57 protein-coding genes (1 of these 57 running past the window's edge) are annotated in these 57671 nt (G+C 43.2%); 37 read left to right on the top strand and 20 right to left on the bottom strand.

Annotation, left to right across the window (positions count from 1 at the left end):
- Positions 1–139: 139 nt before the first annotated feature.
- Complete coding sequence (locus tag FTU44_RS01755) at positions 140–805, bottom strand: hypothetical protein (RefSeq protein WP_100329029.1); 666 nt, start codon at positions 803–805, stop codon at positions 140–142.
- Between the two features lie 100 nt (positions 806–905).
- Complete coding sequence (locus tag FTU44_RS01750) at positions 906–1604, bottom strand: DNA polymerase III subunit epsilon (protein ID WP_005097503.1); 699 nt, start codon at positions 1602–1604, stop codon at positions 906–908.
- Between the two features lie 538 nt (positions 1605–2142).
- Between FTU44_RS01750 and glyA the strand changes: the two genes are divergently transcribed.
- The 6 genes from glyA (at position 2143) to ahpF (ending at position 9251) form a co-directional block, all read left to right on the top strand.
- On the top strand, positions 2143–3393 hold the full coding sequence (gene glyA / locus FTU44_RS01745) for a serine hydroxymethyltransferase (protein ID WP_100355693.1): 1251 nt from the start codon (positions 2143–2145) through the stop codon (positions 3391–3393).
- A 503-nt stretch (positions 3394–3896) separates the two neighbouring features.
- Positions 3897–4301, top strand: coding sequence for a nucleoside diphosphate kinase regulator (rnk, locus tag FTU44_RS01740; RefSeq protein WP_005097501.1), 405 nt, complete (start codon positions 3897–3899; stop codon positions 4299–4301).
- Positions 4302–4585: 284 nt separating this feature from the next.
- Positions 4586–5377, top strand: a complete 792-nt coding sequence (locus FTU44_RS01735; RefSeq protein WP_180049266.1) for a tellurium resistance protein — start codon at positions 4586–4588, stop codon at positions 5375–5377.
- Positions 5378–5393: 16 nt separating this feature from the next.
- Complete coding sequence (locus FTU44_RS01730; RefSeq protein ID WP_180049264.1) at positions 5394–6527, top strand: toxic anion resistance protein; 1134 nt, start codon at positions 5394–5396, stop codon at positions 6525–6527.
- Positions 6528–6560: 33 nt separating this feature from the next.
- Positions 6561–7478 carry a hypothetical protein gene (locus tag FTU44_RS01725; protein ID WP_180049262.1) on the top strand — a complete coding sequence of 306 codons (918 nt, stop codon included), beginning with the start codon at positions 6561–6563 and terminating at the stop codon, positions 7476–7478.
- 207 nt (positions 7479–7685) lie between these two features.
- The gene (gene ahpF / locus FTU44_RS01720; protein ID WP_180049260.1) at positions 7686–9251 is read left to right on the top strand and encodes an alkyl hydroperoxide reductase subunit F; all 1566 of its coding nucleotides are present in this window, start codon (positions 7686–7688) and stop codon (positions 9249–9251) included.
- A 265-nt stretch (positions 9252–9516) separates the two neighbouring features.
- Here ahpF and FTU44_RS01715 read toward each other — a convergent pair whose 3' ends face one another.
- The 3 genes from FTU44_RS01715 to FTU44_RS01705 all read right to left on the bottom strand — a co-directional run bounded on the left by FTU44_RS01715 (position 9517) and on the right by FTU44_RS01705 (position 11725).
- A complete protein-coding gene (locus FTU44_RS01715) occupies positions 9517–9771 on the bottom strand; it encodes a YfhL family 4Fe-4S dicluster ferredoxin (protein ID WP_005097495.1) in 255 nt (84 codons plus the stop codon).
- Positions 9772–9773: 2 nt separating this feature from the next.
- Positions 9774–11183, bottom strand: coding sequence for a tRNA 5-hydroxyuridine modification protein YegQ (gene yegQ / locus FTU44_RS01710; protein ID WP_100534818.1), 1410 nt, complete (start codon positions 11181–11183; stop codon positions 9774–9776).
- 131 nt (positions 11184–11314) lie between these two features.
- The gene (locus FTU44_RS01705; RefSeq protein ID WP_180049258.1) at positions 11315–11725 is read right to left on the bottom strand and encodes a Cd(II)/Pb(II)-responsive transcriptional regulator; all 411 of its coding nucleotides are present in this window, start codon (positions 11723–11725) and stop codon (positions 11315–11317) included.
- 85 nt (positions 11726–11810) lie between these two features.
- On the opposite strand from FTU44_RS01705, the gene FTU44_RS01700 reads away from it, so the two are divergent.
- The 3 genes from FTU44_RS01700 to FTU44_RS01690 all read left to right on the top strand — a co-directional run bounded on the left by FTU44_RS01700 (position 11811) and on the right by FTU44_RS01690 (position 13068).
- Positions 11811–12434, top strand: a complete 624-nt coding sequence (locus FTU44_RS01700) for a cation transporter (RefSeq protein WP_100534816.1) — start codon at positions 11811–11813, stop codon at positions 12432–12434.
- A 187-nt stretch (positions 12435–12621) separates the two neighbouring features.
- The gene (locus tag FTU44_RS01695) at positions 12622–12873 is read left to right on the top strand and encodes a hypothetical protein (protein ID WP_005097487.1); all 252 of its coding nucleotides are present in this window, start codon (positions 12622–12624) and stop codon (positions 12871–12873) included.
- 18 nt (positions 12874–12891) lie between these two features.
- On the top strand, positions 12892–13068 hold the full coding sequence (locus tag FTU44_RS01690) for a hypothetical protein (protein WP_005097486.1): 177 nt from the start codon (positions 12892–12894) through the stop codon (positions 13066–13068).
- A 77-nt stretch (positions 13069–13145) separates the two neighbouring features.
- Here the strand turns inward: FTU44_RS01690 and FTU44_RS01685 are convergent, their stop codons facing one another.
- Positions 13146–13925, bottom strand: coding sequence for a ferredoxin--NADP reductase (locus tag FTU44_RS01685; RefSeq protein WP_005097483.1), 780 nt, complete (start codon positions 13923–13925; stop codon positions 13146–13148).
- A 105-nt stretch (positions 13926–14030) separates the two neighbouring features.
- Between FTU44_RS01685 and tsaA the strand changes: the two genes are divergently transcribed.
- The gene (gene tsaA, locus FTU44_RS01680; RefSeq protein WP_005097482.1) at positions 14031–14750 is read left to right on the top strand and encodes a tRNA (N6-threonylcarbamoyladenosine(37)-N6)-methyltransferase TrmO; all 720 of its coding nucleotides are present in this window, start codon (positions 14031–14033) and stop codon (positions 14748–14750) included.
- Positions 14751–14803: 53 nt separating this feature from the next.
- Here tsaA and FTU44_RS01675 read toward each other — a convergent pair whose 3' ends face one another.
- Positions 14804–15892, bottom strand: a complete 1089-nt coding sequence (locus FTU44_RS01675; RefSeq protein ID WP_180049256.1) for a hypothetical protein — start codon at positions 15890–15892, stop codon at positions 14804–14806.
- Between the two features lie 129 nt (positions 15893–16021).
- Positions 16022–17281: an MgtC/SapB family protein gene (locus FTU44_RS01670; RefSeq protein WP_180049254.1), complete on the bottom strand. Its 1260-nt coding sequence runs from the start codon at positions 17279–17281 to the stop codon at positions 16022–16024.
- Between the two features lie 214 nt (positions 17282–17495).
- Here FTU44_RS01670 and FTU44_RS01665 point away from each other — a divergent pair, with 214 nt between their 5' ends.
- From FTU44_RS01665 to FTU44_RS01650, 4 genes are all read left to right on the top strand, one after another.
- Complete coding sequence (locus FTU44_RS01665) at positions 17496–19253, top strand: GspE/PulE family protein (protein WP_180049252.1); 1758 nt, start codon at positions 17496–17498, stop codon at positions 19251–19253.
- Between the two features lie 96 nt (positions 19254–19349).
- Positions 19350–19727: a NirD/YgiW/YdeI family stress tolerance protein gene (locus FTU44_RS01660; protein WP_005170210.1), complete on the top strand. Its 378-nt coding sequence runs from the start codon at positions 19350–19352 to the stop codon at positions 19725–19727.
- Positions 19728–19880: 153 nt separating this feature from the next.
- Positions 19881–20546, top strand: coding sequence for a response regulator transcription factor (locus FTU44_RS01655; RefSeq protein ID WP_100534809.1), 666 nt, complete (start codon positions 19881–19883; stop codon positions 20544–20546).
- Between the two features lie 2 nt (positions 20547–20548).
- A complete protein-coding gene (locus tag FTU44_RS01650) occupies positions 20549–21874 on the top strand; it encodes a HAMP domain-containing sensor histidine kinase (protein WP_180000426.1) in 1326 nt (441 codons plus the stop codon).
- Positions 21875–21950: 76 nt separating this feature from the next.
- Here the strand turns inward: FTU44_RS01650 and hemP are convergent, their stop codons facing one another.
- Positions 21951–22121 (bottom strand): hemin uptake protein HemP, encoded by a 171-nt coding sequence (gene hemP, locus FTU44_RS01645; protein ID WP_005170213.1) that lies wholly within the window; start codon positions 22119–22121, stop codon positions 21951–21953.
- A gap of 139 nt (positions 22122–22260) precedes the next feature.
- On the opposite strand from hemP, the gene FTU44_RS01640 reads away from it, so the two are divergent.
- Positions 22261–23160 (top strand): NUDIX domain-containing protein, encoded by a 900-nt coding sequence (locus FTU44_RS01640; RefSeq protein WP_180049250.1) that lies wholly within the window; start codon positions 22261–22263, stop codon positions 23158–23160.
- A 37-nt stretch (positions 23161–23197) separates the two neighbouring features.
- On the opposite strand, the gene FTU44_RS01635 is transcribed toward FTU44_RS01640, so the two are convergent.
- Both FTU44_RS01635 and mrcB read right to left on the bottom strand, forming a co-directional pair.
- The gene (locus FTU44_RS01635; protein ID WP_005170216.1) at positions 23198–23740 is read right to left on the bottom strand and encodes a hypothetical protein; all 543 of its coding nucleotides are present in this window, start codon (positions 23738–23740) and stop codon (positions 23198–23200) included.
- Between the two features lie 14 nt (positions 23741–23754).
- Complete coding sequence (gene mrcB, locus FTU44_RS01630; RefSeq protein ID WP_180049248.1) at positions 23755–26145, bottom strand: penicillin-binding protein 1B; 2391 nt, start codon at positions 26143–26145, stop codon at positions 23755–23757.
- A 191-nt stretch (positions 26146–26336) separates the two neighbouring features.
- Between mrcB and FTU44_RS01625 the strand changes: the two genes are divergently transcribed.
- Together FTU44_RS01625 and FTU44_RS01620 are read left to right on the top strand one after the other, a co-directional pair.
- Positions 26337–27275 carry an NAD(+) kinase gene (locus FTU44_RS01625; RefSeq protein ID WP_180049246.1) on the top strand — a complete coding sequence of 313 codons (939 nt, stop codon included), beginning with the start codon at positions 26337–26339 and terminating at the stop codon, positions 27273–27275.
- A 3-nt stretch (positions 27276–27278) separates the two neighbouring features.
- A complete protein-coding gene (locus FTU44_RS01620) occupies positions 27279–27551 on the top strand; it encodes a YeaC family protein (protein ID WP_100534804.1) in 273 nt (90 codons plus the stop codon).
- Positions 27552–27636: 85 nt separating this feature from the next.
- Here the strand turns inward: FTU44_RS01620 and FTU44_RS01615 are convergent, their stop codons facing one another.
- The gene (locus FTU44_RS01615; protein WP_074383310.1) at positions 27637–28638 is read right to left on the bottom strand and encodes a glycosyl transferase family protein; all 1002 of its coding nucleotides are present in this window, start codon (positions 28636–28638) and stop codon (positions 27637–27639) included.
- Positions 28639–29045: 407 nt separating this feature from the next.
- Here FTU44_RS01615 and FTU44_RS01610 point away from each other — a divergent pair, with 407 nt between their 5' ends.
- A complete protein-coding gene (locus FTU44_RS01610) occupies positions 29046–30389 on the top strand; it encodes a dicarboxylate/amino acid:cation symporter (protein WP_159138607.1) in 1344 nt (447 codons plus the stop codon).
- A gap of 152 nt (positions 30390–30541) precedes the next feature.
- Complete coding sequence (locus FTU44_RS01605; RefSeq protein ID WP_180049244.1) at positions 30542–31684, top strand: acyl-CoA dehydrogenase family protein; 1143 nt, start codon at positions 30542–30544, stop codon at positions 31682–31684.
- An 85-nt stretch (positions 31685–31769) separates the two neighbouring features.
- Here the strand turns inward: FTU44_RS01605 and FTU44_RS01600 are convergent, their stop codons facing one another.
- A complete protein-coding gene (locus FTU44_RS01600; RefSeq protein ID WP_005097462.1) occupies positions 31770–32288 on the bottom strand; it encodes a DJ-1/PfpI family protein in 519 nt (172 codons plus the stop codon).
- Positions 32289–32776: 488 nt separating this feature from the next.
- On the opposite strand from FTU44_RS01600, the gene pheA reads away from it, so the two are divergent.
- The 5 genes from pheA to FTU44_RS01575 all read left to right on the top strand — a co-directional run bounded on the left by pheA (position 32777) and on the right by FTU44_RS01575 (position 38286).
- Positions 32777–33886 (top strand): prephenate dehydratase, encoded by a 1110-nt coding sequence (gene pheA / locus FTU44_RS01595; RefSeq protein ID WP_005097461.1) that lies wholly within the window; start codon positions 32777–32779, stop codon positions 33884–33886.
- 66 nt (positions 33887–33952) lie between these two features.
- Positions 33953–35044, top strand: a complete 1092-nt coding sequence (gene hisC, locus FTU44_RS01590; protein ID WP_180000418.1) for a histidinol-phosphate transaminase — start codon at positions 33953–33955, stop codon at positions 35042–35044.
- Positions 35045–35047: 3 nt separating this feature from the next.
- Positions 35048–37294 (top strand): bifunctional prephenate dehydrogenase/3-phosphoshikimate 1-carboxyvinyltransferase, encoded by a 2247-nt coding sequence (locus FTU44_RS01585; protein WP_180049242.1) that lies wholly within the window; start codon positions 35048–35050, stop codon positions 37292–37294.
- 99 nt (positions 37295–37393) lie between these two features.
- Positions 37394–37756, top strand: coding sequence for a hypothetical protein (locus FTU44_RS01580; RefSeq protein WP_005170233.1), 363 nt, complete (start codon positions 37394–37396; stop codon positions 37754–37756).
- Complete coding sequence (locus FTU44_RS01575; protein ID WP_005170234.1) at positions 37744–38286, top strand: GNAT family N-acetyltransferase; 543 nt, start codon at positions 37744–37746, stop codon at positions 38284–38286. Before FTU44_RS01580 ends, FTU44_RS01575 begins: the two co-directional genes overlap by 13 nt.
- Before the next feature lie 32 nt (positions 38287–38318).
- Here FTU44_RS01575 and FTU44_RS01570 read toward each other — a convergent pair whose 3' ends face one another.
- Positions 38319–38951: an alpha/beta hydrolase gene (locus FTU44_RS01570; protein WP_005097454.1), complete on the bottom strand. Its 633-nt coding sequence runs from the start codon at positions 38949–38951 to the stop codon at positions 38319–38321.
- 123 nt (positions 38952–39074) lie between these two features.
- On the opposite strand from FTU44_RS01570, the gene yaaA reads away from it, so the two are divergent.
- From yaaA to FTU44_RS01550, 4 genes are all read left to right on the top strand, one after another.
- Entirely contained in the window at positions 39075–39857 is a 783-nt protein-coding gene (gene yaaA, locus FTU44_RS01565; RefSeq protein WP_005097452.1) for a peroxide stress protein YaaA, read from the top strand.
- A 1209-nt stretch (positions 39858–41066) separates the two neighbouring features.
- Positions 41067–42389 (top strand): NCS2 family permease, encoded by a 1323-nt coding sequence (locus FTU44_RS01560; RefSeq protein WP_180049240.1) that lies wholly within the window; start codon positions 41067–41069, stop codon positions 42387–42389.
- A gap of 76 nt (positions 42390–42465) precedes the next feature.
- Positions 42466–43467: an adenosine deaminase gene (locus tag FTU44_RS01555; RefSeq protein ID WP_180049238.1), complete on the top strand. Its 1002-nt coding sequence runs from the start codon at positions 42466–42468 to the stop codon at positions 43465–43467.
- Between the two features lie 52 nt (positions 43468–43519).
- The gene (locus tag FTU44_RS01550; protein ID WP_179999915.1) at positions 43520–43864 is read left to right on the top strand and encodes a hypothetical protein; all 345 of its coding nucleotides are present in this window, start codon (positions 43520–43522) and stop codon (positions 43862–43864) included.
- 57 nt (positions 43865–43921) lie between these two features.
- Here the strand turns inward: FTU44_RS01550 and FTU44_RS01545 are convergent, their stop codons facing one another.
- Positions 43922–44473, bottom strand: a complete 552-nt coding sequence (locus tag FTU44_RS01545) for a cytochrome b (protein ID WP_005170241.1) — start codon at positions 44471–44473, stop codon at positions 43922–43924.
- Between the two features lie 220 nt (positions 44474–44693).
- Here FTU44_RS01545 and FTU44_RS01540 point away from each other — a divergent pair, with 220 nt between their 5' ends.
- Positions 44694–45065 (top strand): hypothetical protein, encoded by a 372-nt coding sequence (locus FTU44_RS01540; protein WP_159138601.1) that lies wholly within the window; start codon positions 44694–44696, stop codon positions 45063–45065.
- A gap of 57 nt (positions 45066–45122) precedes the next feature.
- Complete coding sequence (gene rnhB / locus FTU44_RS01535; RefSeq protein WP_005170243.1) at positions 45123–45716, top strand: ribonuclease HII; 594 nt, start codon at positions 45123–45125, stop codon at positions 45714–45716.
- A 101-nt stretch (positions 45717–45817) separates the two neighbouring features.
- Here the strand turns inward: rnhB and csrA are convergent, their stop codons facing one another.
- The 3 genes from csrA to alaS form a co-directional block, all read right to left on the bottom strand.
- On the bottom strand, positions 45818–46072 hold the full coding sequence (gene csrA, locus FTU44_RS01530; protein WP_005097444.1) for a carbon storage regulator CsrA: 255 nt from the start codon (positions 46070–46072) through the stop codon (positions 45818–45820).
- A gap of 249 nt (positions 46073–46321) precedes the next feature.
- A complete protein-coding gene (locus FTU44_RS01525; RefSeq protein WP_005097443.1) occupies positions 46322–47602 on the bottom strand; it encodes an aspartate kinase in 1281 nt (426 codons plus the stop codon).
- Between the two features lie 64 nt (positions 47603–47666).
- On the bottom strand, positions 47667–50360 hold the full coding sequence (gene alaS, locus FTU44_RS01520; RefSeq protein WP_180049236.1) for an alanine--tRNA ligase: 2694 nt from the start codon (positions 50358–50360) through the stop codon (positions 47667–47669).
- 390 nt (positions 50361–50750) lie between these two features.
- On the opposite strand from alaS, the gene gap reads away from it, so the two are divergent.
- Together gap and FTU44_RS01510 are read left to right on the top strand one after the other, a co-directional pair.
- Positions 50751–51773 (top strand): type I glyceraldehyde-3-phosphate dehydrogenase, encoded by a 1023-nt coding sequence (gene gap, locus FTU44_RS01515; protein ID WP_180049234.1) that lies wholly within the window; start codon positions 50751–50753, stop codon positions 51771–51773.
- Between the two features lie 191 nt (positions 51774–51964).
- Positions 51965–52261, top strand: coding sequence for a hypothetical protein (locus FTU44_RS01510; RefSeq protein ID WP_005097440.1), 297 nt, complete (start codon positions 51965–51967; stop codon positions 52259–52261).
- A gap of 43 nt (positions 52262–52304) precedes the next feature.
- Here FTU44_RS01510 and FTU44_RS01505 read toward each other — a convergent pair whose 3' ends face one another.
- Positions 52305–52604, bottom strand: coding sequence for an AzlD family protein (locus tag FTU44_RS01505; RefSeq protein ID WP_005097439.1), 300 nt, complete (start codon positions 52602–52604; stop codon positions 52305–52307).
- On the bottom strand, positions 52601–53350 hold the full coding sequence (locus tag FTU44_RS01500) for an AzlC family ABC transporter permease (RefSeq protein ID WP_180049232.1): 750 nt from the start codon (positions 53348–53350) through the stop codon (positions 52601–52603). The genes FTU44_RS01505 and FTU44_RS01500 overlap by 4 nt, the downstream gene beginning before the upstream one ends.
- Positions 53351–53497: 147 nt before the next feature.
- Between FTU44_RS01500 and FTU44_RS01495 the strand changes: the two genes are divergently transcribed.
- The 5 genes from FTU44_RS01495 to FTU44_RS01475 form a co-directional block, all read left to right on the top strand.
- Entirely contained in the window at positions 53498–53953 is a 456-nt protein-coding gene (locus FTU44_RS01495) for an Lrp/AsnC family transcriptional regulator (RefSeq protein ID WP_004645552.1), read from the top strand.
- Between the two features lie 208 nt (positions 53954–54161).
- Entirely contained in the window at positions 54162–55328 is a 1167-nt protein-coding gene (locus tag FTU44_RS01490; protein ID WP_005170256.1) for an ATP phosphoribosyltransferase regulatory subunit, read from the top strand.
- Between the two features lie 71 nt (positions 55329–55399).
- Complete coding sequence (locus FTU44_RS01485; protein WP_005097435.1) at positions 55400–56719, top strand: adenylosuccinate synthase; 1320 nt, start codon at positions 55400–55402, stop codon at positions 56717–56719.
- A 158-nt stretch (positions 56720–56877) separates the two neighbouring features.
- Complete coding sequence (locus tag FTU44_RS01480; protein ID WP_074383295.1) at positions 56878–57186, top strand: hypothetical protein; 309 nt, start codon at positions 56878–56880, stop codon at positions 57184–57186.
- A 112-nt stretch (positions 57187–57298) separates the two neighbouring features.
- Positions 57299–57671: the 5' portion of a M48 family metallopeptidase gene (locus FTU44_RS01475; protein WP_005097433.1), read on the top strand. 401 nt of this gene lie beyond the right edge of the window; 373 of the gene's 774 nt are visible here — the first part of the coding sequence; it begins with the start codon at positions 57299–57301; the stop codon falls past the right edge of the window.

Raw genomic sequence — 57671 nt, 5'->3', positions numbered from 1 at the left:
CCCGCTTAAGTCTGATATTTCAGGCTTTAAATTTAGAGATAATGTAAATATGATATAAAATCAATTACTTATATTTGAAATCTAAATCTGCTTGATTGCTAAAGTCACTCATTTAAGAGTTTAAAAGACTAAGACATGCTTATTCATGAGCTTGATTTTGCTGTAATTGTGCCAAAGAAAAATTGATCTGTTTTAGAATGTGATTCAATTCTTGCGGAGGAAGTCGGCTTTCCTGCAGTGAGGTGATCCACTGTATTTGGCACATTTTTAAACTGCGCACATCCTGTACCTGTAAAATATGCTGAATTTGCTGTTTGGCCATCAAGCCACAATATTTTTGTAAGCTTTCCATCATCAGATATTTGAGGTCTTCAAAAGATAAAGCTTGCGGTTCGGGTAGATGGGGTTGATTGTCTGGATTTGTTTCAATAGATGAATTTTCTTGCAGCTCTTCGATAGGAACTAGGAGGTTTTTGCGGTTCTCGGTTACACAAGGGACGGGCAGAGGTGAATTTAAGGGACGGTAAATCTCGGAATGCGCCAAATTGATTTTGGTATCGACTTCTATGCCGGTCTGATGTGGACTGTTTGATATTATGCTGGTGTGAGCCGGAACAATTAAATCCATTTCACAAAGTTGCTCTAAAAGCTCGGCGGGAGCTAGTTGCTGCTTTAATCTCTCATGTAACAGATCAAAATCTTTGCTGCCGATTAGCACCAATAAGCGGCGTTGGCGTGCGGTCAAGGGGATAGAGCGATTCTGTAGCACCTCGACCCCACGTTGAGTTTTATAAAAATGCATCATAGCTGAATGAGTTGTTCACTAAATTCAGCTAGAGCATAGTCTGGGATAATTACAATAATATGAAGAATATATTAAAAAACAGATACTTGTTTTAAGGATTTTAAAGCGTGCTAATCGCGGTATTTTCGAGAGCCTTGCGCAAATAAGGATCCAGTTCATCTTGGCGCAATAGCCATTGCACATAGTCGGCAGGAAGCTCTGCAATTGCGCTACCGCGATGTTTACCAAAGTTAATCGTACGTGGAATTCGGGCATCTTCAGAAGCATCGAACAGCTCCTGCATACTGTTAATTTTCAGGTGGTGTACGATATGCATCAGGATGTTGGCAGTTAAAATAATATCCATATCGGCACGATGCGCTTTACGGATCATTTCACGTGCTCGTTCACTGCCTTTGGTAATCATATAAATCAGTGCAGAAATATTATGTGCTTCTGCATCGGGCCAGACCCGACGTGCTAAAGCCAGTGTACAAATCGCTTTAATTTTCGAGGTATCTACCCCACATTTTTCGACAGCACGAACGTCATAATCAATATTATGACCAATCATATAAATCGTTTCATCTGGCAGGCGAAAGGTACTGTAATGTGGCTGACCTTCCAGATCAGATTCCAGAATATGATGCACCGCCATGGCGGCAAAAGAAATGGGTTCGTCACATGAATAGAGCTGATCAAACAGGCGGCTTTTATCCATACTGATTTTATGGTCTACAATTGCGACAGGCGCATAGGCAATTTCAATGGGTTGACCATTTAAAGTATGCGTTTCGGTATCAAGAATAATGGCCTGCATGCGTTGAGCACCATAAAAGAAGAGACAGACTCATATTAACGATAAATTGGGAAAAAGATTAGGCTGAATATTAAAAAATATACTTTTTAGCGCAAAGAATGCTGTCAATAAATCCAATCTTGCTGCAGGTTAAGGTTCAGAACTCTCATGCAGGAAAAGATTTAGTGGTACACCTGAAATATTCTAAGGGTTAACACGAAGTCGCTGCTCTAGGTTTATAGGGGATAAAAAGGTAAGCGGAACTTAGCTTGAATCTCATTTTAAAATGCTTGCAAAGCGCTCGAGAAAACCAGTCTTTTCACATTTCAAGCAAGACTAGATGGTGAAGGAATAAAAAATGCTCAAAATTTTAAAAGTTAAAAACTTTAACGCCAATTCAATAATTTGATTTTACTTAAATTGGTCATGATTTCTAAAGGCTGGAGCAATATTTATAAAAAACTGCAGAAAGTTCATGATCGAAAATGCAAAACTTCATGCTACAATACGCGCCAATCTTAGCACGGCTTAAAAGCCCTAAATCAATAGGACCTCGCTAATGTTTGCCAATATCTCTATTGCTGAATTTGATCCAGAATTAGCTCAAGCAATCTCGAATGAAGATGCTCGTCAAGAAGCTCATATTGAGCTAATCGCTTCTGAAAACTACTGCTCACCAGCAGTCATGGAAGCTCAAGGTTCAAAACTCACTAACAAATATGCGGAAGGCTACCCAGGTAAACGCTACTATGGCGGTTGCGAATACGTAGACGTGATCGAACAATTGGCGATTGACCGTGCTAAAGAACTCTTTGGTGCTGATTATGCTAACGTTCAGCCACATGCTGGTTCACAAGCAAACTCAGCGGTTTACTTAGCGCTTCTTAACCCTGGCGATACAGTTTTGGGTATGAGCCTTGCTCACGGTGGTCACTTGACTCACGGTGCAAAAGTAAGCTTCTCTGGTAAAACATATAACGCGATTCAATATGGTTTAAACCCAGAAACTGGCGAAATCGACTATGAAGAAGTTGAACGTTTAGCGGTGGAACACAAGCCACGTATGATCGTTGCAGGTTTCTCTGCATACAGCCAAATCGTAGACTGGCAGCGTTTCCGTGACATCGCGGACAAAGTGGGTGCTTACCTGTTTGTTGATATGGCGCACGTTGCAGGTCTGGTTGCTGCTGGCGTTTACCCAAGCCCAGTGCAAATTGCTGACGTAACAACGACCACGACTCACAAAACACTTCGTGGTCCACGTTCTGGTTTAATCCTTGCGAAAGCAAACGAAGAAATCGAGAAAAAATTACAGTCTGCTGTATTCCCGGGTAACCAAGGTGGTCCTTTGGTTCACGCGATTGCAGCGAAAGCGATCTGCTTTAAAGAAGCGATGGCGCCTGAATACAAAGAATATCAAAAACAAGTTGTGGTGAATGCAAAAGCCATGGCTGAAGTGCTAATCGCTCGTGGTTATGATATTGTGTCTGGCGGTACTGAGAACCACTTGTTCTTGTTGTCGTTAATCAAACAAGATATCACAGGTAAAGAAGCAGATGCCTGGTTAGGTGCTGCTCACATTACTGTGAACAAAAACTCTGTACCAAACGATCCACGTTCTCCGTTCGTGACTTCAGGTATCCGTATCGGTACACCTGCAGTGACAACCCGTGGTTTCGGTGAAGCTGAAGTACGTGACCTTGCGGGCTGGATTGCTGACATTCTGGATGCGAAAGGTGATGAAGCGGTCATTAACGCGGTGAAAGCGAAGGTTGAAACTGTATGTGCTAAATTCCCAGTTTATGCATAATCGGTTTTAATCGGAAAGGAGCTCCCAACCGGGAGCTTTTTTTATAGCTGTTAAAATGACGAGAAAAAATCAGGATTTGGTTTAGCGCAATTCGAGTTAAACTATATCTATATCGCACCATGATTCAGGCCTAATATTTAATAGCTGATGTTGATAGGACAAGAAAATGAGTCATCAACAAAATCATATTGCGTTTTTCTGAATCTGGCTTAAAGTTTTTTATAGACCAATCTCATTTTTAAATATTTAAAAGAACTGATTTATTCATTGCCAGCTTTTTAGATCCACCCTGTACATTCTGCTTAGTACCTGAAAATTTTTATGCAAATTTCAGACGAGCTCAGGTGTTGGTGCAATAAGCGCTGTGAGTGAGATCATTTTCTTTAAATCTGAACATTGTATTTATAGGAATCATTCAAATATGGGCACAACCTGTATTTGGTGTTCCTGTTGGCTGTTGATTCATTAATTTTTTATTTAGGTATCTAACAAAGGTAATCAGGATGAATAAAACCACTATTATTTTATCTCAGCAGGATTTAGATCGTCTGGAAACCATGCTTGAGCATCAGACCAAGCTGAGCGAAACCATGATTCGTCTGGAAGATGAACTGGCACGTGCTGAAATAGTTGGCCCCGCGGAGATCGCAAGTAATATTGTCACCATGCATTCGCGTGTGTTACTGACTATTGCACCGTCTCCAGAGCCTGTGGAAGTCACACTGGTTTACCCACATGAGTTTAAAGGTGATAAAGGTCAGGTAAATGTGATTGCACCGATAGGCGCAGCCATTCTGGGCTTAGCCGAAGGTCAAACCATTGAATGGCCACAACCAGATGGCCACACCATGAAAGTGACCATTGAAAAAGTGCTTTATCAGCCAGAGAGTACCGGGGATTATCTCTGATATTGTCTTGAACGCATGCTCAAAAGCCATAGTAATATGGCTTTTTTCATTTATGATTGATGTTCAAGAGTTTCATCAGACTAAGCTAGCAGTACAGCAAAATTTATCAAACACATTTGCTTTCATTGCAAAAAATATAATTAAAATAAAGATAAAACATGGATTTAGTTAAAGTGATGTAACGAATTTCTGGATAAATATACACAACGTGGTCTGTTTTTTTGCTACATTCGAGGATATTCAAGATTTTTATTTAATCTCTCTAAAAGGATACAGTCTTCGTCATGTCGCGATTTGAAGCTTTACCCGCCTTGACTGACATGTCTTTTGATCGTGAAGAAATACTGACGATCAAACGTAATGAACTTGTGCCTGTACTGAGCCATCAATATGGACTGAATCATTATGCGGATTCTCTGATTCAGGCACAATCGGTGTTATTAAATGGGGTCGATCCGCATTTGACCCAACAGCTGAGCCAGACCATTGAGCAATTGATTCAGGCTTTGGCAGAATCTAAAAAATATCTGAAAAAACGTAAATTTAATGCACTACAAAAATGGCTTGGGATCGATCTGGATTATGGTTCGAGTCAGGTTGAATATTATCAGCGACTGGACCGTTTACTCGATCAAGCAGATCACTTAAGTCGTAAGTTACAGATTGAAATCCAGAAATCTCAGGCCCGTTTTCAGCAGCTTTTGGGTCTACGTGAGCAGATGGCCAAGCATATTGTCGCGGCAGACGAGTTTTTATCAGAATATCCGCTGTTCATCAAAAACCAGCATCCACTGGATAATTTTTCTGAGCGGCTTTCCAAGAAAATCAATACACTGCGTACCTTGCAAAGCAGTAATGACATTGCCATTACCCAGATGCAGCTTTCACAGCAGCTGTCCTTTAGCTTATTAGACCGCTTTAAAGAAGCGCAACAGGTCTTGATTCCGGCTTGGCAATATCATGTCCAACAAAGCCAGAGCAAGCACTCGACAAGTGATCTAGAAAAACTTGATAATAGCCGTGAAAGTCTGATTAAAACGTTAAAAAAATCCCTCGAGAAACCCTCGAAAACATAACAATATAAGGTGAACCATGACCAAGTCTGATTTAGTAAATTTACCTGTTGAAAGCTCGAATGAACTGGTCGAACAAAAATTTCAGCAAATGGATCTGAAAGAACTGGGCTTGCAACCTGCTGACTTTCAGGAAGTACTGGCAGCACGTAAAGAATTGCAGGATATGAGTCATAACAGCGTGGCTGAGTATGGTAAAAATATTGCGACCAAAACCTCGACCTATACTGATGAATTACTGAATCTGGTCCAAAATAGAGATCTGGATGCGACAGGACAGAAACTGAATCAGGTGGTGCAGGTGGCCCAGCAACTGAATACCAGCAGCATTTTAAGTCAAAAGAAAAGTTCAGGTTTTTTTGGCAATATCATCAGCAAGTTCAAAGGCGCAAAAGGCAACTTTGATGCACATTTCAATACCACCAAAGAGCAGCTCGATGTACTGGTCAAAGAAATTGAAACCTCGCAGTCCGGTTTGAAAGCGCGTGTAGATACCCTGGATAAAATGTTTGACGGGGTACAGGATGAATATAAACAGCTCGGGGTACATATTGCTGCCGGCCGTTTACGTGAGCAGGAGCTACAGCAGGAAATCTCCGCTTTAACCGCTTTGCCGCAAGATCAGAGCACAACACAGAAAATTTATGATCTGAACCATCTGGCCAATAATCTGGAAAAACGGGTCAGCGATTTGCAGGTTTTGCAGCAATCTGCCATGCAAACCTTGCCGATGATCCGGATTATTCAGTCCAACAACCTGATGCTGGTCGACAAGTTTTATGCCATTAAAAATATTACTTTACCGGCATGGAAAAACCAGATCAGTCTGGCCATTTCTCTGAGCGAACAAAAGAACAGTGTCCAGCTGGCCAATACCATTGATGATGCCACCAATGAACTGCTGCGCCGTAATGCAGATCTATTGCATCAGAACTCTGTCGATACCGCAAAAGCCAATCAGCGCTCGGTAATTGATATCGAAACGCTTGAACATGTGCAAAACACCCTCATTAAAACAGTCAATGATGTGATTCAGATTCAGAAAGAAGGTGTACAAAAACGCACAGAAGCAACCGTGCGTTTGAAGGCTTTACAGGATAATCTGAATCACTTGGTGATTGAATCAAGTACGAGCGGATCAAAGCCCAACTAAATATTGTGGTTGAAGATCTAAAAGGAGTAAAGATTGCCTCCCTTAGATGAATATGCGGTGTCTCCTGGTGAGATCAAGCAAGGCGTGGTTGCGCTCAAGAAACGTCAACGCAATTTGATGTTATTGGGTATCACCAGTTCTACGGTATTTATTGCCTCCATCATTGGTCTGTTTTTTCAGCAGGAACTGGTCTATGGCTTTTTTGGCCTGAGTACCGAAGTGCAGCAGTTACATTTACCGGTCAGTGTAGATGCCACGCTGGCCAGTATTGGTGATAGTCCGGATTATTTTTTTAGTTTGCTGAGCTGGTTTGGCTGGTTGATTATTAAAATTTTTGCTTCTTTTATCGGTGCATTTTTTATCATTGGCCTATTAAAGAAACTGCGTTTCTTTTATGTGCGCTTTCAGTCTTTTGTGCTGAAATTTGTCGCCTGGCTAATTGCCTTTATCGTGATCTGGTCGGGATTAACTTACTGGCAGCATGATTTACGGAATGACCGGCATGATGCTTATCAGCAGGTGGTGTATTACGATAGCAATATCAATGACAGTGAAATTGCACGATACCTCGCCGATTCAGAGATTGCCACACCGGTAAAATCTTATTTACTGGCACAAACAGCACTTTTGCATAAACCGCAAGATTTATCGGCTGCAAAACCTTATGTATTCAATCTGGTAGAAGCAGAAAAGCAGGATGCAAAATTTGAGCAATATGGCTTTAAGCCGGAACAACTCTGGACCATGCAGCAACAGATCTATGGTCAAGCCATGACACCGGTTGCCAAGAGTGTAAATACGCAAGTACAACAGGCAAACCAGTTGAGTCAGATCACCTATCTGGTGATTATTGGAGTGGCCATTTTATCGGCATTTCTGAGTTTGGTTTTGTTCTTCTTGGCCAATTCAATCAAAGGCCGATCCTTGCGTATCGAGCAACGGATAAATTAATGTTTTAGAAATGCTCCTGTTTAGGAGCATTTTTTATCTGCTGATGAAACAGTATAAAAATTAAAAGCTGAAATACCAAAAATAATTATCAAACCAGTGATCTAAAAAAACGATTTACAATATAAAAACAAACTGTTTTACCTATTTTGATTTATGCACTAATATCGCTTTATCAAATAAATATTTATTCCTTTGGAGACGTTAGCCATGTTAGACCAAAATACTTCAGCTCAATTAAAAACACTACTCGAACGTCTGGAAAGCCCGATTGAACTGGTTGCGACTTTAAATGATTCCGACAAATCTGCAAAAATCAAAGAACTGGTTGAGGAAGTGGCTGCATTATCTGATTTAGTCACTGCACGCTTTGACGGTACAAACCAACGTGCTCCAAGCTTTGGTATTGCCAAAGCAGGTGAAGAGCCACGGGTCTACTTTGCAGGTCTGCCAATGGGGCATGAATTCACCTCACTGATTCTGGCTTTACTGCAAAGCTCTGGTTATGCACCGAAAGTATCTGCTGAAGTTTTAGAGTCGATTAAAGGCTTAGGGATCAAATCTGATTTTGATGTATTTGTATCACTCAGCTGCCATAACTGTCCGGATGTGGTTCAAGCCTTAAACCTGATTGCAATTTACAACCCGGGCACAACAGCCACCATGATTGATGGTGCCTTCTTCCAGGATGAAGTGGAAGAACGCAAAATCATGGCGGTGCCGATGGTGTTCCAGGACAACCAGCATATCGGTCAAGGTCGTATGACTTTGGAAGAAATCGTGGCAAAACTGGACACCAACTCTGCAGCAAAAGAGGCTGAAAAGCTCAATGCCAAAGATGCTTTTGATGTACTGGTGATTGGTGGTGGTCCTGCAGGCAATACCTCTGCGATCTATGCTGCACGTAAAGGCATTAAAACCGGGATCGTGGCTGAACGCATGGGCGGTCAGGTCATGGACACCATGGACATCGAAAACTATACCTCGATTCAGAAAACCCAAGGTCCCAAGTTTGCTGCTGAAATGGAAGCACACGTACGAGAATACGGTGTCGACATCATGAACCTGCAACGTGTCTCTAACATCAAAGGTGCAGATGAAACGGCCAATGGTCTGGTAGAAGTCACTTTAGAGAATGGTGCCAAACTGGAATCGAAAACCGTGATTCTGTCGACCGGTGCACGCTGGAGAGAAATGAATGTTCCGGGTGAGCAGGAATACAAAACCCGTGGTGTGGCCTACTGCCCACACTGTGATGGTCCTCTGTTTAAAGGCAAACGTGTTGCGGTAATCGGTGGGGGTAACTCTGGTGTTGAAGCTGCGATTGATCTTGCAGGGATTGTAGAGCATGTGACTTTGGTTGAGTTTGATAGCAAGCTTCGTGCGGATCAGGTATTGCAAGACAAATTAACAAGCTTGCCAAACACCACGGTGATTAAAAATGCTTTGTCGACTGAAGTGGTGGGTGACGGTTCACAAGTGACTGCACTGAAATACAAAGACCGTACGACTGACCAAGAGCACACCGTTGAACTTGCAGGAATCTTCGTACAGATTGGTTTGTTGCCGAATACCGATTTCTTAAAAGCAACAGCGGTTGAATTGTCAAATCGTGGTGAGATCCTGATTAACGAACGCAACGAAACCAATGTGAAAGGTGTATTTGCAGCAGGTGACTGTACTACTGTTCCGTATAAGCAGATCATCATTGCCACAGGTGAAGGCGCGAAAGCATCACTGTCTGCATTTGATTATATCATCCGTTCAGGTCAGTAAAAAATAACACCAAGGTTCCCCAAAACCTTGGTGTTCGATCTCGATTATCTTTGTTATACCTTTTTATAGGAACTCCGGACGCTAACACCAGAGTTCCTTTTTTTATTGTTATATTTGCTTCCTTTTTTAGATCAGCCAGAAGCATCCCCAATTGCTTCTGGCTGTTTCTTTCCTCTGTACTGTTTTTGTTCTGACTCTTATTATTCAGCCTTCCCCAAGGTTGTCTTTATTCAATGCAATATTTATTCCAATGTTTGATCAGTACTTAAGACTGGAACAAATTCAAGACTTTAAATTTTTCTAACAGTTGCTCTTGCGTCTCTACATGCTCAGGATGTGGCACAATGCACTCAATTGGGCATACATCTACACAGGTTTGGCGCTCATAAAAGCCGACACATTCCGTACAACGGTTCACATCAATCTCATAGACTTTCGCACCCTCATAAATCGCATCATTTGGACATTCTGCTAAACACATATCGCAATTGATGCATTTGTCGGTAATCAGCAGCGCCATGTTTAACTCGCCTGATAAGCCAGTGACGATGCCGAAACATCTATAGTCGATGTCGGCAGATTGCGGATGAGCAGTGCATATTGCATATCTACATCTGCCGGAACCGGAATCTCGACGATATGACCTGAGCCTTTAGCCTCAGAAATCAGATTGCCTTTTTTGTCTTTCATTTCGGTTAAAACAAAGCTGATATTGCCTTGCGTCGTCATCAGCTCTAAGGAATCACCCACGACAAAACGGTTTTTTACATCAATTTTGATGGAGTTACCGTTACGTTCTAAGACTTCACCGCAGAACTGTTGATGGTCAAAACTTGAAGAGCCATTTTCATAATTGTGATATTCACTGTGCACATGACGGCGCAGGAAACCTTCGGTATACCCACGATTGGCCAGACCTTCTAATTGCGTCATCAATGCTGGGTCAAATGGTTGGCCCGCAAGCGCATCATCAATGGCCTTACGATAGATTTGTGCGGTACGGGCACAGTAAAAATAGGATTTGGTCCGGCCTTCAATCTTCAAGGAATGTACCCCGACCTTGATCAGACGCTCGATATGTTGTACCGCACGTAAGTCTTTAGAATTCATGAAATAAGTGCCGTGTTCATCTTCTTCGGCAGCAAACATGTCTTCATCATTACGCTGTAATAATATCGGTTCATCAAATTGATGCTGTGCTTGCATATGTGCTTCGTCGGCATCTTGAGAGCAGCAGCCTGAATCCAGATTTTTCACTGGAATCACATCACCAGTTTCATCTTCCTTCGCATCCAGAACTTTGTATTCCCAGCGGCAGGCATTGGTACACGCACCCTGATTGGCATCACGTTTATTCATATAACCAGACAGCATGCAACGGCCGGAATAAGCCATGCACAGCGCACCATGTACGAAAACCTCAATCTCCATATCCGGTACTTGCTGTTTAATCTCAGCAATTTCTTCAATCGATAATTCACGTGACAGAATCACGCGCGTGAGTCCCATATTTTTCCAGAATTTTACCGTTGCCCAATTCACTGCATTGGCTTGCACAGACAGATGAATATCCATTTCTGGAAAATGTTCACGCACCATCATGATCAGGCCCGGATCAGACATGATCAGCGCATCCGGCTGCATCGCCACCACAGGTTCCAGATCACGAATAAAATTTTTCAGTTTGGAATTATGCGGCTGGATATTGACGACCACATAGAACTTTTTACCTAGCTCATGGGCTTCTTGAATGCCAATCGCCAGATTGTCATGATCAAATTCATTATTACGAACGCGCAAACTATAACGCGGCTGACCTGCATAGACTGCATCTGCACCATAGGCGAAGGCATAGCGCATATTTTTCAGTGAACCGGCAGGTGAGAGGAGTTCAGTAACGGTCGTCAGGCTCATGATGGAATCGAAAGACATATAAAAAGTACGGCTTTATTCTAACCATCTAAAATTTGGATTCAACCCAGTAAATTACTCGGAAATAAGCAATTTAGAATAAAAAGAATGTTTTATTTTGAGTGAAATGAAGCACTAAAATTATTCAATATTCAATTATTTTCAGTCTGTTCGAGCATTTTTAAAATCTGGCAATGATCAATGGTGGTCGGAATATTGCAACTTTGACGAAGTGTACTGAGCTGTTGTTGAAACAACTGTAATTCCTTAATTTTTCTGGATATATCTTCTAAGTGCCGGTCAATCAGCTGATTCACTGCACCGCATTCCTGCTGCGGATTCTGTTCGAGTTTAATCAGGGCTTCAATCTCTTTTAAGGACATGTCCAAAGCACGACAGCGTTTGATAAAAAGCAGCCTTTTCAGGGCTTCTTCACCATAATAACGATAGCGATTACTTGCTCGAAAATTCGGCTGTATCAAGCCTTTCTTCTCATAAAAGCGAATGCTATCTGTGCTTAAAGCAGTCTTTTTGGCTATTTCTGAAATTAAATAAACTGACATTGCTCGCTCCTGCTTGACCTTGGAGTTAGTCCATAGTTTCTAATTATTTTAACTCATTTTTTGCACGAAAGTATGGAAGATCAACATGGCCTGTAGCTGTAGTCATGAACCTGCTCCACCCAAACCTGACAGTAAGTTTAGAACGGCGTTATGGATTGCCTTGGTGGTGAACCTGACTTTATTTGTGGTAGAACTGATTGGTGGGGCCTATGCACATTCATCGGCTTTGTGGGCAGATGCCTTGGACTTCTTTGGTGATGCCGTCAATTATGGCGTCTCTTTGGCGGTCATCGGTGCAAGTCTGTACTGGCGCGCAACAGTCGCTTTACTCAAGGGAATGACCATGGCCTTATTTGGCCTGGTGATCATGGGAAAAGTCATTTATGCCTATCTGCAAGGCATTCCGCCAGAGGCACTGACCATGGGCTTGATTGGTGTGCTGGCATTGCTGGCAAATGTATTTACGGCAGTCATTCTTTATGCCTTTCGTGAAGGTGATTCCAATATGCGGTCAGTCTGGCTGTGTAGCCGAAATGATGCCATTGGCAATGCTGCCGTGATTCTGGCAGCAGTCGGGGTTTTTGGTACAGGCAGTCTGTGGCCAGATATAATAGTGGCGATGATTATGGCGAGTCTTGGTTTAACTGCGGGCTATCAGATTATGAAGCAGGCACTGGCAGAACGGGCATTAGGACATGAGTCAGCCTGATTCTGAATATTTAAGTTTAATCCTAAAGAAGCTGCTTAACGGGCAGCTTCTTTATGGCCTGGATATTTTAAATAGATGAAAAATAAAGCTTTACAAATCCACTAATTTTAGAAAGAATCATCCGCGAAATTTATAGAATAGCAATATAACTTAACCATTTAATTTTTATTGTTTTTGAGGGGGGACAATGAACTTCATAAAACTACTTTCACTTGCGGCCATGGTGCTGATGACGGGCTGTAGCTCTATGGTCATCACTTATGATGCCACCGGTCAGGTGATTGGATCATGTAAAGCAACCCGCGGTCTGCTTTCAACTGCAAGTGCCCATTGTGGTGGTTCAGGTAATGCGATGGGTGTGAATTACAATAGCGTGGATGCCAAGACGGGTTTGTTGCCAGCACTGCCAAGTCAAAACCAGATTAATTTAAAGCCATAAAGAATACAGGGGAATATCATGAAATTATCAGCACTTATTGCACTGGCACTGGTATTAACAGGCTGTGCATCGACAGTGACTACATTTGACTCGCATGGCCGTATGATCGGTTCATGTAAGGCAGAAAGCGGTTTTATCATTGGTGGTGGCGCAGGCTGTTCAGGTTCTGCCAATCAGGAAGGTCGTGATCGTTAATTTTTTAACGCCGATTCAAATAAAAAACCGAAGCTTCAAGCTTCGGTTTTTTAATTCTGATCATCTAAAATCAGATTTTATTTTTCCACGAATGCACGTTCAATCACGTAATCGCCTAGAACACCCATTTTAGGTGACTCTTTTAGACCGTGTTGGTCTAGAAGTGCAGCCACATCGTCGAGGAAGGCCGGGCTACCACACAGCATAGCGCGATCCGTTTCCGGGTTAAAACGTGGCAGACCAATTTTTTCAAACAGTTCGCCGGTTTCAATTGCAGTCGTAACGCGACCTTGGTTCGGATATTCTTCACGCGTCACAGTCGGGTAGTACACTAATTTTTCTTTTGCACCAAGCTCTGAGAAGAATTCGTGATTTGGTACTTCATTCAAAATCAAATCTTGATAAGCCAGTTCAGAAATGAAACGGGTACCATGTACGATAATGATTTTTTCAAAACGTTCATAAGTTTCAGGATCACGGATGGTCGCCAAGAATGGTGCAAGGCCAGTGCCTGAAGACAGAAGATACAAGTTTTTGCCTGGGTTCAGGTCATCTAGCACCAAAGTACCTGTCGGTTTTTTAGAAATCAGGATGTCATCGCCGACTTTTACTTTTTGTAGAATGGAAGTCAGTGGGCCATCCGGCACTTTAATTGAGAAAAACTCTAACTCTTCTTCGTAGTTGGCACTTGCAATTGAATATGCACGCATTAAGGGCTTGCCATTGACTTCAAGGCCGATCATTACAAACTGACCGTTTTTAAAACGTAAAGCAGTGTCACGAGTCGTTTTAAAAGAGAATAAAGTATCATTCCAGTGGTGGACGTGAGTAATCTTTTCGACGTTAAAAGCAGCCATTAAAGGTCTCAATAAGTTATCAAATTAGAACAACTTGCTATTCTAAACTAAATCCATTCTCTATAAACTGAATATATTTAATTGAGCTTATCAAAAAAAGTGATGATGACTGAAATTAAGTTGCCGATTATTGGTTATATGCAATCACCCTACAAAGAAAAATTTGGTATTCCACGGCAGCCCAATCTGGTGCAGGTCGAAAGTTATATCGAAATGGTCGGCCCCTATAATGATTTGCTGGCATTTGAAGGAATTGAGGCTTTTAGTCATCTCTGGCTGATCTGGCAGTTTCATGATAATAAATATCAGGAGAATGCGAAATTCCGTCCTCAAGTACGCCCACCACGTTTGGGCGGCAATCAGAAGATTGGCGTCTTTGCGACACGGAGCATGTATCGTCCAGCGCCGATTGGCTTGTCAGTTGTTCAACTCAAAGAAGTCAAGAAGGTCGGCAAGAATGTACGTGTGTATCTAAATGGAAGTGATTTGCTGGATGGAACGCCGATTGTCGATATCAAGCCCTATATTCAGTATTCAGATGCCGTGATTGAGGCACAAAGTGGTTATGCACAGGATGAGCCACAACGTAAATCGGTAATTTGGACAGAAGAGGCGGAGCAGCAAAAACAGCAGTTCATGAATAAGGGAAAAGTTTCTCCACAAATACTGCAAGAACTCGAAAAAGTTCTCTCTTTAGATCCGAGACCTGCTTATCAGGATGATGAGGAACGGGTTTATGGAATGAAGTTTGCGGATTTAGATGTGAGATTTTTGGTAACAGAGTTATCTGTTTATATATCAGAAATAGAATATATTGAATTGTGATTGAAGAAACTAAGATAAGCGTATCTTATATACGCTTATCTCTAGTCATATTTTTACTTCAATTTACGATATTTATCAATTTCTTGACTAGCAGTAGAGTTGAAAACAGTACATTCTTTTTGTAAAGATTGAATATATAACTCTTGTTCTAAAATTTCCTCTGCATCTGTAAGTTTATCAGACTTAAGGTCTTTTAAAATTTGTGTTTCAATTTCAATTTCTTTATTTAAAGAGTAATAGATACCTGATTTATTGTACTCGCCCATACGATATTTATTATCAACTTGCACAAGAGCACTAATATATTCATTTGGGTAAATTGAATTCGAGATGAAAGCGTTATAACTACCTAAATTTATAGTTTTATATCCTTCAGAGAATATGTTCTGGAAACTATCATAAGTCTCATATGGATTTTTATACATCATAATGAAGTCTTTACTCGAAGATAAACTTAATCCTCTTAAGCACTTTGAGCCATTTGGAAATGTCTTGCCTTTAAGTTTGGAAAGATAAAATTGTGCAAAATCACCATAATTATCCAGCTTGGGTTCTAAAGAGACTAGATACAGATGAGTATCTATGTATTCACCCAATAGTTTACCCGATAGATCGACTAACTCATATTTTTCAGTTAATTGAAGACCTGTATGTCCAATTTTAGAGGATGGAATATAAGTTTTCTCAGTCACCGAGTTTTTTAGAAGTGATCCAATTTTATAGCCTAATTCAGGATCTTTATTTAACTCTAATTCGTACAGACCTTCATTGGTTAAGTAATCACCAAAAATATACAGTTCATTTATATCAAGATTTTCCATATCTTTTCGGTTGCTTAAATAGTCTACACGGACATACTGCGTATCTCCTTTACTCGTAAAAGTGAGTTTGTCGAATAAATAATCGGAGCCAGTAAAATATGAAGGAGAATAGGCAGACCATTCAGAATCATTTGTTGTAGTATTTCCAGTTCCAGTTCCAGTTCCAGTTCCAGTTCCAGTTCCAGTTCCAGTTCCAGTTCCAGTTCCAGTTCCAGTTCCAGTTCCAGTTCCAGGGTTTGAATCAGAAGAAGAGGAGCCCCCACCACAAGCACTTAGCATGAATGCACTAAAAATTGCGAGTGATAAATTCTTAAATTTCATAAAAATCCCTATAAAAAATCGTAGTAATAAAATTGTTTTTTAAAATAAAGCAGACTAATTATAGCGAATAAATATCAAAATTAAATTTGCAAAATATATAAAAATTAACTATTTAAATATACTTAACAATCAAAATACCATCCACCACAAAATACCAATCAACACCGCCATATGCAAAATCTGTACTGGCGCAAAGTACAGAGAAAATTTGAAACCACCCGTTACAGCAGCATTGACTGACTTGGCTACAGCATGTGCGCCCAGCCCCAAAAGCAGGGCATAGATCAGCCGGGTATTGGATGGATCTCCTTGAATGACCACGCTTGCCATTGCGGCATGAATTTCAAATAAAGATGCGAACAAGGTACCTGCCAGCAAACCCGCATCTCCTAGTAATAGCTCTAGCCCATAAATTCCAGCCTGAATCAATGTCAAGGTGACGGCAATAATTACCGCCTCCTTCAGGCTAAACATCTGACTATCTTCTTCTTTTTCACAGTTCTCCGCTGGCTTGGCTTTACGTAATAGCAGAAATGCACAAGCAGCCAAAATGGCCATCGCAACCAAGGAGGGTAAAATCAGAATTTTCAGCCAGCTCCACGACACCCCTCCAACGACAATAAATAACAGTATCAGGGTCGAAATACAGGACATGAGTGCTGCGCCTGCATTGGATTTAGCATCGACCTCACCTTTGCGCACCTGTAGACCTAAATGGGCAATGGTCGCGGTACTGGAGACAAAACCTGAAGCGAGGGAGGATAGCATGAGGGCATTTTTACTGGATAAAAGCCGTTTGGCCACGTGAGCAAGTGCCTGTACCACCAGAATCAGAGTGAGTAGTCTCAAGATCAGATGCGGGTTGAGGACTTCTCCCCATAAAGGCGTGTCGGGTGTTAGTGGCAGGCCGATCAGAATCAGGGCAAGTAATAATAGCCCATCTCTAAACTCTGCTTCGGTAATCCATTGTCCGGCAATATTATGCAGGGAGTGTTTGGCCATCAGAATAGTCGTCAGCATGACCGCGAGCCCTGCGGCCAAGGGGATATTCCAAAGACAGATTGCCCCAATAAAATACGTCATGAGAAAGGCGAGTTCTGTGGTAATGCCAGGATCTTCAGGCTGATTTCGGATTGAAAAAATCACCATGCCACCCACAATCAGCGCACCAGCAAGCCCAATACTCATACCGAACAGGAAGCATAGCGCACCCAATAAGGCACAGATGGCAAAAGAGCGTAATCCGGCAAAACTGGGTTGCTGTTCACGTTGTTTATGACGTTCTCGTTCCAGACCGATTAACAAACCACAGCCCAGAGCCGCTGTCAGAATGGCCAGAAGGTCCTGAAAAGAGCTACTGCTATTAAAGGGCACCACGCTAAAATCCAAGTTTCACCTCAGTCACCGAACAAAACATGCTGATTGAAATATAGGCGATTCCTTCAGGTAGCAGCAAGCCGGAAATACAGCGAGGAGCGAATAAAGCTCGGAAAGTCTTATTGTTTTACATCCATTCGGTAAAAGTCACCGGCAGGAGCAACTGGGGAATGCGAAAAATCACAAAAACTTGCTATAGTGACGGCAGGTTTGGGGACTGATAATAATGAAATTTGACTTTGAAATTGATACGGCCTGGTGTTTAGACCAACTGTTTAAAGATGGCAAAATAAGTGAACGTGACCGCATGCTGATACAGACCACGCATCGGCAACGTGACCAGTTAAAATGGCATCCCTTACAATGGATTGCCAACTTCAATCTCATTGATCAATCTCATCCGCAAACCACATTGACCTTGAACCGCTTATGTCAGTGGCTGGCCGAAAAAACCGGATTAATGTTCTATATCATCGATCCTTTAAAAGCGGACGTACAGGCATTGACCCATGTCATGTCACAGGAATATGCACTACGTAACCATATTCTGGCCGTTGAGATTCAGGCCGATAAAGTTCTGATCGCGACCGATCAGCCGTATAAGACTGAATGGGTCTCTAATCTTGAACAGAATATTTCCCCGAAAAAAATCCAACGGGTGCTGCTGAATCCAGAACAGTTACAACGATATATTGTCGAATATTATCAGGTTAGCCGTGCCGTCAGTGGCTCACAAAAATCCTCGGCCTATGACCGGGAAAATAAAGGCGTCGAAGCCTTGCTACAACTGGGCGATTCGCAAAATCCGGATGCCAATGACCAGCATATTGTCAAACTGGTGGACTGGGTGCTGCAATTTGCCTTTGAACAGGGTGCAAGTGATATTCATATGGAACCGCGCAAAGGTACGGGCAAGATTCGCTTTCGAATCGATGGGGTGTTGCATACCATTTATAACATGCCGGCCAATACGCTGACAGCGGTAATTTCCCGGATCAAGATTCTGGGCCGGATGAATGTGGCAGAAAAGCGTAAACCACAAGATGGCCGTCTGAAAACCCGAACGCCGAAAGGACAGGAAACCGAATTGCGTCTGTCGACCTTGCCGACCGCATTTGGCGAAAAACTGGTGATGCGGATTTTTGATCCGGAAGTTCTGGTCAGAAGTTTTCAGCAACTCGGTTTTGAAGGGCATTTACTCAATGACTGGAATAATCTGACCAGTCACAGTCACGGCATCATTCTGGTCACCGGGCCAACTGGTTCTGGTAAAACCACAACACTGTATTCGACCTTGAAGCAGCTGGCGACGGAACAGGTCAACGTCTGTACCATTGAAGATCCGATCGAGATGCTGGAACCGAGTTTCAACCAGATGCAGGTCAATAACGGTATTGAACTGGGCTTCGCCGATGGCGTGCGCGCGCTGATGCGTCAGGATCCGGACATTATCATGGTCGGTGAGATTCGTGATCAGGATACTGCCAATATGGCGATCCAGGCGGCACTCACCGGGCATCTGGTCTTATCTACCCTACATACCAATGATGCGCCGTCGAGTCTGACCCGTTTGCATGATCTGGGCGTGCAACCTTTTCTGACCGCAGCCACCATTCTCGGGGTATTGGCGCAGCGTCTGGTGCGTAAACTCTGCCCACACTGCAAGCAGGAAAGCTTCCTGAATGAACAGGAATGGCAGCATCTGGCGGCAGACTATCCTTTACCGCGTCCGGAATTTGTTTTTAAAGCCGTAGGTTGTGAGGAGTGCCGTCATACCGGTTATAAAGGCCGGATTGGTATTTACGAATTTATGCCCCTGAGTCTGGAAACCAAGCAGCTGATTGGGGCCGACGCTAACTTAAACCAGCTACGCCAGCAGGCAAAAAAAGAAGGGGTAGAACCGCTGCGTATCGCGGGTGCGCGTAAGGTCGTAGAAGGAATGACCACACTGGAAGAAGTATTGAGAGTGGTACCTTTAAATTAATTTTTAAAGATGAAGCAATCTTAAGTTTCAATTCATCTTCGGCTGTTTTAATAGCATTATCGAAACAAAGCACAGATACACAAAGAGGTATACGCCATGAAAATGATGATGAATACAGTTTTAGCAGCCGCACTGATGGGTTCAATTGCGACAGCCGCAGTTGCAAGTAATGAAGCCGTGAATCAACCCGTGGTAAATCAGGCTGCTTTTGCGAAAACGATGACAGTGCAACAGGCCTTGGGCATGAAAGATGATAGCAAGGTTCAGCTTAAAGGCTATGTGGTTAAAGCGGTTGGTGATGAAAAATATCAGTTCCGTGACAGCACAGGCAGCATTACCGTAGAAATTGATGATGAACTGTGGCAAGGCAAACCGATTTCAGCCAAAACGCCAGTGACCATTATCGGTGAAGTGGATATTGACTATAAACCGGCAAAACGAGTTGAAATTGATGTCGAGCAGCTTCGTTTCTAATTCTAATATGAGCAGATGAATTGAATCTGAAGCTTGCTCTGGATTCAAAAACTGTAAAAAACCACATGCAAATCATACAAAAAAGCATGTGGTTTTTTTGAGTCTGGAGATTTTTCAGGGCAAGATAGACAGATTGGCAAAGCGGAGCACAGCATGCGTATTCTTTTGGCAGAAGATGATCAGTCTCAGGCAGAAAGTATTCAGACCTGGCTGGAAATGGACGGCTATGTGATTGACTGGGTCGAGCGTGGCGATCATGCCATTTTGGCCATCGAACAGCATCAATATGACTGCGTATTACTGGATCGCGGACTACCACATGCGACTGGAGATGACATTCTAAAAAGCTTACGCAGCACACAGAAAGATACACCGGTGATTTTTATTACTGCCCGGGACAGTATTGATGACCGGGTTGAAGGTCTGGATTTGGGTGCCAATGATTATCTGGTCAAACCTTTTAGTCTGGAAGAGCTTTCTGCCAGGGTGCGCGCGCAGTTAAGACTGAAACAGCAAACGCCAAATCATATTCTGAAATGGCAGGATTTAAGTCTGGATACCCAGGCCAAGGCCCTGAACAAGGCTGGACAGCCGATTGATCTGACTGCGAAAGAATTTCAGATTTTATATAAACTGATGCAGCAGCCGGAACATGTCATTACCCGCGAGCAACTGGAGGAATCGCTATATGCCTGGGGGGATGAAATTGAAAGTAATGCCATTGAAGTGTTTATTTACCAGTTACGTAAAAAAATTGGCAGCCAGATGATTAAAACCATCCGTGGTTTGGGTTATCGCATGCATAAACCCGAGGCATAAATATGTCTGCACCAGTCTCCCTGCAAACTCGCCTGATCAAGAATGCCATGCTGAGCTCCATGCTGGCAGGATTGTTGGCGTGGTTGCTGTTACTCGGGGTTTCAAGTTATCAAGCCATTCAGCTGCATGATGATTTGATGGAACAGATTTCCGAGCTCTTACTTGGTGATATCAGACAGGCCAAAGGTGATCAGGTCGATGAAATCAGCGAGCAATTCGATATTCAATATGCGCTATTGCTCAATCAGGATATTTTGACCACGTCCATCGATGATGATTTGATTAACAGTGTGCGGGTTAATGAACACAGTGGCTTTCAGTTTGCTTATGAAAATGGCCGTTTTATCCGGATTTTAACTGCTAAAGAGGATGGCTTGCAGGCCAAAGTACTGCAGCCTTTATCGGTACGTTTTAACGAGTTATGGCAAACCACCTTCAGTTTTGCCGGAATTTTACTGATACTCTGGTTATTGCAATGGCTGATTTTACATGTGGTCGTGAAACGTCAATTACAACCTCTAAATAATATTTCCCGCGCCATAGGTTCCAAGTCGGCCGAAGATTTAAGTCCGGTCAACAGTCCAGATCCTGAAATCACGGAATTGCAACCAATTGTGCAGCAGTTAAATGCCATGCTGAATCGGCTGGAAAAATCACTGCTGGCCGAACAGCGCTTTACTGCCGATGCATCGCATGAATTACGCTCGCCGCTTTCTGCCATTCAGATGCGTTTGCAGGTATTGAAACGTCAATATCAGCATGATGCCCAGTTGCCGCAAGCCCTGCAACTGATTCAAAATGATGTCAATCGTGGTACGCAAGTGCTGGAGAATTTACTCTTATTGGCACGTCTGGATCCTGAAAAAGCAGAGCAGTTGCCGCAACAGGCCGTAAATCTGAAAATGATTGTTCAGGAGGTATTACAGGCCTTGCAGCCTTTTGCCGCAGAGAAACAGATCAAATGGCAGCTGAGCATAGACGATGGCCAGATCATGGCAAATGCAGAATTAATTTTTAGCTGCATTCGTAACTTGGTGGATAATGCAATTCGCTATAGCCCAGAACAAGGTAGGATTGAGATAAAAACAGATGTTGATGCCGCAGGGCGTTTGCGCTTAGTGATTGAAAATTCGGGAACAGGCATAGCAAGGGAAGTATTGGTACATCTGGGAGAACGGTTTTATCGTGCTTTAGGCACACGTACCTCAGGATCGGGTTTGGGGCTGTCGATTTGTCGTAAGATCATGCAATTACACGCAGCAGAAATTGAGATTGCGGCCTCTGATTTGGGCGGACTGAAAGTTGTACTCAGTTTTGCCAAATCGTAATTCAGTTCGCTAAAAAAGCAGTATGCGCTGATTCATACTGCTGGTTCCCACGTTTATTATGATTAGAGTGTTATCGTTATTTTGTGAGGATCAGGCGATTATTACGGGTCAGGCGTAAACGGTATTCTTCACCAGCATGCATGATTCTAATTTCACGCCCAAGTGCGAAAAGATTATTTGAGTGCAGCATGGGTAGTGCATGATGGCTATCGTTATTACGGCTAAACAAGCTAAAAGGTGCGTTCATTCCATCGACTCCGTGGTATCTGTTTTGGATTGATTTAAATGATAATCATTATCGAATAGGTCTGTCAATGAATAATTCTGTAATTTATAAAATAGAGCAATTTGCTTACAATCTGTAAAAATTCGAGTGCAGTAAAATGATGTCTAAACCCAATATTCATGTTGCGATTTCAATCTTATTTCATAAAAATCAAGTGCTTGTGGGGTGGCGAGAAGCCAGTCAGCATCAAGGCAACAAATATGAATTTCCAGGTGGAAAAGTAGAATCGGGTGAGCAACCGGTTGAAGCCTGTCGACGTGAAGTGCTGGAAGAGGTCGGGATTGATCTGGATCAGTGGCATGCATTCGATTTTATCTGTCATGAATATGAAGATGTCATTGTCAACCTACATATATTTCATGCGTCAGTGTCTGAGTCACAATTGTCAGGAATTCAACCACCCTGGAGCTGGTATGCGCGTGAACAGCTGAGCAGTCTGAATTTTCCCAAAGCCAACCAGTCCATGCTGCAAAAGCTGCAATGGCCACAACGTATTAAGATCGCAGATGATCTGGCGATTTTACATCAACTTGATCCAGATCAGATGCTATATTGGCGCGTTGAAATCACACCTGAACGGGTCATACAATTACAACAGCTTCCGATTGAACAGCTTTCCAAGCTCATGATTAATCAGGAACTCTGGTCACAGCTCAATGAATTACAGCAGCAAACGATTCGAAGCATTCACTTGAAACAATCGCAATTAATGGCTGTGCAACCCGGCCAGTTGATGCGAGGTTATCGTTATATTGCAGCCTGTCATGATCTGGCGGCATTACAGCAGGCTGAGCAGGTGGGCTGTGAAGCGGCTTTGCTCAGTCCTGTACTTGCAACACAAACGCACCCGGATACTTCGCCACTAGGCTGGGAACAATTTAAACAGATGGCAGCACAGGTACAGATTCCGGTTTTCGCTTTGGGCGGGCTGAAAACAGAAGATCTGAGCTATGCACAGAGCCAGCATGCTTACGGTATTGCCGGTATACGCAATATCTAGGTAAGCTGCTTTCCATTAGTAAGCATTTAGACAGAGACTAAAGTCCTTTTAAAGCCTGCTGGGCGTTTTGAATTGCTTTGGTATTTTTTTGCTGTTGTGCTGCTTTTAAACGGACCTGCCAAAGCTGTTTCTTCATCGCATTCGATTGTGCATAACTCAAGCCACGCAAGGCAAATGCATCTGCACGTGTAGCTTGATTTTTACGATTAGCGATCATACCTAAATACAGGTAAGTTTCAGGCGCTTGAGGTGCTAGGCGTTGGGCTTGTACAGCTGCGGTTTCAGCTTGAGAAAATTGCTGTTTGGCATAGGCCTGCTGGGTTTGCTGCATAAGACGCTTGAAAGCAGGCAGATTACGGCCATCATCAAATTTCTGGTTTTTAGGCTTTTGCTCAGGAATTACAATTTTCTGGCGTTTGATTTCAGGACGGTCATAAGGCGTAATCACGACGCCGTCTGGGGTCTGTGGTTTAGGCTTTTCTGTTGCAGGTTTGGCTGGAGCAGCTGGCTCTGGCTCAGGAAAGCTTTGGCAGCCCACCAAACTGAGGATGAGCAGGCCAGGGATGATTTTTTGTAACATACACATAGACTCAATTAATGGCTATAACTTCCACTGGCGATAATACGGGTTTCGCTCTCAAGATCGCGTTCTATTTCTGTTTCAGTTTCTTGTATATAACGACTCATATCATCCAGTTCCTCGTCAGAGGGTGCAGGTTCTGAGTTAATATCATAAGGTTCAGTCTGATAATGCGAGATCCCGCAAGCAGTCGCCTGATTTGGCAGGGAGTGACGCGAAATCGGGATATACATGGCACCTTCACAGCCTTGTGCAGACAATAATCCCGTATGACGATCTAACCAATGCCATTGAATTTCATTGGGCTGTGGCAGATTCACCGGTTTCTGGCGTAGCTGTTTCATGACATTGGTCCAAACCGGAAGGGCACCTGAAGAACCGGTTAAGCCAGTAACCTTGTTGTCATCCAGACCGAGCCAGACCACGGTCATATAATTACCCGAATACCCGGCAAACCATGAGTCACGGCTGTCGTTTGTGGTACCCGATTTACCGGCAAGATTCAGGCTGCGTGGCAAACTGTTATAGGCTGCACGACCTGTACCACTCGACATCACTTGTTGTAAGCCATAATTCAGGGCATAAGCCGAAGCCGGGTCAATGGTCGGTTGTACACTCAGGCTATAACGATCCAGGGATCGGCCATTGGCATCCACCACAGAGCGGATGGCCTTGGTTGGGTATTTAAAGCCGCCTGTCGCGAAGTTGCCATAAATATTCATCACTTCCATCGGCGACATATCTACCGCACCGAGGTAAATCGATGGATAAGATGGAATATCTGAAGTCACACCAAATTTTTTCAGATGATTAATAAAGGTAGACAGGCCAAACTCTTGCGCTAAACGCACGGTAGACAGGTTATAGGATTGCGATAGCGCCTGTGACATTGGAATGACACCATGTCCGCGTCCACTATAGTTTTTCGGGGTCCAGGATTTGCCATCACTCTTGATGCTGATTTCACTGTCTTCAATTGGACTCGCCCAATGATAACGATTCGACTCCAGTGCACTTAAATAAATTACGGGCTTTAACAGCGAACCCACCTGACGCTTGGCATCTACTGCGCGGTTAAAACCGGTAAAATCTTGAGTAGAACCTACTGCGGCAACCAGTTCACCATTTTCCGGATGTGATACCAATACTGCACCCTGTAAATCTTTCAGGCGACCCGGATTGGATTTGCTTAAACGTGCCACCGTCTCTTTAAAGCTGTCCTGAATTCGGGTTTGAGCCAACGGATCTAAAGTGGTAAAAATGCGTAGACCCTGATTGGTCAGATCGGTTTCCTGATAGTCTGTGCGTAATTGACGACGAACGATATCCAGAAAATCCGGGAAGCGGGCAGGGCCTAAAGTAGGTTTGGCAATCACATTCAGTGGACGTGCAGTTTCTTTTTCATATTGTTCCTGCGTCAGATAACCCATCACCAGCATATTATTCAGCACAATATCGCGACGTTTTTTGGCACTTTCTGGATTGCGCCATGGGTTGTACAGGCTTGGACCTTGAACCAGACCCACCAGAAACGCCTGCTGAGAAATATTCAGTTCACGCAAGGGCAGGCCAAAATAAAACTGGGAAGCCAGGCCATAACCATTGATAGAATAGTTACCATTCTGGCCCAGATTGACCTCATTCAGATAAGCTTCCAGAATTTCATTCTTGTCATAATGCAATTCAATCAGCATCGCCATAAAGGCTTCATTCACTTTACGCTTTAAAGTACGTTCAGGGGTCAAATAGAAATTTTTAACCAGTTGCTGGGTCAAGGTCGAACCACCCTGACGTTTACCACCGGTAATATTGCTGACTACGGCACGTGCAATACCACGTGGTGAAACCCCGTGATGCTCATAGAATTTACGGTCTTCAGTCGCGATGAGCGCTTCGATCAAAGGTTGAGGCACTTTATTCAGCTTGATCAGGACCCGGTCTTCGTTATGCTGCGGATAGATCCCACCAATCAATAACGGTTCTAAACGGGCAATCCCGCTTGAAGAGGGTTTGGTTGCACTGACTTCTGCAATCTGTTCACCACTGAAACTGACTTTTAATATCTGTTCCGGTTCAACCCGGTCACCAAAATCAAAGCCGCGGGTATGTACATACAGGGTATTGCCCGTGGTGACAAAGTTACCTGATTTGGTATAGCTATCTGAGTTTTTATAACCGAGTAATTTTAATTCTTGTTGGAAATCCTGCATGCTGACTGGGGCGTTGACGTATACTTCCATCGGACGTGCGAAGACCTTGGCCGGAATATCCCAGCGCTGACCTTCAAATTTGTTGCGCACAATATTGTCTAATCTAATCAGATAGATACTAAATGCTACAAAGATAGAAATGACAATAATAGAGAAAATTAAGGCAAGAAACCCCATGCCACGTTCAGATTTCATAAATAATTATAAGATCCTGTGAAATTGTGCTAATCATGCGAAGCTTTTCATTATTTTGCAATATTTAATCAATAAATGCGCTTAAAATTAAAATCAAAGCCCACAATTTCTCCTTAATTTGAATATATTTCAAATAATTTCCTACGCATGAAGCACTGTTATAAATTGTCATCCAGGTATAGCTTAATGTTATGATATCTCAGATTCGTAGCGGAGCGACGACACTGGTGCAAATTTCCCATAAGACCTTTCGAAATATCGGGTTAATAGGACGTCCTGATAAATCGTCGGTGGTTGAAACCTTATGCCTTATTCACGATCATCTTCTTAATTTAGGCTTACATCCAGTTTTTGATGCAGCGACAGCTGAACTTGTTCCCTATCAAAATACCCAAACTGTCAGTCGTGCCTTATTGGGTGAGGTAGTAGATCTGGTGATTGTAGTCGGTGGTGACGGTTCACTGCTCCATGCAGCACGCGCATTGGTAAAGTACAATACACCCGTCATAGGGGTGAACCGTGGTCGTCTGGGTTTTTTAACTGACATCAAGCCGACCGAAGTGATCTTTAAGCTGGATCAGGTATTAAAAGGTGACTTTCAGACTGAGCGACGTTTTTTACTCGAAGTTGAAATTCGTTCCAAAGGTGAAGTCATTTATGATGCGATTGCACTGAATGATGTGGTACTCCATTCAGGAAAATCGGTACATATGATCGATTTTGAGCTGAATATTGATGGGCAATATGTCTATCGCCAGCACAGTGATGGCCTGATCGTATCGACACCGACCGGTTCTACGGCTTATGCGCTTTCTGGTGGTGGTCCGATCGTACATCCAAGTATGGATGCGATTGCGCTGGTACCGATGCATCCGCATACCTTGTCTTCACGCCCGATTGTGGTCGGTGGACACAGTGAAATTAAATTACTGATTCGTGAAAATCGTGTACTGCCAATGGTCAGTGCGGACGGACAACATAGTATATCTTTGAATGTGGGCGATAGCGTCCATATTCGCAAGCATCCCTTTAAACTGAATCTTCTGCATCCACCAGGCTATGACTTTTATAATGCCTGTCGAACCAAACTGGGGTGGAATCAGGACTTTGATTATTTTAAGCAGGATTAAATCATGAATATTGAACAAATGCTTGCCGTACTCAATCCTGAGATTGTTGAACGCCTAAGAACAGCAATCGAAATTGGAAAGTGGCCAAACGGTGTGGCCTTAACTCAGGAACAGCGCCAGACCTGTATGCAGGCCGTTTATGCCTGGGAAATGAAAAACCTGCCTGAAACTGAACGCAGCGGATATATCGATCGCGGCACCAAAGAAGAAGGTGAGGAATGTGATGATGATCATCACAAAAATGAACCTGAATTCAAGCCAATCCGTTTTGTCTAAGCACTGAGGTCGAGTCAGTCGAAAGATATTTAAAAAAGCATTGTTCAATGAAGGAACAATGCTTTTTTTCTACACATTTCAAAGTTTAAACGGTGTGACGATTCACCCATAATTCTTTGGCTTTTTGCATCGCAACTTCATAGCTTTTACATGCACCCATGCTATACAACGCAATGCCCATGGTTTCCGTAACCGCAATCTCGCCATATTCATGGCTTTGCTGACCATCCCATACTGCTTTAAATAAGGCCAGATCCAGTTCTTCCTCAACCGGACTACGATTGTCAGTCAGTTTCGGTAGTTCATATTCGTACAGTTCGCCATCTTTAATACCGCAGATCAAAGTTTTGGCATCCGGATTACGCTCAAATTCGCCCCCTTCACCTTTAATTACCGCACTATTTTTATAACCTAAGCGGAAAGCCGCCTGTTGGTGCGAACCCCGATACGCCGGATGGAAAATTGCTTGCAGCGTTGCTTTGGCATTAAACGGGTTAATTAAACGAGCCAGCGTATGAATCGGGGAGCGCAGTCCCATTACATTTCGTAGGCCAATCAGATCTGCCAGAATCGGAGAAATCACCTCTAACGGGATATAGGCAAAATGTCGTTGCTGTAATTGCTGCTCCACTTCATCATCATTTTGACAGATTGGATAGCCTAAGCAAGTTAACACTTGTTCGGTATAAACTCGGTTCATGGTATGACCAGCGGCACCATGCATCACAATAGTATAACCATGCTTGGCCAACGTCAGTGCTGCCAGAATAAACCATGGATAATGCTTGCGCTTGCCTGCATAAGAGGACCAGTCCAGATCGACATCCAGCTGCTTAAAGTCAAGCTGGTCGCGTGTGGCCTGAACAAAACCGGCTAACTCATCTACAGACTCTTCTTTGACCCGCAATAACATCAAGAACGCCCCTAGCTGCACATCGAGCACTTCATCTTTCAGAATCATGCTAAAGGCTTGATAGGCTTCATCATAGCTGAGGGAGCGGGCGCCATTTTTTCCTTTCCCTACGATGCGTACATATTGGGCAAAGGGATGTTCGAAATCTTTATAAATATTTCTTTTGGTATTCATAACTTATACAGCTTGCAGCAAATATTGGGGTCAATGAGGAGAGTCTAAAATTAACAAAGCTTTCAGTATACGGAAAACAGGCATTTAAATCTGATTATCGACTAATGTCTAATTCAATGCGAGCAAAAAGCAGGCAATTGCATAAGACTTTATGCACATTTAATGGGATTTTTCAGTAAAATTCAGACAATTTTTAGAGTTTGTTTAAGTTTTCTTAATCTCTTTCTCCCATTTAATACTTTGGTCTGATGCTGCGCGTCAGATTGAATGCGTGGCTGATTTTCATTTTGAACATTCTCTTAAGCCTATTGAGATTTGATCCAGTTCATCTTCAGAGCAGATGAACGGATCAGTGCATTTCTCAAAATGGTCTTTTTATTTTCAGATATCGTTCAAGTAGATTTATTATGGCGAAAAAACCGATTTATAAGTCACTGTATTTTCAGGTGATTGTGGCCATTATTGCAGGTATTCTGGTCGGGCATTTCTCGCCGAGTGGTACGCAAATTATCAATGGTGTAGAACAGTATGTTCCTGGCTTGGGTGAACAGCTTAAACCGCTGGGTGATGCATTTATCCGCCTGATCAAAATGATCATCGCACCGGTGATTTTCTGTACTGTGGTCAGCGGTATTGCGGGTATGGAAAGCATGAAATCAGTGGGTAAAACTGGTGGTGTTGCTTTACTTTACTTCGAAATCGTCTCCACGATTGCGTTGGTCATCGGTCTGGTGGTGATTAACATCGTCAAGCCAGGTGTAGGCATGAACGTTGATCCTGCATCACTGGATACCACGGGCATCAGCAAATATGTCGCTACAGGTGAGTCACAGTCGACGATCGACTTCCTGATGAATATCATTCCAAATACGGTGGTAGGTGCATTTGCGGAAGGCGAAATTCTACAGGTTCTGTTGTTCGCGATCATTTTTGGTTTCGCGCTGCATAAGCTGGGTGATCAAGGCAAGCCAGTCCTGAAACTCATCGACCAGATTTCACATGTATTCTTCAATATTGTGAACATGATAATGAAACTTGCGCCAATCGGTGCATTTGGTGCAATGGCCTTTACCATTGGTAAATATGGTATTGGTTCGCTTGCTCAGCTGGCACAGTTGATCATTTGTTTCTATATCACCTGCGTACTGTTTATTTTCATCGTACTGGGTTCAATTGCGCGTTTTGTGGGTTTCAGCATCATGAAGATGATTCGCCTGATTCGTGAAGAACTGCTGATTGTACTGGGTACTTCTTCTTCAGAATCAGTATTGCCACGTATGTTGAAAAAACTGGAACTTGCTGGTGCTGAAAAATCAGTGGTAGGTCTGGTGATTCCAACCGGTTATTCATTTAACCTGGATGGAACTTCAATCTATTTGACCATGGCTGCGATCTTTATTGCGCAGGCGACCAATACACAACTTGATTTGTCTCATCAGATTACCCTTCTTCTGGTACTGTTGATTTCATCTAAAGGTGCGGCAGGTGTCACGGGTTCTGGCTTTATTGTGATGGCGGCAACCTTGGCTGCTGTGGGCAATATTCCTGTTGCAGGTCTGGCCTTGATTCTCGGTATTGACCGTTTCATGTCAGAAGCGCGTGCCTTGACCAATCTGGTGGGTAACTCTTTGGCGACTTTGGTTGTTGCAAAATGGGTAGGCCAGCTCGATATGGACAAGCTGAACTATGCATTGGCAAATCCATCAGAAATTGATGAAAAAATGGCGCAAGAAGGCAATAACGCCCATTAATTCTAATGTTTGAAAGAAAAAGGAAGCTTCGGCTTCCTTTTTTATTGACTGCAAAGTTAGTAAAAGATAGATGCTAGTACATGACAGTAAAGCTGAAAGTAGATAGTCTGTAAAACAGGAAATAAAACGATAAACAGTATAAGGACAACCGAATGCTTGCCTACGATGCCGATCTAGAATTATTCCGCGACAATTTTAAACGCTTTATGAATGAACATGTCGCACCGTATTATCAACAATGGGAACGCGAAGGCCTGATGCCACGTTCAGTCTGGAATGCACTTGGTGAAAATGGTTTTCTGTGTGTCGATGTTCCGGAGGAATATGGCGGCTACGGAGTACCAACCGATTATTCATTGATGCTGATCGAAGAGTCTGCACGTGCCGGATACAGTGCCATTTCTACAGGGTTGTCCTGTCATTCGGATATTGCTGCACCCTATATCTTGCATATTGGAACTGAAGAGCAGAAGAAACAGTGGTTGCCGAAAATGGTGAGCGGTGAAGTGGTCGGTGCGATTGGTATGACCGAGCCAGGTGCCGGCTCAGACTTACAAGCCATGCGTACCAGTGCCATCTTGCAGGATGATTACTATGTATTAAATGGCTCAAAAACCTTTATTTCCAATGGTCAGCATGCCGACCTGGTGGTACTGGCAGTCAAAACTGATCCGCAAGCGCGTGCCAAAGGCGTTTCTTTGTTACTGGCCGACACGCATCTGGAAGGCTTTAAAAAAGGCACTAATCTGGACAAGATTGGCCTGCATGCGCAAGATACTTCGGAACTGTTCTTTGACAATGTCAAGGTGCCGAAAGACCAGTTACTCGGTCAACCGGGGCAGGGTTTTGCTTATTTGATGCAGGAATTACCGCGTGAGCGTACCGCCATCGCAGCAACAGCCTTGGGTGCAATTCGTGGTTCTATTGATGTGACCACGCAATATGTGAAAGAGCGTCAGGCTTTTGGTCAGGCCATCGGTCAATTCCAGAATACTCGTTTTGTTTTGGCACAAGCGAAAATTGATGAATTGGCGACCGCAGCTTTTTATAACCAGAATCTTGAGCTTTATATGCAAGGGAAACTGGATGTCGAAACTGCAGCGGCATTGAAAAGTTTTTCTACCGATATGCAGATGAAGATTGCTGACAATCTGCTTCAGCTCTTTGGTGGTTATGGCTACATGACTGAATATCCAATTTCACGCTTCTTTGTCGATGCCCGTATTCAACGGATTTATGGCGGTACCAATGAAATCATGAAAGAAATTGTAGCGCGTGGTCTGTTAGGACGTTAATTTATGAATGAAAAAAAGAGTCCTTTTTAAGGACTCTTTTTTTACAGGCAAGCTATAGCAAAGAGCCGTGACTCTGTTTTAAATTTTATGATTTCAAGACATTCAAACATTCATGAATAAAAATGGGCAGATCATTGGGCAGGCGCGATGAGATCAACTGGTTATTATCATTCACCAGTTCTACATCATAATAGGTTCCACCCGCATGCTGTACGCGACTCGCATGCGCCCGGATACTGGTAATAATCCGATTTTTCAGCACATCTGCTTCACACAGTAATAAGGATGCATCACATAAACTGAAAATAGCTTTTTTGGCCTGATTGAAGGCATGGATGAACTGTAGCACCCGAACATCGGTAGAGAGAGAAACCGCAGATTCGCCCCCTGGAATCAGCAAGGCATCAAAGTCATCAATACTGATTTGTTCGATGCCACGGTCGATGGTCACGGCAGAACAGCCATGCAGCCCATAGACCACTTTGCCGGCGTTAAGTTCGATATTGCAGACGCTATGATGGGCAGCCAGCAAGGCAGCCACTGGCTCTAGATATTCTTGGTCTTCAAAATTATTTGTTATAAGTACTGCTATTCTTTTTGGCATGATTGATCCCCCCAACTCATGATTTAAATTAGACTAGCTGTTAAAGGTTGAAAAAACGTCTCTGCTTTGTAACAGAGTAGTAATTTCATGTAAAAAATCTAGGAAAATCAATATTAAATAAGAGAAATGAGCTTGAGGAGCGTGCATTTTATTGTGAAAGATATCTCAGATTTTAATAGGTCAAAAAAGACATGTACAAAGCTATTATTTTAATTTTCTTATGCTTAAAACCGCTATATAGATTAAGAAATAGTGATATTTCATATTCATTAAAATCAGTTAAGATGGAGAGGCTAAGTTTACAATTTGATAATGTAAATCAAGCCAAAATGCTGAACTAAATGTTACCAGATATGACTAAAAGCGATGAGTGGTTAAAACCAACTGTCTGTTTTTAAGACTTAATCTAGCAATGTCATATTGCGTAACATTTTAAAGCTCACTATTGTTATACTGAACAGATAAGGTTTATGAAGGGCGACATAACAATGATCAACGACGATCAAAACACCACGACTTCTCTTGATTTGGCAAAAATTCGTGAGGATATCGATTCTGTTGATCAGCAAATCCAGCAATTGATTAACCGCCGGGCACGTTTGGCTGAAGCAGTTGCAAAAGCAAAGTTTGCTTCAGAAGAAAGTCCGCTGTTTTACCGCCCAGAACGTGAAGCACAGGTGTTGCGCAATGTCATGGAGCGTAATGAAGGGCCATTGTCGGATACCACCATGGCGCGTCTGTTCCGTGAAATTATGTCCGCTTGTCTTGCGCTTGAAGCTCCGCAAAGTATTGCGTTTCTAGGGCCAGTCGGAACCTATACCCATTCTGCGGTACTCAAGCACTTTGGTCATGATGCGGTGGTTCGACCTTTACCGACAATTGATGAAGTCTTCCGTGAAGTCGAGGCGGGCAGTGCCCATTATGGTTTGGTGCCGGTGGAAAATTCCTCTGAAGGTGTAGTCAATCATACCCTAGACTGTTTTAAAACTTCGAACCTGAATGTGATTGGCGAAGTTGAATTGCCGATTCATCATCAATTTCTGATTTCTGAAAATACCCGTAAAGACAGTATTAAACAGATTTATGCACATCAGCAGACTTTGGCGCAATGTCGTAAATGGCTAGACGCGCATTATCCGGGTGTAGAACGTGTGGCTTTAAGTTCTAATGCTGAGGCTGCGCGCCGTATTCAAAATGAATGGCATTCTGCTGCGATTGCTTCTGAAATTGCATCGAGTATTTATAATCTTGAAATTATGCATGGCAATATTGAGGACAATCCGGAAAATACCACACGTTTCTTGGTAATTGGCCGTGAAAAAGTGCCTCAAAGTGGCAATGATAAAACCTCATTACTGATTTCTGCACATGACCGTGCTGGTGCATTGCTGGAAATTCTGGCGCCATTTGCCAAGCACAATATCAGCTTGACCAGTATTGAAACGCGTCCAGCACTTCCGGAAAAATGGGCTTATGTGTTCTTCATTGATCTTGAAGGTCATATTGAGCAGGAACATGTCAAAGCTGCAATTGCAGAAATTCGTCCTTTAGTTAAAGAAGTTCGCGTGCTCGGTTCATATCCTGCAGCTGTACTTTAAGTCAGCTATCCGTGGTCAGGGCGAGGGTGCTGACCACTGTTTTATACCTAAAATTGGAAGTCTAAAATGTCGTTTGTTCCAGCCAATTCAGGCATCTCAAAATTAAAGCCATATCAGCCAGGTAAACCGATCAGTGAACTTGAGCGTGAGTTGGGTCTTACCGATATCGTCAAGCTGGCATCCAATGAAAATCCACTGGGTTGTTCAGATAAAGTCAAAGAAGCAGTCGCTGCGGAAATTGCTGAAATTGGCCGTTATCCAGATGGAGGTGGCTTTATCCTGAAAGATCAGATTAAAACTCAGTTTGGTTTTAATCATGATCAGATTACGCTGGGCAATGGTTCAAACGACTTGCTAGAAATGTTTGCCCGTGCCTTCGTTTCTTCAAGCGATTCTGTGGTATATAGCCAGCACGCATTTGCGGTTTATGCACTGGTCACTCAAGCCATTAATGCACAAGCGATTGAAGTACCTGCCCAAGGTTTTTCACATGACCTTGAAGCGATGGCAGCAGCAATTCAGGACAATACCAAACTCGTCTTCATTGCCAATCCGAACAATCCGACCGGAACCTGGTTCGAAGAAGCTGAATTTGAAGCTTTCATGCAAAAAGTCCCTGCAAATGTAATTGTGGTGCTAGACGAAGCGTATGTGGAATATTTCCCGGAAAATTTCAATAGCCTGAAATTCCTGCAACAATATCCAAATCTGATTGTCAGCCGTACTTTATCGAAGTGCTATGGTCTGGCTGCACTGCGTGTTGGTTTTGCCTTGGCATCGGTTGAAGTGACCGATTATTTAAACCGTATTCGTCAGCCATTTAATGTCAATCATTTGGCCATGGTCGCTGCGGTGGCTGCACTGAAAGATGAAGACTTTATCGCGCGTTCTCGCGAAGTAAATAAAGCCGGTATGGCGCAACTTGAAGCAGGTTTTAAGGCTTTGGGTCTGAACTATGTGCCTTCTCGTGCTAACTTTATTCTGGTTGATGTACAGGCAGACCCCGCAGCAACCTTCAACGGTTTGCTGAAACAAGGGGTGATTGTACGTCCGGTCGGTATTTCCAGCCACATTCGTGTATCGATTGGTACTGAAGCAGAAAACGCGAAATTCTTAAGCGCGCTTGCTACAGTATTGGGTTTAGAGGCAAAAGCTTAATTCATGTCGCAGCCATTGTTTGAAAAAGTTGCATTTATCGGGCTTGGACTGATTGGTTCAAGTCTGGCGCGTGTCATTCAAGCCGAGCACTTGGCCAATGACATTGTGGCATCGACACGTTCGTCCAAGACTTTGGAAGATGCCAAGGCACTGGGGCTGATTTCTGAAGGCTATGCCGATCCTGTAGATGCAGTCAAAGGTGCAGATCTGATTGTTCTGGCTTTGCCGGTACGTGCCACACAAAAAGTACTTGAGCTGATTCAGCCGTATTTGACGGAAAATGTCATTATTACTGATGTGGGAAGTACCAAAGGTAATGTGGTCGATGCGGCTAAAGCGGTCTTTGGTGACCAGCTTCCAGCAGGTTTTGTGCCGGGTCATCCGATTGCAGGTGCAGAGCATACCGGTGTACATGCAGGAAAAGTCGATCTATTTGCCAATCACAAGGTAATTTTGACGCCACTGCCAAGCAGTAGCGATTGGGCCGTGGAGAAGCTGATTCAACTGTGGCAAGCGGCCAAAGCCGAAGTGATTTGCATGGATGTGGACAAGCACGATGAAGTGCTGGCACATACCAGTCATCTTCCGCATTTAATGGCGTTTAATCTGGTCGAACAACTGGCCAAACGTGAAGACAACTTAGACATATTTCGTTATGCTGCCGGCGGCTTCCGTGATTTCTCGCGGATTGCCGCCAGTGATCCACAAATGTGGCATGACATCTTTTTTGCCAACAAAAAAGCAGTTCTGAATGCCGTAGATGGCTTTGAACAGCAGCTCGCGATGATTCGCAAATTGATCGAAGATGAAGATTCCCAAGCATTGATGGGCTTATTGGGTCATGCGCAGGCAGCTCGCCAGCATTTCAACCATATGCTCGCCAAGAAACCTTTCATGGAGAAAAATAAAGTGACACAACAATTTACCATTCAGCCGGGTGCCAAGACATTTCAAGGTAAATTTACCGTGCCAGGTGACAAATCTGTGTCACATCGCTCGATCATGTTTGGTGCCATCGCTGAAGGTACAACACATGTGACTGGTTTCCTTGAAGGTGAAGATGCACTGGCAACTTTGCAGGCTTTTCGTGACATGGGCGTCAGCATCGAAGGCCCTAAAAATGGTGAAGTTACCATTCATGGCGTCGGTATGCATGGTCTTAAAGCGCCACAGTCTGCCATTTATATGGGCAATTCAGGTACTTCAATGCGTTTGCTGTCCGGTATGCTGGCAGCGCAGAAATTTGATTCAGTGATGACCGGTGATGCATCCCTATCTAAACGCCCAATGGAACGTATTGCCAAGCCTTTACGTGAAATGGGTGCACTGATCCAGACCACGGGTGAACGTGGAACTCCGCCTGTCTCGATTACAGGTAACCAGCAACTACAAGGCATTCAGTACGATTTGCCAATGGCATCAGCGCAGGTAAAATCAGGTATTTTGCTGGCGGGCCTATGGGCAAATGGCGAAACCGCAGTGACTGAACCTGAACCAACCCGCGACCATACTGAGCGTATGCTGCGTGCATTTGGTTATGAGGTGAAAACCGAAGGCAATCGTATTTCATTACAAGGTGGTGGAAAGCTGATCGGAACCAATATCCAGGTGCCATCTGATATTTCTTCTGCGGCCTTCTTTATGGTCGGCGCTGCGATTGCTGAAAATTCGGATGTGACCTTAGAGGCTGTTGGTATCAACCCGACCCGTACTGGCGTGATCGAAATCCTGAAACAGATGGGTGCGGACATTACCGTTGAAAATGAACGTATTGCTGGTGGTGAACCGATTGCAGATATCCGTATTCGTGGTACGCGTACGCTTAAAGGCATTCATATGCCTGAAGATCAGGTGCCATTGGCGATTGATGAATTCCCGGCGCTGTTTATTGCTGCTGCCTGTGCCGAAGGTCAGACGATTTTGACCGGTGCTGCCGAGCTTCGCGTAAAAGAATCGGACCGTATTCAGGTGATGGCAGATGGCCTGCAAACCATGGGCATTGACTGTACCCCAACTGAAGATGGCATTATTATCGAAGGGAAGGGCAAATCAGGTGACTGGTCGCCAATCTTCACCGGTGGTGAAATTGAATCACATCATGATCATCGCATTGCAATGAGTTTTTCGATTGCCGGTTTACGTAATTCGGAGCAGATCAAGATTATCGGTACGGAAACGGTAGCCACCAGTTTCCCGACCTTTACAGAACTGACCTCAATTGCAGGTTTGCCTATTCAAGTTTCAGAATAATTTTTAAAATTATGTGAAACAGCCAAGCTTTTGCTTGGCTGTTTTGTTTATATTGCTTATGCTAAACCCATACAAGAAAAAAGCCATTAGGATGTAGCGATGCGAAAATTAAAATTCATGGCCAATACACAAAGCCAGCAACCCCGGGATGGTCAGGAAACCCAGGAATATGTAGCGCATTTTCTTGCCGAAACATTAGGTAAACATGGCTTTCAGACCTTAAGTCAAAGTGGTGCTCAGGTTGCCGTGAGCGTGGATGAACATGCATTGCCCTTATCTGTGAGTTGTGAAACCAGAGATGAACAAGGGCATCTGGTCTGTGAAATTGCCTCATATCCTGAAGAAGAACAGGACTGGCTGGATCGTATCACCGAAAGAAGTTTGCTTAATCAGCTTGCACAGGCAGTGGAAACCTCTCTAAAAGAGCAGGAAAGCTTTAGCGAGTTTGAATGGAAGAGCTAATTCAACAGACTCAATCAGCTTTGCCTACATTGCAAAGTAAACGCCTGATCCTGAATTGTTTTAAATCAGCCGATGCCAAAGAAACTTATGCTTCAATTACGCCGAGTCTGACACGTTTTATGGCGTGGGACCCACCAGAATCTGAACAGGAATTTGCAACAGTCTGGCAAAATTGGCTGGAAAATATGACCGATTATAAAGAATATGTATTTGTGATCCGTCATATTGAAACACAAGAATTTATTGGACTATGTGGTTTACATCGACTTCATGATGAAATACCTGAAGTCGGTATTTGGATCCGTGAAAATGCGCATGGTCATCATTATGGACATGAAGCAGTGCATTGTATTGTGGCCTATGCTTTCAATACATTAGGGCTTCAAGTCTTAAGCTATCCGGTAGCAGAAGAAAACTGGGCTAGCCGTAAAATTGCAGACCGCTTGGGCGGAAAAATTATCCGTTACATCGATAAGCCTAAATATCGGGCTGTGATGTATGAAATTTTTGCAGACGATTTTGTCTTTTAATAAAAAACCCATCATCTGATGGGTTGTATTATCTAGCCAAGCGCTAAGTAGCGAGTCATTGCAATCCGCAATTGCTTTAAATAGCCGGTAAAGAAATGATTGGCACCAGGCAATACGGTCACTAAATGACGCTGTGGTTTTGCCCATTCAATCATATCCGACAGCAGGGTTACTTCATCACCCTCACCATGAATGAACAGAATATCACCTTTAATTGCTGGCGTAACATAATGGCGAATACCGGCAACGGTTGCAGTTGGCAGGCCACATAAAATAGTTTGTTTGGGTTGCAGTTCTACAGGTAAGGCTGCATAGCTCTTTGCCATGACATGCGCACCAAAACTAAAACCGCCCGCATAAAAAGACAGCCCAATATGCTGACTGCGAGCAAACCGAATGATTTCTAATACATCATCCGTCTCACCGAAGCCCTCGTCGTGTATACCTTCACTTTGACCAGAACCGCGAAAACTCGGACGATACACAACACAGCCACGTTCCATATACATTTGTGCCAATAGAACGGGAACCTTGTGCTGGGGCGTACCACCTTGCAAGGGATGGGGGTGACAAACTACCGCGAATCCTTTCACTTCACCCTGAGGATAATCCACAAAAACTTCAATCTGACCCGCAGGTCCTTGAAGGAAAATTTGCTCGGACATATAAATACCGATGATTAACAGGAGAATCGCGCATTTTAACGATTATGGTGAATAAAAACATGAATTGGAATTAAAATAAGCAGACTGATATAGTTTGATTAATCATTTTTTGACCAGGTTGCCATGCTCGCTTTAATTTCTCCAGCCAAAACGCTCGATTACGATACCCCATTACCCACTGACCAATTTACTCAAGCCAGATTATTAGAACATTCGCAGGATTTGATCAAAGCTTGTCGCACACTTTCTGCAACAGAAATTTCCAGTTTGATGAGTGTCAGTGAAAAAATTGCCAATTTAAATACAGCACGTTTCCAGGACTGGCAACCAGATTTTAATTTAGCCAATGCACGTCAGGCTATTTTTGCCTTTAAAGGAGATGTCTATACCGGTCTGGATGCTTATAGCTTAAAGCAGGAAGATCTGCACTTTGCACAACAGCATTTGCGTATGTTGTCTGGTTTATATGGGCTTTTGCGTCCCTTGGATCTGATGATGCCCTATCGTCTGGAAATGGGAACCAAATTGGCCAATTCTCGCGGGCATAACTTATACGACTTCTGGGCACATCACATCACTGATCTGATCAATCAAGATTTAGCAGCAGCCCAGTCTGAGATCTTGGTGAATATTGCTTCTGATGAATATTATAAATCGGTGAACGAGCGCAAAATTCAGGCAGAGATTATTAAGCCAGTATTTCTGGATCAGAAAAATGGCAAATATAAAGTGATTAGTTTCTATGCTAAAAAAGCACGTGGTTTGATGGCACGTTTTATTGTTGAAAATAGAATTGAACGTGCCGAAGAACTCAAAGCATTCAATACCGATGGCTATTATTTTGATGCCGATAGTTCACTTAAAGGTGAATTGGTATTTAAACGTGATGAACAAATCAGTGCATAAATAACGTTATTCCGCTACCGCATAGAATAATTGGTTTCTAGGCGGTATTGGGAGCTATGAGTATTGAAATTTTATTTATCCAGCTTTAATCGTTTTTTAAATATTGAGTGCCAGGGGAGTTGATTGGCTGCACTTCGGTACAAATATGGTTTTTAGCGTCTTTCCCAAATTTTAAGTTAGATAAAAAATTAGAATTATCGCTGAACTCATTGAAATAATGCGTAAAATCTCATCTATTGAATTGTTTTTTACAGAAAATTGAAACTGATATTTCTGGGAAAAGCTGAATAAAATAGCTCAAGTTAATATATTTTAAATCAGGGAATTTTCATTAATTTTTATATTTTTCTTTCCAATAGAAATTTTTATTTAAATAAATAAGTATTTAATATTCAAATATTTAATTTATTAACTTTGGGGAGTATTTAGCGCAAGAGATTTTTTGAGAAAGAATGAAAAATTAATTAAGTAATAATAAATAAAACGATAGAAAAATATCGCTAAACGGTTTAAGAAGTGCATTCTATCGGGTTAAATGTAAAGTAAGTCACAAGTTTATTAGGTTTTTTGTTAGCATAATTGCACAGTGTTACAAAGCAGAATAATAAAAATGAAAATACATGCTATTCCTGTTTTTGTGTTAATGGTCAGTGTATTAGGATTCTGCGTGCATAAACAGGCAGAAATCAGAAAATACGAAAAAATCCGTCATGTCTTGAATGAAGCGCGTGACTCCAGCAAATTGTTAGACTCTAATCGGCATCGACATTAACACATGCATCAATTTTCTTTTTTTTCAATTTAGCGTAATTAATAAAATTAACTCAATAATAAATATAATAAAATATTAAAAATATTCGAATTAAATAGATTGATTTTAAATAAAGTATAAAATCAAAGAAGCAATCAGAAATCAATGTGTTATAATTTGCCACCTATAAAGATGAAGCAAACTTCATCTTTCTAAGCATTTGATTTATATCATTAAATAGAGCTGCATAAAAGTTATGCAGCTTTTTTGTTTAGATTTTTTGGGGTTTTTATAGCATAGCCCTGGGGCTGTAAGCTGTTCAAACATTTGAACCCGTCAAATGGCTATACTGGCATATTCGTTGCTAACACATCCTCAAAATAAATGAATTTTTTGTGAAATTTCATTTATTTGACGGCGTGCTTGAAGCATAAAGTTTACTCAATAGGGGCTAGGTCATGACGACTCCTAATCCATCTTCAGAAAATATGCTTGAACGTCTGTTTAAACTGAGTGAAAACAAAACCAGTTTCCGTACAGAAGTTCTGGCTGGTGTAACTACATTCTTAACCATGTGTTACATCATTATTGTCAATCCAATGATCTTGTCCGAAACAGGGATGGATCATGGGGCTGTCTTTGTAGCAACCTGTCTTGCAGCTGCGATTGGCTGTTTAGTCATGGGCCTGATTGCGAATTATCCAATTGCGCTGGCACCAGGCATGGGCTTAAATGCCTTCTTTACCTATTCTGTATGTCTGGGAATGGGGGTGCCTTGGCAAACCGCCTTGGGTGCAGTTTTTATTTCAGGTCTGGTCTTTATTGCCATTAGCCTGTTTAAAATACGTGAAGCCATTGTCAATGCAATTCCAATGTCGCTCAAGCTCGCGATTGGTGGTGGTATTGGCTTGTTCCTGGCATTGGTTGCACTGAAAAATGCCGGAATTATTGTGGATAATCCAGCCACACTGGTGGGCTTGGGTGATCTGAAACAACCTTCTGTATTATTAGCACTTTTTGGCTTTTTGTTGGTTGTGGTAATGCACCAGTTTAAAGTCCGTGGTGCGATTATCATCAGTATTCTGGTGGTGACTGCCATTGCAACGGCACTAGGTTATAACGAATTCCAGGGTGTAGTGGGTCATATTCCATCGCTGGCTCCAACATTCATGCAAATGGATTTTGAAGGCCTCTTTACTGCCAGTTTAATTGGGGTGATTTTTGTTTTCTTCCTGGTCGATCTGTTTGACTCTACCGGGACGTTGGTCGGTGTTTCGCATCGTGCAGGTCTGTTAAAAGACGGGAAATTACCACGTTTGAAGAAAGCCTTATTTGCTGACTCATCAGCGATTGTTGCTGGTGCGGCACTGGGTACTTCTTCAACTACGCCTTATATTGAATCTTCTGCGGGTGTGGCAGCAGGTGGTCGTACCGGTCTAACCGCCGTGGTGGTTGGATTGCTGTTTATTGCCTGTTTATTCCTGGCACCGCTTGCACAATCAGTTCCGAGTTTTGCCACTGCGCCAGCATTGTTATTTGTTGGTGTGTTGATGATTCAGGGTATCGTCCATATTGACTGGGAAGATATTACTGAGGCAGTACCGGCATTTTTAACCATCGTATTTATGCCATTTACCTATTCGATTGCGGATGGTATTGCGATGGGCTTTATCAGCTATGCACTGATCAAGTTGTTGACTGGTAAGGCTGCGACTGTACCGTATATGGTCTGGATTATTGCTGTTCTATGGACGCTTAAATTCGCACTATTTGGTGGCTAATTTTTCTACATTCAGAAAGGGTGTAAACTGAGTTTGCGCCCTTTTTTATTATTTAAAGGTTTCACGAGGAGAAGTGATGAACCGTCTTGAGTTGATTCGCGCTTTGCCAAAAGCCGAGCTTCATGTTCATATTGAAGGCACTTTTGAGCCTGAGCTAATGTTTGCAATCGCTCAGCGTAATCAGATTGCCATCCCGTATAAATCTGTCGAGGAAGTTAAGCAGGCTTATAATTTCCATAATCTTCAGTCCTTCCTGGATATTTATTATGCCGGGGCCAATGTACTGATCCATGAACAGGACTTTTATGACCTGGCTTGGGCCTATTTTGAAAAATGTGCCGAAGACAATGTGGTGCATACAGAAATGTTCTTCGATCCGCAAACGCATACCGACCGTGGAATTGCTTTTGCGACCGTCATCAATGGCCTGCAAAAAGCCTGCGATGATGCCAAGGCCAAGCTTGGAATCAGCTCACATTTGATCATGTGTTTCCTGCGTCATTTAAGTGAAGAGGCGGCCTTTGAAGCGCTGGAGCAGGCATTGCCCTATAAAGACCAGATTATTGCGATTGGTCTGGATTCAAGTGAAGTCGGGCATCCACCTTCTAAATTTGAACGTGTCTTTGCCAAAGCGCGTGAAGCAGGGTTCTTGGTCGTAGCACATGCGGGCGAAGAAGGCCCGGCAGAATATGTCTGGGAAGCTCTGGATTTACTGAAAGTTAATCGTATTGATCATGGGGTGCGTTCAGAAGAAGATTCTGAGTTAATGCAACGGTTGATTCGCGAAAAAATGCCCTTAACGGTGTGCCCGCTGTCAAATCTGAAGCTTTGTGTGGTCGAGGATATGCAGCAGCATAATATCCGTCGTCTCTTGCAGCAGGGTGTCCATGTTACAGTCAACTCAGATGATCCATCCTATTTTGGTGGCTATATGAATGACAACTTTATTGCCATTGCTGAAGCGCTAGACTTGAGTAACGAGGAATTAAAGCAGTTGGCAACGCACTCCTTTGAAGCGTCGTTTATTCCAGAGGCTGAAAAAGAGAAATGGATCAACCAGATCCGTGCCTTGGTTTAAGTTTTTACAAAAGGCAGAGTTCGCTCTGCCTTTATCATTTTTATAGGCCAATATGAAATTGAAAAGTTTACTTCTGATCCTCAGCATATTGTTGATTTCTGCCTGTTCTAGTGCGGATATGACATTGACACAGCGTACTTTAAAACCTTTGATTGAATATCAATGCAGTAAAGAGCTGCAAAATTCCAAAGTTTGGAAAGTTTCGACCTACTTAATGCAGGACACCAGTAAAGTTGAACTTGAGAAAAATGTGTGTTCATGTGTGGGTGAGCATGCGTTAAAAGATGTGCCTGCCAAAACTTTGTTACAAGCCACAGTTGATGAAACAGCCAAAAAAGAACTGACGCAAAAAGCGATTGCAAACAGTCTCAGAAGTTGTCTCAAGGAATTTATTTAATGAAACAGCCTGCAAGCACAGACTGAGAACATTATTTAGCCCATATTAATGGTCTAATTATTTATCCTGTTGGGTCATACTTTTTAATACATGATCTTTATCGATAAAATGATGTTTAAAGGCTGCGGCAATATGGCCAACCAGTAGAACGCCGACTGCCCAGGAAAGCCAGATATGCAAGGGCTTAACAATAGCGGTCACAGCCGAGTTTTCGGCAATGAGGGGTGGCAGGTTAAATAAATACAGCACCGGTGCTGGATAACCCAAACTCCAGCTATACAAACAACCTGTAAGGGGTAGGGCAATCAGCATGAAATACAGCGCCAGATGACCAGCATGTGCCAACGTTTTCATCCGCGGTGACATACTCTCAGGCAGTGACGGCGCCGGATGGGTATAGCGCCAGAAAATTCGAACAACGAGCAGGAAAATAATGGTGGTTGCAATATTTTTATGCAGTGAAATCACATCACCCTTAAAGCTGCCATCAACCTCATAACTTAAAAAATTACCACTATAAAAACCGATGAGCCAGGCCGCAATAAAAATAACCGCCATGATCCAATGCAGCCATTGCGCTGTTCGTGTGTAATACAGTGATTTATTCATCTAGATATTCCGTTGCTCTTCAATAAGGCCGAACCTTAGCAAAGGGTGAATCAATTCAGCAATTCCAAATCTGCAACGCTATGGTGGCTTTCATGCAACATCTATTAAATTGGTTGGCTGTAGATTAAACATGCTTAGTGATTTTTAGATTTCTTATTCAGGTGAATTTCGGCACAATAGCGACAGTCTTCATCTATGAATGAAAATAAGGAATATATCTGTGAAAAAATTATTGGCTGTACTTGCGCCACTGACTCTGGTTTTATCAGCGTGTACAGCGACAGGCACTTCTGATGCGCCAAGTACCACTCAACAACTGGGCGGCACTGCGCTTAAAATCGCGATCAATGCAAAATGCACCACTGAACTGAATAATATTCCAGCGTGGCAAACGGCAACACGTCTAATGACCACAACACAAAAGCAAAATATCCAGTCTGAAATTTGTGGCTGTGTCAGCGAAAAAGCACCGCAAAATGTGACAGCGGTTGATTTGGCGACTGCTGCGATTGATCCGGTGGCACGTACCACAATCGTGGGCAATGTGGTTGCAAAAACCATTAACGCTTGTGTGGCTGAAGCTGTAAACTAAGCCAGGATTAAATTAAAATAGGCTGACAGGTTCAGCCTATTTTTTATGGGAAATGACATGAAAATTGCTGGTGTAGATGAAGCAGGGCGTGGACCGCTGGTCGGTTCAGTGGTGGCGGCCGCGGTAATTTTAGATCCAAATAACCCGATTGAAGGTTTAAATGACTCTAAAAAACTGACTGAAAAGAAACGTGAAAAACTTTTTATCGAAATTCAGGAAAAAGCGCTGGCTTGGGCAATTGCTGAGGCGTCAGCAGCAGAAATTGATGAGCATAATATTCTGCAGGCATCCTTACTGGCAATGCGCCGTGCTGTAGAAGCTTTAGCGATTCAACCTGAGCATGTGCTGGTCGATGGCAATAAAGTCCCTCAGGGACTAACGATGAGCTGTGACGCGATCATTGGTGGCGATGCTTTGCATGCAGAAATTTCTGCTGCCAGTATTCTGGCCAAAGTTACCCGTGATCATCAAATGATTGAGATGGATCTAAAGCATCCACAATTTGGTTTTGCCAAGCACAAGGGCTATCCAACCAAAGCACATTTTGAAGCGATTGCCTTGCATGGGGTGATTGATGAGCACCGTCGTAGTTTTGGGCCGGTAAAAAAGGTAGTTGCAGCATTGCTGGAACAGCAGGGCGCAGAACTTTAATTCTTATTTAATTTAAAGGTTCTGAATATTGAAATGTGTATTCATTAAAGTATAGATCAATTAAAAGCGGCTTCAAAGCCGCTTTATGATTTACACAAAAATTAACGGTTAAAGTTATTTTGTGTTTGGTTTTCATCTTCATACGAAGGTTGGAAATCCTGATCGATATGCTGAAGATGTTCATGCATTGCACGTTCATGCTGGATACGCTGGTAAATCTCTTCACGGTGCACAGAGACTTCTTTCGGAGCATTGACCCCAATACGAACCTGATTACCTTTTACACCAAGCACAGTCACGCTGACTTGGTCTCCAATCATTAAAGTTTCCCCGACACGTCGAGTCAAAATCAGCATGTTTCTCTCCTTGCAAAATGCAAAACCTGCAATCTATTGAATATAAAACAAAAACACAACCAAAAATTAAAAAATAAAATCTGGATAGAAATTCTGTCATCTGGGTGAAAGATTTTAATCTATCTCAGTTTTTCAAAAATCCTCAGGCTTAATATAACAGAGCCACTATAAAAAAAACTATAGTGGCTCTGAATTTTTGTAGAGATTTATAGAATACTGTCAAACAATGACAATATTTTGTCATTCCTCTTAAGCGCGTACGCTTGATTCACCTTGTTCGCGGTCTAGACCGAAGGCGGTATGCAGTGAACGAACTGCAAGTTCCAGATAGTTTTCTTCAATAATCACTGAAATTTTGATTTCAGAAGTAGAGATCATCAGGATGTTAATACCTTCAGCTGCCAGTGCGGTAAACATTTTGCTTGCAACACCTGCATGTGAACGCATGCCTACACCGACGATAGAAACTTTTACGATATCTGAACGGGTAGCGACTTCACGTGCACCAATTTCCTGAGCGGTTGCTTCGAGAATGGCTTTGGCCTTGTTCAATTCGCTGCGGTTGACTGTAAAAGTAAAATCAGTCGTACCATCTTCTTCAACGTTCTGGATAATCATATCCACTTCAACATTGGCATCACCAATCGGGCACAAAATTTTAGAGGCGATGCCCGGTTCATCAGGTACACCTAAAATCGTTAATTTTGCTTCGTCACGGTTAAATGCGATACCGGAGATAATTGGCTGTTCCATATTGTCTTCCAATTCAGTCGTAATAAGTGTACCCACGTTTTGCTTAAATTCTTCGTCGAATGCGCCATCATTGTCATTGTCGAAGCTGGATAATACGCGTAAAGGTACTTGATATTTACCGGCAAATTCAACTGCACGAATTTGCAGGACTTTTGAACCCAGTGACGCCATTTCAAGCATTTCTTCAAAGGAAATACGGTCAACTTTCTTGGCTTTGGGTGCAACACGTGGATCAGTGGTATATACGCCATCAACGTCTGTATAAATCTGGCATTCATCGGCTTTTAGTGCAGCAGCAATCGCGACACCTGAAGTATCAGAACCGCCGCGGCCTAAAGTGGTGGTATTGCCATGCTCGTCAAAACCCTGGAAACCTGCAACTACAAGTACACGGCCAGCATCCAGATTCGAGTTCAGGACTTCAGTATCAATTGATTCGATACGTGCCTTATTGAATGAGCTGTCGGTTTTCATGCCAACCTGGCGACCTGTCAGTGATTTTGCTTCAACGCCAATAGAGTTGAGCGCCATCGCTAACATAGAAATCGTAACCTGCTCACCCGTAGAGACCATCTGGTCTAGTTCACGTGGGTCAGGGGTTTCGGTAATGGCTTTCGCGAGAGCAAGCAGACGATTGGTTTCGCCACTCATCGCTGATACAACCACAACCACCTTGTGGCCATGGTCATGCCAGCGTTTCACACGACGAGCAACATTTAAAATGCGCTCGGGAGTACCCATAGAGGTACCGCCATATTTTTGAACGATTAGTGCCATAGTTGTTCCATATAAGCCATGACCCTGATAGTCCTATCAGGGTCAGTTACACAAAATTGAAGTTTTATTTTGCTGCCAGCCAGGCAGTTAAATCTGCCATCACCGGAGCAAACTTCTCGTTAAGTGGCGCGCCACCTTGTGCCAAGTCAGGTTTACCACCACCTTTACCACCCAGCTCAGTTGCCAGATGTTTGATGATGTCACCCGCTTTTATAGATGCAGTAAAGTCTTTTGCTACAGATGCGATCAAGCTCACCTTGTCACCCTCTACACCTGCAAGCACAATGACTGCATTTTCTAATTTTGATTTCACACCGTCATGCAGGTTGCGTAGTGCTTTCGCATCCATATTTTCAACGGTTGTAATCAAGGTTGCACGACCTGCAATGGTTTGAACTTGGCTTAGAAGTTCACCGGCTTGCAGGCTAGCAAGTTTCTGATTCAGTTGTTCGATCTGTTTTTGCAAGCTCGATGCAGTATCAACTAACGCTTCAACTTTTTCTAAAGTCTGGTCTTTTTGCGCTTTGAGCAAACCGTTAATCGTATTGATGTCACGATCGGCTTTTTGTGCAACTTCAACTGCTTTAGTGCCTGTCACTGCTTCAATACGACGTATACCTGCTGCAACACCACCTTCAGAAATGATCTTGAACAGACCGATGTCACCGGTACGTTTTACGTGAATACCACCGCAAAGCTCGATGGAGAAATTTTTCTCTTCAATCACTGAACCCATCGACAATACACGGACTTCGTCACCGTATTTTTCGCCGAACAGCATCATCGCGCCTTTGGCTTTGGCAGATTCAATATCCAGCAGTTCAGTAGACACCGCAGTATTGGCAATTACTTCAGCATTGACCAGACGTTCAATTTCTTGCAGCTGTTCAAAGCTAACCGGTTGATCATTGGCAAAGTCAAAACGTAACACATCAGATGCGACCAATGAACCCTTTTGTTGTACATGTGAGCCCAGAATTTGACGCAGCGCAGCATGTAACAAGTGAGTCGCAGAGTGGTTGCGCACAGTTGCTGCACGGATGTCTGCTTTCACAGTCGCTTCAACAGATTGGGTTGCTTTTAAGCTACCCATGGTCACGATGCCTTGGTGTACAAATGCACCACCAGATTTTTTCGTGTCCTGAACTTCGAAAATCCCGGTATCGTTTTTGAAAATCCCTGTATCACCGATTTGACCACCGCTTTCTGCATAGAAAGGAGTCTGGTTGAGTACGATTAAAGCTTCGTCGCCTTCAACGACTTCATCTACTTGCTCGCCATCTTTATAGATTGCGATGATTTGGCCTTCGCCTGCAGTTGCATCATAACCATCAAATTGAGTTTCGCCTTCAACTTTGACAACACTGTTGTAGTCGATTGCGAATTTGCCTGCATCACGCGCACGTTGACGCTGTGCTGCCATTTCAACTTCAAAGCCAGCTTCATCAATCGTTAATTCACGTTCACGTGCGATATCCGCAGTTAAGTCCGTCGGGAAACCGTAAGTGTCGTAAAGTTTGAAAACCACTTCACCCGGAATCACAGAACCTTTTAACTGTGCCAATTCGCCTTCAAGCAATTTCAAACCTTGCTCAAGTGTTTTGGCAAATTGTTCTTCTTCTTTGAGCAGTTGAGCTTCGATACGTGCTTGTTGTGCTGCAAGTTCTGGATATGCTTCGCCCATCACTTCGATCAGTGGCTGCAACATTTTATGGAAGAATGAACCGGTCGCACCCAGTTTGTTACCGTGACGCACTGCACGGCGGATGATACGACGCAGTACATAACCACGACCTTCATTTGATGGATTTACGCCATCAGCAATCAGGAATGAACATGAACGGGCATGGTCAGCAACCACTTTCAATGAAGCAGGGTACTGAACTGGTGTGCCTTTTTCAGCCGCTTCAGCTTCAAGTGCAGTGGTGTCTAGACCAATGATCTCAGCCGCAGCTTTAAGTAAATGCTGGAATAAATCGATTTCGTAGTTTGAGTTGACGTGCTGTAAAACAGCAGAAATACGCTCCAAGCCCATACCAGTATCTACAGAAGGCGCTGGAAGAGGGTGAAGTACGCCATCACTCGTGCGGTTAAACTGCATGAAAACGTTGTTCCAGATTTCAATGAAACGGTCGCCATCTTCTTCAGGTGTGCCCGGCAGGCCACCCCAGATGTGATCGCCATGGTCAAAGAAAATTTCAGAACATGGACCGCAAGGACCGGTGTCGCCCATCGCCCAGAAGTTATCTGATGCGTATTGACCACCTTTGTTGTCACCAATACGGATAATGCGAGATGCATCTAGGCCGATTTCTTTGTTCCAGATGTCGAATGCTTCGTCATCGGTATGATAAACAGTGGCATAAAGCTTATCTTTAGGTAGCGCTAGCCAGTCATCGCCCGTCAAAAAATCCCAGGCAAATTTGATCGCATCACGTTTGAAGTAATCACCAAACGAGAAGTTTCCTAACATTTCAAAGAAGGTATGGTGACGCGCGGTATAACCGACATTATCCAAGTCGTTGTGTTTACCACCTGCGCGTACGCATTTTTGTGATGATACGGCACGGACATAATCGCGTTTTTCTAGACCTAAGAAGCAATCTTTAAACTGGTTCATACCCGCATTGGTGAACAGTAAAGTTGGATCATTGGCGGGTACTAGTGAACTCGACGCGACACGTGTATGCCCTTGCGATTCAAAGTAACGCAAAAATGCTTCACGAATTTCAGCTGATGTCATAAAACGAGTACTCACAACCAAGTCACTCCATAATTTCCGATTTGGCTAAAACACCACAGTCTGACAAGCACATGAGAGCTCTGCTGCAATGCGGGGGCTTAAAAATTTAAAACGCCAAATTATAACGGAAAAAGCGGTATGCACCAATCATTTTAAAACCAATTGTTAAGGAATTATTGACTCGGGTTTAGTGCTGAATTCATAAAATGAATCTTCTATTCAGAACAATTTGGTTATATCCATCTATTTACACAGCATCAGAATTTTAAAAGATCTGAATACTGGGCGATGTATCAGAAATAAAATAATCGAAAATCAATATTTTCACTGAAGTTTTTCATGTACTGCGCAAGAAATCCTTTAACATAGAGGAGTTTTAAAATAGGCATATAAAAGGTTGAGTTCATGCAACGAGTGGCAATCAATGGATTTGGGCGTATTGGACGTAATGTATTGCGTGCCTGGTTTGAAAATCCGAAAGATTTTAAATTTGAAATCGTTGCCATTAACGATATTGCTGATGTTGAAACCTTAATTCATCTGTTTAAATATGACTCAACCCATGGCCGTTTTCCGGGACAGGTAGACGTCAGCTATGATGCCGAACATATTTATCTGCATCTCAGCTATCAGGATGCCAGCTTAAAAGTTCAGGTTTTGTGTGAAGCCAACCCGGCGCAGCTTCCTTGGCAAAAACTTGAAGTAGATGTAGTGCTGGAATGTACCGGGCTGTTCCGTTCCCGTGAAGCTGCGACCCAGCATATTGAGGCAGGGGCGAAACGGGTGATTATTGGCGCAGCACCCTTTGATACTGTCGATGCTGCGATTGTGTATGGTGTCAATCATCACGAAGTTAAAGCCACCGACCAGATCATTTCCAGTGTGTCCTGTACCACTCAGGCCCTGGTACCGCTGGTCAAAATTCTCGATGATGCTTTTGGCATCAGCAGTGCGTTAATGACCGAAATCCATGCGGTGACCGCAGATCAATCTGTGCTGGATCAGGCGCATCGCGATTTGCGTCGTGCACGGGCAGCAGGACACAATATTATTCCCACCACATCCAGTGCGCTGGGTGCATTAAAGCGGGTTATGCCAAAAATGGAAGATCGGATTGACGGTTATTCAATTCGGGTGCCGACCATTAATGTCGCAGCAATTGACCTGACCTTTGTTTCCCAGTCACCGATTACCGATCACAAACTGAATGAAGTGTTAATTAAGGCGGCGCGACAGGATTTTGCAGAAATCATGTCAGTAACGGATGAACCTTTGGTGTCGAGTGATTTTAATCATTCCCCTTATTCCTTGATCGTTGACCTGACCCAAACCCTAGTGGTGGGACAACAGGCCAAGGTCTTTGCCTGGTATGACAATGAATGGGGTTATGCCAACCGCTTGCTGGATTTATGTGAATCTTTTCATTAAGTTTGACTTTGCTAAGCCTGAAAAGTGCCGATATACGGTGCTTTTTTTGCTTTAAACATTCTTGATATGCGTTGTTTTAATAGAATTTGCGCGTAATTGATCGAAAAGCAGCGTGAGTGCTTGAATTATTTGCATCATCTGCATGATTTTTCGTTAAGATAAAGCCAATAAAATGAAATAAGAGCAAGCATATGATGTTGGTTTGGGGATTTATTATACTGCTCACATTGGCAGTGATTTTTCTAATCTGGCTGCAGTTCAATCAGAATGATGGTTCAGGTGTCGTGGAGGGCGTGCCGGTAGAAGAGAAAGTCGCGCATCTGGAAGAAAATTTAAAAAAGACCCTGGAAATTATGCAGGACTTGGCTAAAAAAATGCATGTACAGCAGGAAGTGCTGGATCAGACCACAATCAAACTGCAGCAGGTCGAGTTGCAAAATGCAGAGCTGGTCAGCCTGCTCACCAAGGTCGTAGACCCACAGAAATAAACAGAATCCCTTTAGAAATCATATCAAGAATTCTGTTTGAGGGCTAGACGAGAAGAGTTCTTAAGACGGCTGCAGACACCATGCTGATGGCAACTGTGGGGAGCAAGCCAAAACGCGTAGCGGCAAACAGAGTTAAAGCCAAAGCGATCAGATCTGCAGGGTTGTCGCGTACAAAATACGGTGCGATGACTGAAATCAGGACACAGCCGGGCACAACGTCCATGATTTTACGCTGACGTTGTGTCAGCGTTTTATTTTTTAATAAGACATAGCCCAGAATCCGGGTCAGATAGGTGGTTGCCGCAATCAGCAGGATGGCCAGCAATGTACTCATCTCAATCATGCTTCCTCCTCACCAATCAAGAAAAAAGCAGACACAATGCCGGCTAGGGCACCTATCGGCACATACCAGCCAGCAGGCAAATATAAATAAGCCAGAGCAGCACAGATCAGGCTCACTAGCCATGGCCGGGCTGCATTCAAGCCTTTCCACATGCTTCGCATCAACACAAGAAATACAGCAGGAAAGGCCATATCAAAGCCCCAGCGGTTGATATCGCCTAAAACAGGTCCAAGCATCGCGCCCAGTGTGGTAAAACCGACCCACATCAGATAAAGACAGAAACATAAACCGGCATAGTAGGGCATGCTAAAAGCAGCCCGATAACCCTGCTGGGCCTGCTTTCTTTGCGCATCCGCCAGACTTAAGGCCCAGCTTTCATCAACCATAAAAAACAGGGCCGGCAATACTTTGCGATTCGGGAGATGTTTTAAATACGGGACTAGGCTGGCACCCATCAGCAAATGCCGGCTATTCACCAAAAAGGTAATAAACAGCAGCATGAACAAATTGGGTGGACTGGTCCAGACTTCCAAAATGGCAAATTCAGAACCGCCGGCAAAATTGAGTCCAGTCAGCAAAGGCACTTCCAGCACACTGAAATTTTTCTGAATCGCAGTCGCACCTAGCACCAAAGCAAAGGGAATAATTCCTAAAAGCATAGGAATAGAATCTTTCATGCCACGTTGAAATTCGCTGAAATCTGTATGTGCGAGCGCGGGCGTGCTGCTTTGTCTGAGCAAAAGCATGTCAGTGACCTGAGGACTTTAATATTGAGCCGTATTTTATAGCGATAATCAGGCTATTTGCTGTTGTAGTGCATGCAATTTAAATTTGATTTGGAATTAAATTGCGCTAAATTGGCTTCAAGGAGTTTTAAATACTAAAGTAACAAGATGGATCAAATTGATAAACGCATTTTGCATGAACTGCAAAAGAACGGAAAATTGCAAAATAATGAACTGGCTCAATTAATTGGCTTGTCGCCGTCCCCCTGTTTAAGAAGAGTCAAGCAACTGGAAGATGATGGGGTCATTGAGCAGTATGTCGCCTTACTCAATCCGCAAAAAGTCAATCTGGCGATGAGTGTATTTGCACGGGTTTGGCTTAAATCTCAAGAAGCCGCCGTGGTCGATCAATTTGTTGAAGCCATCAAGGAGATGCCGGAAGTGGTGGAATGCCAGTTAATGGCGGGAGATTGTGATTTCTTTTTAAGAATTGTGGTGGCCGATCTGGATGCCTATCGTAAATTTCAGATTCATCATTTGACTCAAATTCCCTGCATCCAAAGTGTAAAAACCGAAATTCCATTGCAAACGGTAAAAAGTACCACCGCATTGCCATTGGTCTAAAATGATTTTTTGTTTATAGCGCGTGTTGGTCATACACGATAAAACGCTGATAGTTGACGCAATTGTGGCTCATTGCATAAGAGAGTAAAAATTATAAAATTTTGCGATGCACAGCCAAAACTATCGTGTTAGACTAGGAGAAATCGGGTGTGCTCCCGATTTTTTTATGCGGATTCGTTCCGCGCTGACAAGAATTTAGGTTTACAACATGCCCATTTCAGAGACATGGTTATTACCTGATGGTGTAGCTGATGTATTACCAGAACAAGCGCAAGTCATTGAAAGTTTGCGCCGTAAATCACTGGATTTCCTTGCATCTCGAGGTTATCAGTTGGTGTACACGCCATTCATTGAATACATCGAATCTCTCTCTTCTCTCTCAGAATCGAATCAAGATTTAGACTTAGCCACTTTTAAAGTCATCGATCAGCTTTCTGGTCGTTTGCTTGGTGTGCGTGCCGATATGACACCACAAGTGGCGCGTATTGATGCACATGTACATCCAGTGGAAGGTGTGGCGCGTTACTGCTATGCAGGTACCGTTCTGCATACCAAACCACGCGGTTTTAATACCTCGCGTGCACCTTTGCAGTTAGGCGCCGAACTGTTTGGTTCAGACAGCATCGATGCCGATGTGGAAATGGTCGATTTAATGATCAGTCTGATTCAGGAAACAGGTCTGGCAGACGGAATCCATCTGGACTTGGGTCATGTCGGCTTATTCCGCAGTCTGGTGGCTCAAGCAGGTTTGAACAAAGTTGCTGAACGTAAACTGTCTGATTTATACCAACGTAAGGCTTTGCCAGAGTTGGAAGAATTTACGGCAGAACTGAAATTTGGTCAGGACTTTTATGCACTGGGCCGCTATGCCAGCGATCTGGACGCATTACAGGCAAATTTAAGTGCTGAAGTGTTGGCGAATCCAGCCTTCAAGCAAGCTTTTGATGCATTACAAATTACCAAAGATCAGGTTCAAGCCCGTTGGCCAAACTTGAGTATTGGGATTGATGTGGTTGAATTGCGTTCATACCATTATCATACTGGTCTGATGTATGCAGTCTATGCACCGAATCGTGCAGCAGCACTGGCACAAGGCGGTCGTTATGATGGCATTGGTGAACATTTCGGTCGTGCGCGTCCTGCCACAGGTTTCTCTTGTGACTTATATGCGTTAAGCGCAGGTCAGTTTGACGCTGTACACGTGGTAGTTGCACCTAAAGGTGTCGATGCAGAACTTCTGAATGCGATTCAGAGTATTCGAGCACAAGGCTTAAGTGTAATTCAGTTACTCGGTAATGATGATTTAAACTCAATTCCATATGCGACGCACCAGCTGGTGAACGTAGATGGTGAGTGGACAGTCAAAACGATTTAAATTGCTTGGCTCAGTGTTCATGTCACTGAGCGGGGCTTTCAACTTTAACAGCATGATGCAATGAGGCTATTATGGGCAAGAATGTTGTGGTACTTGGTACCCAATGGGGCGACGAAGGTAAAGGTAAAATCGTCGACCTGCTCACAGATCAAGCGGCAGCGGTCGTTCGTTATCAAGGCGGACATAACGCAGGTCACACTCTGGTGGTGGGTGGTAAGAAAACTGTCTTACACCTCATTCCATCTGGTATTTTACGTGAAAACGTATTGTGCTTAATTGGTAACGGTGTTGTTCTTTCTCCTGAAGCGCTCATCAAAGAGATGGACATTCTTGAAAAAGAAGGCGTTCCTGTTAAAGAGCGTTTACGTATTTCTCCAAACTGTCCACTGATCCTTCCAAACCACATCGCACTGGACCAAGCACGTGAGAAAAAACGTGGTAATGCGAAGATTGGTACAACAGGTCGTGGTATCGGTCCTGCATACGAAGACAAAGTGGCGCGTCGTGCAATCCGTGTTGCTGATCTGGTACGTGGTGGTGAACATCTTACTGCCCAGTTAACTGAGCTTCTGGATTACCATAACTTCCAGCTTACTCAATACTATGGTGTTGAAGCAGTTAAGCTAGAAGACGTACTGGCACTTTGCGACGAATGGCGTAAGGTTGTTGCGCCGTTGGTTGTAGACGTAACAACTGAACTGCATAACTACCGTAAAAACGGTGACAACATCATGTTTGAAGGCGCGCAAGGTTCACTTCTTGACGTTGACCATGGTACATACCCGTATGTGACATCTTCAAACACCACTGCTGGTGGCGTAAGCTCAGGTTCAGGTCTGGGTCCTTTGCACCTTGATTATGTACTGGGTATCACCAAAGCCTATACTACTCGTGTCGGTGCAGGCCCATTCCCAACGGAATTGGTTTATGACGCTGCAAACGATGTGGGTGATGCGGTTGGTAAACACCTTGGTACCATTGGTAATGAATTTGGTGCGTCTACTGGCCGTCAACGTCGTTGTGGCTGGTTCGATGCTGAAATTCTACGTCGTTCAGTAGATGTAAACTCACTGTCTGGTATTTGCCTGACTAAACTTGATGTTCTTGATGGTTTAGAAGAAGTGAAAATCTGTGTCGGTTATGAAGCTGCAGATTCTGGTTGTGTCGGTTCTTCTGATGCGCTTGCATTCGAAACTTTAAAACCAATTTACGAAACAATGCCAGGTTGGTCTGAGTCAACTTTCGGTGCAAAATCGCTGGATCAGTTGCCACAAGCTGCATTGAACTATGTAAAACGTCTTGAGCAACTGATTGAATGTCCAATCGACATCATTTCAACCGGTCCAGACCGTGAAGAAACTATCGTTCTTCGCCACCCGTTCGATGCTTGATCTTCATTTGGTTAAAGCTTGAATGATAAAACCCATCTCCGGATGGGTTTTTTATATCCAAAAACTATAAATTTGGCTCAAGACTAAAGTTGCATCGGTGCTGTGACAAAATGTGCTTTAACATAGCCGTATATAAAGAAAGAAAAATGAGCGAAAGGATGCAAAAAAATATATCGGCGACCATGTTTTATTCATTGTTGTTCGCCATGGGCGGGGCACCCACCATCGCTATGATGATTATTCGCGCACAAACTCAAAATCCTGAGATTATTTATAATGCACTGGTCGGCCTGAGTGTCATTATTGCCTGTGTGCTGGTGCCTGTTATTTTATTGCAAAACGCCTATTTATTTTTTAAACGTAAAGATGAAATTCTGGAACAAAAAATAAAACCCTTAAGCCAGGTTTATCTGGGCTTGAACATTATCTGTCTGATTTATTGGTTGGCGATACAGTACTTGGCTTAAAAATTACAGAATTTATAAGAAGATGGAGTAATTAAGCGTTTAGCTCCTGTATGCTTTCACTTATAATTTTTACAATGTAAATTAAGCTTGGGCTAAGGTAGAGTTGATTATAATGAAGAATAAATTTTTATTGGGTATGGCGGCTGCCGCAGCCGTGACATTGTCGGGTTGTACCACTATTGCGGATATTGCCGGGGCTGATTCTGCGACCTTAAATGCATCTGCGACACAAAGCTATAATGCCATGGTCACTGATGCCAGAAATAAAGGTCAACTGGACACCAGTTCAGCGACCTATAAACGTATTAATACCGTATTTAACCGTTTAAAGCCGATTGCGAACCAAATGAACCAGACTGGTACAGCATTCCAGTGGCAATTGGCTGTGCTCAAGTCCGATCAGGTTAATGCCTTTGTTGCACCGGGTGGTAAAGTGGTATTTTATACCGGTATTGTGAATAAGCTGAATCTGACCGATGCTGAAA

This window comes from Acinetobacter sp. YH12105, assembly GCF_013419095.1.
GTDB classification, from domain to species: Bacteria; Pseudomonadota; Gammaproteobacteria; order Pseudomonadales; family Moraxellaceae; genus Acinetobacter; species Acinetobacter pseudolwoffii.
Note: the sequence above shows the minus strand (reverse complement) of the source record. Positions and strands in the feature narration are given on the sequence as shown.

What these genes read in the sequence shown, in the direction of transcription:
- csrA (WP_005097444.1), bottom strand. Translation starts at nt 46,072, where the DNA reads ATGCTGATTTTGACTCGACGTGTCGGGGAAACTTTAATGATTGGAGAC.
- FTU44_RS01665 (WP_180049252.1), top strand. Translation starts at nt 17,496, where the DNA reads ATGAAATTTGACTTTGAAATTGATACGGCCTGGTGTTTAGACCAACTG.
- FTU44_RS01500 (WP_180049232.1), bottom strand. Translation starts at nt 53,350, where the DNA reads ATGCTTTTGCTCAGACAAAGCAGCACGCCCGCGCTCGCACATACAGAT.
- FTU44_RS01750 (WP_005097503.1), bottom strand. Translation starts at nt 1,604, where the DNA reads ATGCAGGCCATTATTCTTGATACCGAAACGCATACTTTAAATGGTCAA.
- hemP (WP_005170213.1), bottom strand. Translation starts at nt 22,121, where the DNA reads ATGAACGCACCTTTTAGCTTGTTTAGCCGTAATAACGATAGCCATCAT.
- FTU44_RS01555 (WP_180049238.1), top strand. Translation starts at nt 42,466, where the DNA reads ATGAACCGTCTTGAGTTGATTCGCGCTTTGCCAAAAGCCGAGCTTCAT.
- pheA (WP_005097461.1), top strand. Translation starts at nt 32,777, where the DNA reads ATGATCAACGACGATCAAAACACCACGACTTCTCTTGATTTGGCAAAA.
- FTU44_RS01715 (WP_005097495.1), bottom strand. Translation starts at nt 9,771, where the DNA reads ATGGCGCTGCTGATTACCGACAAATGCATCAATTGCGATATGTGTTTA.
- FTU44_RS01550 (WP_179999915.1), top strand. Translation starts at nt 43,520, where the DNA reads ATGAAATTGAAAAGTTTACTTCTGATCCTCAGCATATTGTTGATTTCT.
- FTU44_RS01625 (WP_180049246.1), top strand. Translation starts at nt 26,337, where the DNA reads ATGATATCTCAGATTCGTAGCGGAGCGACGACACTGGTGCAAATTTCC.
- FTU44_RS01575 (WP_005170234.1), top strand. Translation starts at nt 37,744, where the DNA reads ATGGAAGAGCTAATTCAACAGACTCAATCAGCTTTGCCTACATTGCAA.
- FTU44_RS01700 (WP_100534816.1), top strand. Translation starts at nt 11,811, where the DNA reads ATGGCCTGTAGCTGTAGTCATGAACCTGCTCCACCCAAACCTGACAGT.
- yaaA (WP_005097452.1), top strand. Translation starts at nt 39,075, where the DNA reads ATGCTCGCTTTAATTTCTCCAGCCAAAACGCTCGATTACGATACCCCA.
- glyA (WP_100355693.1), top strand. Translation starts at nt 2,143, where the DNA reads ATGTTTGCCAATATCTCTATTGCTGAATTTGATCCAGAATTAGCTCAA.
- FTU44_RS01510 (WP_005097440.1), top strand. Translation starts at nt 51,965, where the DNA reads ATGATGTTGGTTTGGGGATTTATTATACTGCTCACATTGGCAGTGATT.
- FTU44_RS01685 (WP_005097483.1), bottom strand. Translation starts at nt 13,925, where the DNA reads ATGGCTGCTTTTAACGTCGAAAAGATTACTCACGTCCACCACTGGAAT.
- hisC (WP_180000418.1), top strand. Translation starts at nt 33,953, where the DNA reads ATGTCGTTTGTTCCAGCCAATTCAGGCATCTCAAAATTAAAGCCATAT.
- FTU44_RS01755 (WP_100329029.1), bottom strand. Translation starts at nt 805, where the DNA reads ATGATGCATTTTTATAAAACTCAACGTGGGGTCGAGGTGCTACAGAAT.
- rnhB (WP_005170243.1), top strand. Translation starts at nt 45,123, where the DNA reads ATGAAAATTGCTGGTGTAGATGAAGCAGGGCGTGGACCGCTGGTCGGT.
- FTU44_RS01690 (WP_005097486.1), top strand. Translation starts at nt 12,892, where the DNA reads ATGAAATTATCAGCACTTATTGCACTGGCACTGGTATTAACAGGCTGT.
- FTU44_RS01640 (WP_180049250.1), top strand. Translation starts at nt 22,261, where the DNA reads ATGTCTAAACCCAATATTCATGTTGCGATTTCAATCTTATTTCATAAA.
- ahpF (WP_180049260.1), top strand. Translation starts at nt 7,686, where the DNA reads ATGTTAGACCAAAATACTTCAGCTCAATTAAAAACACTACTCGAACGT.
- FTU44_RS01655 (WP_100534809.1), top strand. Translation starts at nt 19,881, where the DNA reads ATGCGTATTCTTTTGGCAGAAGATGATCAGTCTCAGGCAGAAAGTATT.
- gap (WP_180049234.1), top strand. Translation starts at nt 50,751, where the DNA reads ATGCAACGAGTGGCAATCAATGGATTTGGGCGTATTGGACGTAATGTA.
- FTU44_RS01570 (WP_005097454.1), bottom strand. Translation starts at nt 38,951, where the DNA reads ATGTCCGAGCAAATTTTCCTTCAAGGACCTGCGGGTCAGATTGAAGTT.
- FTU44_RS01615 (WP_074383310.1), bottom strand. Translation starts at nt 28,638, where the DNA reads ATGAATACCAAAAGAAATATTTATAAAGATTTCGAACATCCCTTTGCC.
- FTU44_RS01545 (WP_005170241.1), bottom strand. Translation starts at nt 44,473, where the DNA reads ATGAATAAATCACTGTATTACACACGAACAGCGCAATGGCTGCATTGG.
- FTU44_RS01505 (WP_005097439.1), bottom strand. Translation starts at nt 52,604, where the DNA reads ATGATTGAGATGAGTACATTGCTGGCCATCCTGCTGATTGCGGCAACC.
- FTU44_RS01480 (WP_074383295.1), top strand. Translation starts at nt 56,878, where the DNA reads ATGCAAAAAAATATATCGGCGACCATGTTTTATTCATTGTTGTTCGCC.
- FTU44_RS01695 (WP_005097487.1), top strand. Translation starts at nt 12,622, where the DNA reads ATGAACTTCATAAAACTACTTTCACTTGCGGCCATGGTGCTGATGACG.
- FTU44_RS01610 (WP_159138607.1), top strand. Translation starts at nt 29,046, where the DNA reads ATGGCGAAAAAACCGATTTATAAGTCACTGTATTTTCAGGTGATTGTG.
- rnk (WP_005097501.1), top strand. Translation starts at nt 3,897, where the DNA reads ATGAATAAAACCACTATTATTTTATCTCAGCAGGATTTAGATCGTCTG.
- FTU44_RS01600 (WP_005097462.1), bottom strand. Translation starts at nt 32,288, where the DNA reads ATGCCAAAAAGAATAGCAGTACTTATAACAAATAATTTTGAAGACCAA.
- FTU44_RS01735 (WP_180049266.1), top strand. Translation starts at nt 4,586, where the DNA reads ATGTCGCGATTTGAAGCTTTACCCGCCTTGACTGACATGTCTTTTGAT.
- FTU44_RS01730 (WP_180049264.1), top strand. Translation starts at nt 5,394, where the DNA reads ATGACCAAGTCTGATTTAGTAAATTTACCTGTTGAAAGCTCGAATGAA.
- FTU44_RS01485 (WP_005097435.1), top strand. Translation starts at nt 55,400, where the DNA reads ATGGGCAAGAATGTTGTGGTACTTGGTACCCAATGGGGCGACGAAGGT.
- yegQ (WP_100534818.1), bottom strand. Translation starts at nt 11,183, where the DNA reads ATGTCTTTCGATTCCATCATGAGCCTGACGACCGTTACTGAACTCCTC.
- FTU44_RS01635 (WP_005170216.1), bottom strand. Translation starts at nt 23,740, where the DNA reads ATGTTACAAAAAATCATCCCTGGCCTGCTCATCCTCAGTTTGGTGGGC.
- mrcB (WP_180049248.1), bottom strand. Translation starts at nt 26,145, where the DNA reads ATGAAATCTGAACGTGGCATGGGGTTTCTTGCCTTAATTTTCTCTATT.
- FTU44_RS01660 (WP_005170210.1), top strand. Translation starts at nt 19,350, where the DNA reads ATGAAAATGATGATGAATACAGTTTTAGCAGCCGCACTGATGGGTTCA.
- FTU44_RS01620 (WP_100534804.1), top strand. Translation starts at nt 27,279, where the DNA reads ATGAATATTGAACAAATGCTTGCCGTACTCAATCCTGAGATTGTTGAA.
- FTU44_RS01495 (WP_004645552.1), top strand. Translation starts at nt 53,498, where the DNA reads ATGGATCAAATTGATAAACGCATTTTGCATGAACTGCAAAAGAACGGA.
- FTU44_RS01675 (WP_180049256.1), bottom strand. Translation starts at nt 15,892, where the DNA reads ATGAAATTTAAGAATTTATCACTCGCAATTTTTAGTGCATTCATGCTA.
- FTU44_RS01560 (WP_180049240.1), top strand. Translation starts at nt 41,067, where the DNA reads ATGACGACTCCTAATCCATCTTCAGAAAATATGCTTGAACGTCTGTTT.
- FTU44_RS01605 (WP_180049244.1), top strand. Translation starts at nt 30,542, where the DNA reads ATGCTTGCCTACGATGCCGATCTAGAATTATTCCGCGACAATTTTAAA.
- tsaA (WP_005097482.1), top strand. Translation starts at nt 14,031, where the DNA reads ATGACTGAAATTAAGTTGCCGATTATTGGTTATATGCAATCACCCTAC.
- FTU44_RS01585 (WP_180049242.1), top strand. Translation starts at nt 35,048, where the DNA reads ATGTCGCAGCCATTGTTTGAAAAAGTTGCATTTATCGGGCTTGGACTG.
- FTU44_RS01705 (WP_180049258.1), bottom strand. Translation starts at nt 11,725, where the DNA reads ATGTCAGTTTATTTAATTTCAGAAATAGCCAAAAAGACTGCTTTAAGC.
- FTU44_RS01490 (WP_005170256.1), top strand. Translation starts at nt 54,162, where the DNA reads ATGCCCATTTCAGAGACATGGTTATTACCTGATGGTGTAGCTGATGTA.
- FTU44_RS01525 (WP_005097443.1), bottom strand. Translation starts at nt 47,602, where the DNA reads ATGGCACTAATCGTTCAAAAATATGGCGGTACCTCTATGGGTACTCCC.
- FTU44_RS01580 (WP_005170233.1), top strand. Translation starts at nt 37,394, where the DNA reads ATGCGAAAATTAAAATTCATGGCCAATACACAAAGCCAGCAACCCCGG.
- FTU44_RS01650 (WP_180000426.1), top strand. Translation starts at nt 20,549, where the DNA reads ATGTCTGCACCAGTCTCCCTGCAAACTCGCCTGATCAAGAATGCCATG.